A 57,671-nucleotide genomic window follows, 5' to 3' on the forward strand; every position below is an offset into this window, starting at 1 on the left:
AATATCGGAGGGGTAGCGAAGTGGCTAAACGCGGCGGACTGTAAATCCGCTCCTTCGGGTTCGGCAGTTCGAATCTGCCCCCCTCCACCATCTTATTGGGCTATAGCCAAGCGGTAAGGCAACGGACTTTGACTCCGTCACGCGCTGGTTCGAATCCAGCTAGCCCAGCCATAAGAGCCATTAGCTCAGTTGGTAGAGCATCTGACTTTTAATCAGAGGGTCAGAGGTTCGAATCCTCTATGGCTCACTTTAAGCACTCCTTAATGGGGTGCTTTTTTATTACCCATTTTTAGTAGTGATGTTTATGAAAAAATTTATAAGTATGACTTTCATAGTATGACAGTTACACCTTTCATTGGTATAATTATGAGTATGAAAGTTATAGACGGAGGAGAGATTATGGATTTTTCCAACTTTTTTAATAATCTTAGTACTTTGAAGATTATTACAAGTATATTAGATATACTTATTGTCTGGTATGTCCTTTATCTTCTCATTACTGTATTTAAAGGAACTAAAGCAATTCAATTGCTTAAAGGTATATTATTTATAGTTATTGGACAACAAGTAAGTAAACTTCTTAATTTAACTGCTACCTCAAAGTTATTTGATATTGTGATTCAATGGGGCGTTTTAGCTTTAATTGTGATATTCCAACCAGAAATAAGACGAGCACTTGAGCAATTAGGGCGAGGAAGCCTATTTAAACGCTATACCAATACTTACAGTCATGATGAAGAAAAATTAATCCAATCTGTATCAAAGGCTGTTCAGTATATGGCTAAAAGACGAATTGGAGCATTAATTGTTTTTGAAAAGGAAACTGGATTACAAGACTATATTGAAACTGGTATATCAATGAATTCTGCAATATCTCAAGAATTATTGATAAATGTTTTTATACCTAATACACCATTACATGATGGGGCTATGATTATTCAAAATACTAAAATTGCTAGTGCTGCATGTTATTTACCACTTTCAGATAGTAATAAAATTTCTAAAAGTTTAGGTACAAGACATAGGGCAGCCGTAGGAATTTCTGAAGTTTCGGACTCATTTACTGTGGTAGTATCTGAAGAAACCGGTTCAATATCAGTTACTTTCGATGGTAAATTAAGACGTGATGTTTCTGATGAAGTATTCGAAGAGTTATTAGCTGAACATTGGTTTGGAGCTCGCGCTCAAAAGAAGGGTGTGAAATAGCATGTTAGAAAGTAAATGGGGATTAAGATTTTTTGCCTTAATATTAGCGATCTTTTTTTATCTTTCTGTTAATAATGTGTTTGGCAATATTTTTAACAATGATAATCTATCTCAGAATTCTTCTAAAACAATAGAAGATGTACCTGTAGAAATTCTTTATAATACCAAAAATTTACATGTTACTAAATCACCAGATACTGTTGATGTTACTATTTCAGGACCACAATCAAAGTTATTGAAAATAGAAAGTTCAGACGATATCAAGGTTACAGTTAATTTATCTAATGCTAAATCTGGAAATTATAAAGAAGATTATATTGTTAAGGGATTAAGTAACGATATTAGTTATAATGTTAAACCTAAACATGCGTATATCACTTTGGAAGATAAAGACACTAAAACTATGCATGTTCAGCCTGATATTGCACAAAACAATATAAATTCAAATTATAAAGTAAGTGAAGCTTTTTTAAATAAAAATACTGTTCAAGTTACGGGCGGTAAAAAGCAATTAGATAAAATTGCATATTTAAAAGCGACATTTAAAAATGCGACTAATATCAGTGAGGATACTACTGATGTAGCTGAAATTACTGCATTTGACAAGCAATTGAATAAATTAAACGTTCAGATCAAGCCTAATAATGTTAAAATGTCAGTGAAACTTGAACCTTACAGTAAAAAAGTAAAAATTAAAACTGTTAAAAAGGGTTCGTTACCTGACGATGAAAGTTTAGATAACATTAAACTAAATGAGAATGAAGTAGAAATTTATGGTAATAAAGATGATTTGAAGGATATTAATGACATAGAAGCTGATGTAAATTTAGATGATATCACTGAGTCAACTAATAAAACTCTTGAACTCAAAATACCTAAACAGGTTAAGAAATCTGAATTCAATGAAGTCACAGCACATGTCAATTTAAAATAGTAAACTAGATAATAAAGGAGTAATTAAAATGGGAAAATATTTTGGAACTGATGGTGTAAGGGGAGTAGCTAATAAAGAATTAACACCTGAATTAGCGTTTAAGCTAGGTCGCTATGGTGGTTATGTATTAGCACATAATGAAGGAGAGAAACATCCTAGAGTTTTAGTTGGTAGAGATACTCGTGTGTCGGGTGAAATGTTAGAATCTGCTTTAATTGCTGGATTAGCATCAATAGGTGCAGAAGTAATGAGATTAGGAGTTATTTCTACTCCAGGTGTTGCATATTTAACACGTGAAATGGGAGCACAATTAGGGATAATGATTTCTGCCTCTCATAATCCCGTGGCTGACAATGGTATTAAGTTCTTTGGTGCTGATGGTTTTAAACTTTCAGATAAGCAAGAAGAAGAAATTGAACAATTATTAGACCAAGAACAACCTGACTTACCACGTCCTGCAGGTAAAGACATTCTGCATTTTTCAGATTATTATGAAGGTGCACAAAAATACTTAAGTTATCTTAAATCTACTATTGATATAAATTTAGATGGACTTAAAATTACATTAGATGGGGCGAATGGATCAACTTCTTCACTTGCGCCTTTCTTATTTGGTGATTTAGAGGCAACAACAGTTACAATTGGTTGTAATCCAGATGGATACAATATTAATGATGAATGTGGGTCTACTCATCCTGAACATTTAGCTGAAAAAGTTGTAGAAACTGAAAGTGATTTTGGTTTAGCTTTTGATGGAGATGGAGATCGTTTAATTGCTGTTGATGAAAAGGGTAACATCATTGATGGTGACCAAATTATGTTTATTATTGGTCAAGACATGCATAAAAATCATGAATTAAATAATAATATGATTGTATCTACTGTAATGAGTAATTTAGGATTTTATAAAGCTCTTGAAACAGAAGGCATTCAATCAAATAAAACAAAAGTTGGAGATAGATATGTCGTTGAAGAAATGAGACGAGGCCATTATAATTTAGGCGGAGAACAATCTGGACATATAGTAATGATGGACTATAACACGACTGGTGATGGACTACTAACTGGCGTACAACTTGCAGCTATTATTAAATCAAGTGGTAAAACTTTAAGTGAGTTAGCAGCCCAAATGAAAAAGTATCCACAATCATTAATCAATGTAAAAGTAACAGATAAACATCATGTGTCTGAAAATGAAGACGTTAAAGCTGTTATGGATGAAGTTGAGAATGAAATGAACGGTGAAGGAAGAATATTAGTTAGACCTTCAGGAACTGAACCATTAGTAAGAGTAATGGTTGAGGCAGCTACAAATGAAGATGCTGAACGTTACGCTCAAACAATTGCTAATAAAGTAAAAGAAAAAATGGGATTAAATTAATAGTACCATTAAAAAACAAGAATACACTCTCTTTAAAGTTAAAGTTGTAGAACTGAAAACTTTAAAGAGAGTATTTTTTATCAAAAAATATAAATTAAATATCAAATTATGACTATAAGTTTATGAATTAAATATAATAATATTTGCAAATGATTAATAAAAAAAGGTAAAATAAATAGTATTGGAAGAAAGGAGGATAGATGTAATAAAAATAAAACAAAGCGCCTGGACAAGTAATTAGAATGTTAATCATTTAGTATTAATTAGGAGAATACTCATAGACATACTAATTATATTGTAGACGAGGAGAATAGTTATCGATATAATCGGCGGATGCTATTCCGGATGTGGCACATTCGTTAGCTTATTATTTAAAACATATAGGTGACTAGATGTACAAATATAATAAGAACGCCAAATAGAAAACATAGAAATATGATGTTTAGAATCCAATACAATAAAACGAACAATGTCTAATTAAAAAATTTTATATAACAGATAAAATTATCATATGACTATGTAATGGAGGAAAAAGAAATATGTGCGGAATTGTTGGATATATTGGCTTTGATAATGCCAAAGAATTATTATTATCTGGTTTAGAAAAATTAGAATATAGAGGATATGATTCAGCAGGAATTGCTGTTGTCAATGATGAGGGTACTACTGTATTTAAGGAAAAAGGACGTATTGCAGAATTAAGAAAAGTAGCAGATAGCAATGACATTGATGGTCACATTGGTATTGGTCATACTCGTTGGGCTACTCATGGGGTACCTAGTACTGTTAATTCACATCCTCATCAATCAAATAATGGACGTTTTACTTTAGTACATAATGGTGTCATTGAAAATTATGAAGAGCTAAAAAGCGAATACTTATCAGATGTAACGTTTAAATCAGAAACTGATACAGAAGTTATCGTTCAATTAGTAGAATATTTTTCAAATAAAGGGTTAGAAACTGAAGATGCATTCACTAAAGCAGTATCTTTATTAGATGGATCATATGCTTTAGGCATGTTAGATTCTGAGGATGAAGACACTATTTATGTAGCTAAAAATAAATCACCTTTACTTGTTGGTATTGGTGACGACTTTAATGTTATTGCTTCAGATGCATTAGCAATGATTAAAGTTACAAATCAATATAAAGAAATTCATGATCATGAAATTGTTATTGTTAAAAAAGAAAGTGTAACAATTAAAGATAAAGATGGAAATATTCAACATCGTCCAACGTATACTGCTCAAATAGATGCATCAGATGCTGAAAAAGGTATTTATGATCACTATATGTTAAAAGAAATTAATGAACAACCAGCAGTAATGCGTCGTATTATTCAAGAATACGAAGATGAAAATGGAGATTTAAATATTGATTCTGAGATTATTAAAGATGTGTCGAATGCAGATCGTATTTATATCATTGCTGCAGGGACAAGTTATCATGCTGGTTTAGTTGGTAAAGAATATCTTGAAAAACTATCTGGAGTGCCAACTGAAGTTCATGTGGCATCAGAATTTGTTTATAACATGCCATTATTATCTGAAAAACCTTTATTTATTTATATCTCTCAATCAGGAGAAACAGCTGATAGCCGTGCAGTATTGGTTGAAACAAATAAATTAGGCCATAAGTCTTTAACAATTACAAATGTAGCAGGTTCAACGTTATCTCGTGAAGCTGATCATACGTTGTTATTACACGCAGGACCTGAAATTGCTGTTGCATCAACTAAAGCTTATACAGCTCAAATTGCTGTATTATCAATTCTTTCTCAAGTTGTAGCTAAAGCGCATGGACGCGATAACGGTATTGACTTATTAAGAGAATTAGCAAAAGTAACAACTGCAATTGAAACGATTGTAGATGACGCACCAGTAATGGAAAAAATTACTAAAGAATTCTTAGAAACGACTAGAAATGCTTTCTTTATTGGTCGTGCGATGGATTACAATGTAAGTTTAGAAGGAGCATTAAAACTTAAAGAAATTTCATATATTCAAGCTGAAGGATTTGCTGGTGGAGAGTTAAAACACGGTACTATTGCTTTAATCGAAGATGATACGCCAGTCATTGCTTTAGCTACTCAAGAAAATGTGAATTTATCAATTCGTGGTAATGTTAAAGAAGTAGTAGCTCGTGGCGCTAAACCTTGTATTATTTCAATGGAAGGTTTAGAAAAAGATGGAGACACATATGTGATTCCTCATGTACACGAATTATTAACACCTTTAGTATCAGTAGTAGCGCTACAATTAATCGCATATTATGCAGCGTTACACAGAGGATTAGATGTTGATAAACCTCGTAACTTAGCCAAATCAGTTACAGTTGAATAATTCAAAAAGCTGGGACATGAATGACATGTCTCAGTTTTTTATTTAATTTGTTAAATAATCAGAATCATCATACACTTATTTTAAGTAGAGGTGATCATTTGATAAATTTAAAGCATATCTATAAACAGAAACACGGAAAAACAATCCTTAATGATTTAAATTGGCATATTGAAACGGGAGATAATTGGATTCTTTATGGGGTGAATGGTGCAGGAAAAACAACACTATTAAATATCATGAATGCTTATGAAAGTGTATCTCAGGTTGAAATAGAAATGTTTGAAATGGTACCAGGTAAAAAAGGATATTCTGCAGAAAACGTTCGTCAACATATTGGATTTGTTTCGCATAGTTTATTAGAAAAATTTCAAGACGGTGAGAAAGTGATTGATGTCGTATTAAGCGGCATATTTAAATCTATTGGTCTATATAAAGAGTATTCTGATGAACATATTAAAGAAGCAGAAAAATTATTAAATTTAGTAGGAATGTTATCATATAAAGATCAATATTTAGGATATCTCTCAACAGGACAAAAACAAAAAGTAATGATTGCTCGCGCGCTTATACATCAACCTGATGTGCTTATTCTTGATGAACCAGCATCAGGATTAGACTTTTTGGCTAGAGAGCAGTTATTATATTTATTAGAAAATTTAAATAAGACATACGCTCATTTGACGATGATTTACGTGACTCATGTCATAGAGGAAATTATTCCTTTATTTAGTAAGATATTTTTATTAAAAGAGGGGAGTTGTTTTGATAAAGGAATAACAAAAGATATTTTAACTGATTCGATTATGTCTAAATTTTTTAATAATCAAATTGAAGTCATTCAATATAGAAATCGATATCATCTTTATATAAAATATAATTGAGTTTGCACTTTGGTTAAATAAATGTCACAATTTTTAGGAAAGAATTAGATGGAGGGTATCACGATGATATTTGAAAATATTAAAGCAATATTCTTAGATATGGATGGAACACTATTGCATGAAGATAATAAAGCGACTGTAAAAACAAAAGAAGTAATTGATCAATTAAGAGAAAAAAATTATAAGGTATTTCTAGCAACAGGACGTTCTTATTCTGAAATTCATAATTTAGTACCAAAAGGTTTTAAAGTAGATGGTGTTATTAGTTCTAATGGAACAAGAGGTGATATTGAAGATAAACTTTTATTTAAACATAGTTTGACAATAGATAGTGTAAAAAAAATCGTGCAACTGGCTCAACAACAACATATTTATTATGAAGTTTTTCCTTTTGAAGGAGATAGAATTTCACTAATTGAAGATCAATCATGGATGGAAGATATGATTGATAGTGAACATCCACAAAATGAAGTGAGTGAAAGTGAATGGAAATCACGTCGAGATGCCATGAATGGTAAAATTAATTGGAGAAAAGATATTCCAAATGACGCCTATTCTAAAATTTATCTTTTCAATAAAAAGTTAAATAAAATTAAAACGTTTAGAGATGAATTAATACAAAATAAAGTGTTATTAAATATTAGCGTATCTAATTCTTCAAGGTTTAATGCTGAGACGATGGCTTATCAAGTGGATAAAGGCACTGGAATTAAAGAAATGATAGATCATTTCGATATTAAACAAGAAGAAACACTTGTTATTGGTGATAGCGATAATGACAGAGCAATGTTTGAATTTGGAGGATACACTGTTTCAATGAAAAATGCACGTCCAGAAATTCAGTCTATTACTGATGATACTACACAATATACAAATGAAGAAGATGGCGCGGCTTTATATTTAGAACACCATCTTTTAAATTAAAATAAGGTAAGAAAGTAGAAGAAACCTGCTTTCTTACCTTTTGTGTTGAATAGTGATTTATTTATCGTTATTTAAATTTTTTTGATGACCTAAGTCTTCTTTAACATGATTTTTTGTATCATTAAAAGATGAAGGATCGTTTTTTAACGCTTCTTTTTCATGATTTATTTCTTTTTTTTCTTTTCGTTTACTTTTTTTCTTTTCTTTTACAGGTCTTTTCACATTCTCACCGCGACGTAAGAAATATTGAACAATACCCATTATAATTACAAAATATAGAATTAAACGTACAATAATAATAAGCGTTTGAGCAATAATTAAAATCACTTGTGCTACATTTTGGGACATATTTCCGGTTAATACAGTTAATACTGTACCAAGTGGTTGTGTAATGATAATAATGAGTAGGTTAATTAATAAGATAGCTAAAAAGAACTTGAACCAAGTTTTACGTCCATTTTTAATTCCTTTAAAGCCATCTTTAAAATGACCTATAGCACTTAAGTCATTTTTACGTGCAAATGACACAGTATAATTAATCATTAATATAAAGAAGAACCAATATACGATTGAAAGAATGAATCCCATAATGATAATTAAGATAATTTGTACAGTAAGTAAAATACCAATAGCGTGATCGGATGTACTTACTGACTGTTGAATAGATGTGAATAATGGTGTTAAAGCTTTATTAAATAAAAAGTTTAATCCTAATGTGATTAAATATAATACAGCATAAAGAATAATAGTAATTAAAGCTAAAAGAAGACTTTTAACATATTTTCCTTTTTTAAAAGCAAAAAACAAATCAGAAAATTGAACAGCTTCTTTTTCAATAGCTTTAGCCATAATATTAAAAGCCCCTGCAAGTAATTGATAACCTGCAAGTATAAAAAATAATAATCCTAAGACCAAGACGAGTATTATCATAACTAATGACGCGCCTGATGACTGTTGAAATTGTGCTGCTAGTTGCATCTGCATAAAGTTTTGAATGAAGAAAGTTCTAGCAATCACAAATGCCACAAATACAATAATAAAACTTACTAAACTAAATAGTATTGTTTTTATGAGTTGTGACTTAGCATTTTTAAATGCTAAACTATGAAATTTAAACAAAATAAGCACTCCTTTACGTTAATATAATACACAATATCAGAATTTGTGCTTTTTTTAAATTAATATCTAACAATATTATGTTTTAAGTGTTAAAATATGCTAATGATTTAATAATGAAAGGAGACTTTATGGTGAAATTTGCAATTTTAACCGACGTTCATGGTAATTTTGATGCCTTACAAACTGTTTTAGATGATATTGATAATAGAGAAGATATCGATCAAATCTTTAACTTAGGTGATAATATTGGAATTGGCCATGAAACCAATAAAGTATTAGATATGATTTTCGATCGAGATGATATGGAAATTATTGCTGGTAATCACGATGAAGCAATTATGTCAATTGTTAATGGTACACCGTATCCAGAAGATTTAAAAAATAAATTTTATGAACACCATCAATGGATTGAAAGTCGAATGGATGAAGATTACTATGATGTATTAAATACACTACCAAGATATTTAGAAAAAACAATTTGTGGGAAAAAATGTTTATTTATACATTATGAAATTGAAAATCAAAGATTAGAAGAGGGGATTGATAAACAACCATTTGAACCTATTGTAGATAATCAAAAAGAAGAGATAGTTAAATTATTTGAAGATAAGGATGCGGATTTTATAGCTTTTGGACATAATCATCAATTACACTTGTATGATGATAATAACAAAACCTATTTCAATCCTGGTTCAGTAGGACTTAATAATGGTAAATATGCCGTATATGGAATCGTCACAATTAACGAAAATGAGTTTAGTGTTGAAAGAGTAAAATTACCGTATGATAATGAAGAATTTCTTCAAGGATTTGATGAAAAACATGTACCAGGCAAACAATTTATTTTCGATTATTTTATATAAGTAAAAAAAGTCGAGCAGAAACTAATATGAATTCTGTTCGACTTTTTACTTATATTGTAAACTGCGGACATTGTTTGTGTAGTCTTAATGATGAGCGTGCTCTTTATGTAATCCAGAGCATAGTACTGAAGTATCGTGATCATGTTGTGCTGTTTCTAATTGAATTGTCATATGTTGTATATTTAAGTGAAGTAATTCATGTTCTATTTTTTTAAGAAGTCCTTCACAGTCCTGAACAGACATAGTTTCAGAGACGACTGCATGACAACTTAACGCATTCATATCATTTGAAATAGTCCAAACGTGATAATCATGGACATTATAAATTTCATTATGATTTATAATTGTACTAATGATTTTATCTAAATTGACGTCACTTGGTGTACCTTCCATTAAAATATTAAGTGATGAACGTGAAATACCGATTGCACTTTTCAATATAATAATGGAAACTAGAATGCTTGCGATAGGATCAGCAATTGTAAAGTTAAATACGTATATAAGAATAGATGCTATAATGGCACCTAATGAACCAAGTAAGTCTCCTAAAACGTGAATAAAAGCACCGCGCATATTTAAGTTATGTGACGTATCACCGCTTTTAAACATGATTATTGCAACGATAATATTCACTATAAGTCCAATCACACTAATAATAAACATTTCAGTGGATTGCACTTTAATAGGATTGAAAAATCTTCTAATCGCTTCGATGATAATGACGCCACTAATAATTAATAAAGTTATACCATTAAATAAAGCAGCTAAGACTTCAAAACGCTTGTAACCGAATGTTTTAGTTGAAGTAGCATTTTTCTCTGCATAAATAAATGCGATTAAAGCAACTCCTAGTGAAACAGTATCGCTAAACATATGAAGTCCATCTGATAATAGCGCAAGACTATTAGCGATAAATCCTCCTAAAATTTCAACAATCATAAATAAGCCTATAATAATAAAAGAAATTGTTAATACCTTTTTGTTATTGGTATGGACATGATTATGAGTATGGTTATGATGGTGTGTGTGATTAGACATTTATTATTCACCTCTTTGATGATGAGCATGTTGAATGGCTTGTTTTAATAAAGTAGAAACATGTTGATCGTCTATAGAATAAATCATGGATTGTCCATGACGTGACGATTTAACGAGGCCTGCTTGTTTTAAACTCTTTAATTGATGCGACACATTTGATTGAGTTAATTTTAATGTATGCGTAATATGCCCAACACTAGCTTCACCTTTATATAACAATTCTAAAATACGTAAACGGTTATAATCGCTTAACGCTTTAAATGTCTCAGTTAAACGGTTAAGCATGTATTCATCTATAAATATATCTCTATCTTTATTTGTATTGGACATCACATGAGACCTCCTCTTTAATATATGAATATATATTCATATATTAATATATAGTGTCCTTGTCTAAGTGTCAATGATATATAGTAAATAAGTTTAAAAATGATACTAAGTGGTATTAATAAACTATGAAATGAATTGAAGGAGGAAATAAGTTTATGAGTATATTAGTTATTGGTGCTAATGGTGGCGTAGGTTCTAAATTGGTTAACCAATTAAAAGAAGATCAAGTTGATTTTACAGCCGGTGTTCGTAAAGAAGAACAAGAAAGTGCGTTAAAAGATCAAGGTGTTAATGCCATTTTAATAGATGTAGAAAAAGATAGTATTGATGATTTAACTGAGAAATTCAAAGGCTTTGATAAAGTTATTTTCTCAGTTGGTTCAGGTGGTAGCACAGGTGCTGATAAAACAATCATTGTTGATTTAGATGGTGCAGTGAAAACGATTGAAGCAAGTAAAAAAGCAAATGTTAAACATTATGTAATGGTTTCTACTTACGATTCACGTCGTGAAGCATTTGATGCAAGTGGAGATTTAAAACCTTATACAATTGCAAAACACTATGCAGATAATCATTTAAGAAATTCTGGACTAACTTATACAATCGTTCATCCAGGTGGTTTAGAAGATAAATCAGGTACTGGTGAAATTAAAGCTGACTTGTATTTTGATGAAGGAAGTACAATTCCACGCGAAGATGTGGCTTCTGTATTAAAACACGTAGCGACTTCTGAAAATAAATTTGAAAATAAAGAATTTCAAATTCTTTCAGGGCATCAATCTATTCAAGAAGCATTATCTCGTTTTGAGTAGTTAAGTTAGATAATTAATTACAAATGAAAAGTTCTGTGTTAGAGTAGGACAGTGAGTTTTAAAACTTGCTGTTCTATTCTTTTTTATTAATATATATAATTTCTATTAAATTAATAATGAAATTGATATAATAAACATATGAGTGAAAATTTTTATTTAACTATAGAAGCGAAATAGCATTTATATAGAATTAGTTATCTGATATATTAAAAGCTTAAATAGATAGTAATTTAAAGATAAAATGGGTCATCAATTGTTCTAATTATACATAATCATTTAAATACGATATTTCACTTTAAAATAAAGAGAGAAGCAATAACCGTGTTTTAGGAGGTGCAATCATGCCATTATTTTTAAAGCCTATTTTCTTTGAAAAAATATGGGGCGGTAATAAGTTAAATCAATTTAATTACGACATACCAAGTGAACAAACTGGAGAATGCTGGGGTATTTCTGCACATCCGAATGGAAAAAATATGATTGAAAATGGTCAGTATGCTGGTCAAACATTAGATCAAGTATGGAATGAGCATAGAGAATTATTTGGAGACTTTCCAAGTAAAGATTTTCCTTTATTATGTAAAATAGTGGATGCAAGACACCCTCTATCTATTCACGTTCATCCTGACGACTCGTATGCATATGAATTTGAAAACGGTCAATATGGTAAGTCAGAGTGTTGGTATATTATTGATGCAGAAGAAGATGCTGAAATTATACTCGGTACCTCTGCTGATTCAAAAGAAACATTTGAGAATAAGATAAAAGAAGAGGCGGTGTTGGATGTAGTAGAAAGACTCAAAGTTAAACCAGGTGAGTTTTATTTTATACCAGCTGGAATGCTTCATTCTATAGGTTCTGGTGTTTTAGTATATGAAACAATGCAATCATCTGATATTTCATATAGAGTATATGATTATGAACGTAATCGAACTGATGGATCATCATTAGAAGTTAAAAAAGCATTAGACGTGATTCAATTTACTGCAAATGCACCTGCTATAGTACCTGAAACTACAATTGTAGAAAATCATAAACGTAGCCAAATTGTATCTAATGACTTTTTTACAATGGTTAAATGGGAAATAAGTGGAACGCTTAATTATATGAAGCCTCGTGAATTTTGTCTTATTTCTGTATTAGAAGGTCATGGACAAGTGATTACAGATGGAGAAATCTTTAAGCTAGAAAAGGGGTCTAATTTTATTTTAACTTCTGAAGATTTAGATAGCGTATTTGAAGGCGAGTTCACTCTAATTATAAGTTATATTTAGTTAATCAATTTAATTTATAAGCAGAAATGTTGGAATAATTTCTATATCTAGCATGATTTTCTAGTGTGATAGCTGAATCTAGAAGTTTTTTATTTTCCTTTTTTTGTTAATCGGAAATCTAATAAGGTTTAAATAATGAGGTAGTATATTTTAATAGTGAAATGGAATTTTGTGATGATTCATATGATTCTATTTCACTTTTTTGAATTTAAAAAGTGATTTCATAATACGTCAACTCTATTAAAAAAATATGATAAAATAAAAAAAACGAAATCTTATAGACTATTCATATATTTAAGTTAAGCTATCTAAAAATGACTAATAGGTGCTAAAATTAATATTAATATATACATGAATAAAGATGCTAAATTTAAAATAAGTAAGAAGGAGATTCTAGATGGCAGAAGAAGTAAATTACTTTTGGTTAAATTGTGGATATACAAGATGGAACCATAATGAACCATTAGTTGGACAAATAACTTTATTTGAGTCTGGAGCACAGTTCAATCCTACTCAGGGTTTTCGAGCGTTCAAAAAAGCTAAAATTGGCGATCAAGTGATTTTTTATCAAGTACAAACAGATACTGGATTATTAGGAATTGGGGAAATTATTAGTGTTCAAACAGGAGCACAAAATAAAATTAGAGTTGAATTTAAATTTAATGAAGAATTAAAGCCTTTAACTACTGACTATTTAAAACGTAGTGAAGTGCTAGATTATCGAATGAATAATATGCGAGAAACGTTAATAAATCAGCTCACAAAAGAAGAGTTTCAATTAATCGTTGAGTTAGGAAAAGGTAACATTCAATTACCTCGATATTTCTTCTTATCTGAAACTGAAAAATTTGAACCTGATACACATTATACGATTTTTACACATACTTATAATGGAATTAAACGGAATGGTTATCATTTTTATAACCAATTAGAAGTAGGGGATAATTTAATATTTTATGATAAGAATAGTAATCAATCGGTCGTAGGAATTGGTGAAGTATCTCGTCATATTCATGAAAAACCTCCAATTCCTGGTCGTACTAATAGTACTGCAATAGAGATTTATTATGAAAAGAATATCACTCCTGTTACATTAGGCGCACTAAATAAACATCCTAAATTAAAAAACTTATACTTTTTACAAGAAAATGCTAAGCAAGCAATAGCAAGTATGAGTCAAGCACAATACGATGCTATTATAGAAATGAGTGAAAATGATGGGATTAGAACACCATTTGAGACTATTAAAAAACCAGGATTCAATACAGATCATGATGAGACAATTAAACCTTTTATTTTACTTGTTGTAGATAAACGTGAAGAAGGTTTGAAAGCAGCCAATAATCTTTTACAAAAAACGAATGCTAATCCAGTTATTACTAGTGGTCACCCTGACTTTAGTGAAGATATGTTATATGGCAGATATCTACCTAATGAGACAGGTGCCTTATATTATAGAGAAGGTTTTATTACACAACTTATGCCTAAAAATGACAAAAGTTACTTAGTAATTGATAACTTTAATAGACTTGATCCAGATATATTTCAAACTTATATTAATGTTTTAGAAGGGTACGAAGTTACATTACCTAGATATAATAAAGACGGTAACATGATTACTTGGTCTCGTGAAAAAGATTCTTTTTATCATTTTAATCCTAATTGGCATATTATTGGGGTAACATACGAAAAGTTAGAAGATATAAAAAATAAATATTCACAACAATTTTTAAAATATACACGTATTGTAAAAGTGAACCATGATGCATAATAGCAGACAAGTTAGATAAAAAACATCATAACGTATAATGAGCTAAAGTGGATATAGAATTTGAAATAAATTCTATATCCACTTTTTTATGTTTAATGAGTCCTTGTAAAAGGAATAAATTAAATAAGTTAAAAAGGAAGGTGACGGAACATGCCAATCGTTTATTACGATGGAAACTGTGTGTATTGCTATAATTATTGTATTTGGCTAATACAACATGGTTTACCTAAAAACTATGAGTTTGCGACTTTAAAAGGAAAAGCGGGACAACATTTATTTGAACAACATCCTGAAGCTAAAAATAAAAATAGTGTGATACTACAAGAAGGAGATCATTTATATTACGAGACTACTGCAGTAGCAAAATTAATCACAACATTAAGTAGTGAAAAATGGTTAGGTATACTACTTAGAGTAACGCCATTACCAATAAGAAACTTAGGTTATCGACTATTTGCTAATAATAGAGATAAAATGTGGAAAACACATTGGCATAAACCCAACGCATATGAAAAATCATTCTTTATTGATGATGATAGACAATAAATGAGAAAACTATTTTTTAATTGATAATATATATAAGTTTTAATTATATATTATAAAGCTTTTGATAATGATTCTATATATTTATTCATGAGTATTAGTGTTTTCAAATTACGTGTGTAAAATAACTTTACAGATTATAATTATTATAATATAATTATGATTGTAAAAGAGAGACATGATTGTATAAAAAAGGAGAGATTCGATGACGCAACAAGATGTAGTAAAAGAATTAAATCAACAAGTGGCAAACTGGACAGTAGCATATACAAAATTACACAACTTCCATTGGTATGTTAAAGGTCCTAATTTCTTCTCATTACATGAAAAATTTGAAGAATTATACAATGAAGCTAGTCAATATGTAGACGATTTAGCAGAACGTATTCTAGCAATTGGAGGTAATCCAGTAGCAACATTAAAAGAAAGTTTAGAACTTTCAATTGTAAAAGAAGCAGATACACATTACACTGCTGAAGAAATGGTTAAAGCTTTCTCTAAAGATTTAACTCAAATTTCTAAACAACTTGGAAAAGCAATTGAAGTTGCAGGTGAAGCAGGAGACGACGTTTCAGAAGATATGTTTATTGGTATGCAAACATCAGTAGATAAACATAATTGGATGTTTAAATCTTATTTAGTTTAAGTATTCTATTTTAAAAAGAGCCATTGTGGACGATAAAACGTCTACAATGGCTCTTTTAACTTTTAATATTAACATTGATAAGTGATTATTCAGCGATTTCTAAAGCAATTTCCATCATTTGAGTAAATGATGTTTGACGTTCTTCAGCTGATGTAGCTTCATCTCTTAAGATATGATCACTTACAGTAAAAATACCTAAAGCTTTTTTACCAGCATGAATCGCATTTAAATATAAGCCAGCTGATTCCATTTCAATACCTAAGATACCCATGTTCTTCCAACTATCATTGAAATGTTTATCGGCATTATAAAACGTATCTGATGATAAAATATTTCCAACATGTGTAACTGCCCCGATATCATCAGCAACTTGTTTAGCTTTAGTAATTAACTCAAAATCTGCAATTGGAGCAAAGTGACCAGGAATATTAAATTGATCTACATAATTTGAATTAGTTGAAGCAGCTTGAGCAATAATGACATCATATAAATTCACATTCTCTTGTAATGCACCACATGAACCTATTCGAATAATTGTATCAACATCAAAGAAATTATAAAGCTCATACGAATAAATTCCAATACTTGGAATACCCATACCTGAACCCATTACTGAGATCTCTTTACCTTTATAAGTGCCAGTGTATCCAAACATATTACGTACTTCATTAAATTGTTCAACATTTTCTAAAAAGTTATCAGCAATATATTTTGCACGTAATGGATCTCCAGGCATTAATACTGTTTTAGCAATTTTAGCTCCATTAGGTTGAATATGAGGTGTACCGTTTGTCATGAATATCTTCTCCTTAACATTTTATTCAAAATAAAGATAACATTTGTTTAAAATTTTTGCGAATTTTTGTACTATATAAATGAGAGAAACATATAAATTATGTTAATATAAGTTGGCTTTCGAGCAATACATTGGAGGAAATTTTTATGGAATATTCAAAATATATTGATCATACACTTTTAAAACCAGAATCAACACGTCAACAGATTGATAAAATTATTTCTGAAGCTAAGGCGTATCATTTTAAATCGATTTGCGTCAATCCGACCCACGTTAAGTATGCTTCTGAACAACTTGTGAATTCTGATGTACTCGTATGTACAGTGATTGGGTTCCCACTTGGAGCTACAACAACCGCTACAAAGATTTTTGAAACAGAAGATGCGATTAAAAATGGCGCGTCTGAAATTGATATGGTTATCAATATAGGCGCACTTAAAGATGGAAGATATGAAGATGTTCAAAAAGATATTGAAGGCGTAGTTGGCGCAGCTAACGGAAAAATAGTGAAAGTTATTATTGAAACTATTCTTTTAACAGACGATGAAAAAGTGAAAGCAAGTGAACTAGCAAAAGCTGCTGGTGCAGATTTCGTTAAAACATCAACTGGCTTTGCTGGGGGAGGCGCTACACCAGAAGATGTGAAATTAATGAAAGACACTGTGGGAGACGAATTAGAGGTTAAAGCTTCAGGTGGCGTGCGTAATCTTGAAGATTTTCACAAAATGCTTAATGCAGGTGCTACACGTATTGGAGCAAGTGCTGGTGTTCAAATTATCAAAGGTTTAGAATCAAATTCTGATTATTAATAGTATGTTTTTTAACATCATTTAGAAATGCAACAACCGAGAAAGGGGATAGCACAATGAGAATGGTAGACATCATTGAAAAAAAGCGTGATGGACAGATATTAACTAAAGAAGAAATCGAATTTTTCATAGAAGGATATACCAATGGAGATACCCCAGATTATCAAGCTTCTAGTTTAGCGATGGCAATCTTTTTCCAAGATATGAATGAAGAAGAACGTGCAGCTTTAACTATGGCAATGGTTAATTCAGGTGATGTTATTGATTTATCAAAAATCAATGGTATTAAAGTAGATAAACACTCAACTGGTGGCGTTGGAGATACGACGACATTAGTGTTGGCACCATTAGTAGCTGCAGTGGGAGTGCCAGTTGCCAAAATGAGTGGCCGTGGTTTAGGACATACGGGTGGAACGATTGATAAATTAGAATCTATTGATGGGTTCCATGTTGAAATCTCTGAAGCGGACTTCATTAAACTTGTTAATGAAAATCAAGTTGCAGTGATTGGACAAACTGGCAATTTAACACCTGCAGATAAGAAACTATACGCATTAAGAGATGTTACAGGAACAGTTAACTCTATTCCTCTAATCGCATCATCTATCATGAGTAAGAAAATTGCCGCGGGTGCTGATGCAATCGTCCTAGATGTTAAAACTGGAAATGGTGCATTCATGAAAACATTAGAAGACGCCGAGGCTTTAGCACATGCTATGGTTAGCATAGGAAATAATGTTGGTAGAAATACAATGGCTATTATTTCAGATATGAGCCAACCACTTGGTCGTGCGATTGGGAATGCTTTAGAATTAAAAGAAGCGATTGATACCTTAAATGGTCAGGGACCTGAAGATTTAACTGAACTAGTGTTAACGCTTGGTTCACAAATGGTCGTACTTGCTGAAAGAGCAAATACACTTGAAGAGGCGCGTCAATTGCTCAATGAAGCCATCGAAAATGGTTCAGCATTAGATAAATTCAAAACATTTTTAGAAAATCAAGGTGGAGATGCTTCAGTTGTCAATTTACCGGAGTTATTACCGACTGCCGAATATCAAATTGATTATAAAGCAAAATCAAGTGGTGTAGTTTCAGAGCTTATTGCTAATGAAATTGGAGTTGCTTCAATGATGTTAGGTGCGGGAAGACAAACGAAAGACGATGACATAGATTTAAGTGTTGGCATTGTGTTGAATAAGAAAGTAGGAGACAAAGTCAATGTAGGAGAGTCTTTATTAACGATTCACAGTAATCGTGAAAATGTTGATGATGTAATTAAGAAACTTGACGAAAGTATCGAAATTAAAGCGCAAGCAAAAACACCAACATTAATTCATAAAATAATTACAGAGTAGGAGTGTTAAATATGACGACACCATTTAAAAGAGTGCATTTAATTGTCATGGATTCAGTAGGTATTGGTGAAGCACCTGATGCTGCAGCTTTTAATGATGAAGGTTCACACACATTAAAACACACGTTAGAAGGTTTTAACCAATCATTACCTAATTTAGAAAAATTAGGATTAGGTAATATTGAAGATTTGCCAGTGGTCAATAAAGTTGAACAACCAGGTGCTTTTTTTACTAAATTAAGTGAAGCTTCTGTTGGAAAAGATACGATGACAGGACATTGGGAAATTATGGGACTAAATATCATGCAACCATTTAAAGTTTATCCAAATGGATTTCCTGATGAATTAATTCAAGAGATTGAAGAAATGACAGGTCGAAAAGTTGTAGCAAATAAACCTGCTTCAGGTACTGCAATTATTGATGAATTAGGCGAACATCAAATGAAGACAGGAGATTTAATTGTTTATACTAGTGCAGACCCAGTACTTCAAATTGCTGCACATGAAGATATTATCCCACTTGAAGAATTGTATGATATTTGCGAAAAGGTTCGTGAATTAACTAAAGATCCTAAGTACTTAATTGGCCGTGTTATTGCACGCCCATATGTAGGTGAACCAGGAAACTTTACACGCACGTCTAATCGTCATGATTATGCACTTAAACCATTTGGTAAAACAGTAATGAACACATTAAAAGATCATGACTATGATGTTATTGCAATTGGTAAAATTAATGACATTTATGACGGTGAAGGCGTAACAGAAGCAATAAGAACTAAAAATAATATGGATGGCATGGATCAGCTCATTAATGTCGTTAAAAAGGACTTTAATGGTATCAGCTTCTTGAATTTAGTGGATTTTGATGCGTTATATGGTCACCGCAGAGACAAAGACGGTTATGCACAAGCCATTAAAGATTTTGACGAACGCTTACCAGAATTAATTGATCATTTACAAGAAGATGATTTAGTTATTATTACGGCAGATCATGGTAATGATCCAATTGCAGAGGGTACTGACCATACGCGAGAATATATTCCAGTGCTTATGTTTAGCCCTAAAATAGATGCATACCATGAATTATCAGGAGATACAACATTTAGTTCTATTGGTGCAACAATAGCAGATAATTTCAATGTTGAATTGCCAAAATACGGAAAAAGTTATTTAAAAGAAATGGGAGTTGAATAATTATGAAAATAATGAGATATTTACTAGGTTTAGCATTTGGATCAGCAGGAATACTACATTTTACAAATGAACGTCAATTTAGATCGATTGTACCGGAGTATTTACCATTACGAAAAACAGCAGTTTTAGTGACAGGCGTATTTGAAATGTTCTTTGGAGTTATGTTATTAGCCAAAAGACCTGCTGATTGGTTGAAAAAAGGTATTAATGCATTTTTACTTGCAGTTTTACCAGCAAACATTTACATGGCAAGAAAGCAATTACCATTAGGAAATAAATCTGTTCCTAAGTGGGCATTATACTTAAGATTACCACTTCAATTCATTTTAATAGCTATCGTAAAAAAATTATAATAAAATTTAAATAAACCATACCCTACCTAAAGCATTTAGGTAGGGTATGGTTTATTTAATTATTAATTATTTGCCTTCACCAAAAACGTCGTTCCATTGATTACGTTTATCTAAGAATTCTTTTGCGAGTGCTTTAGCACCTTCAAGAGAATGACTAGCAGCCCAACCGCATTGAACTTCATTGCAAGCAGGAACTTCTGTAGCTTCTAACACATCATTTAAAGTTTTTTCAACAATATTTAATACATCTTCGTAGTCATCGTGATCAATAAATGAAACATAAAAACCAGTTTGACAACCCATAGGACTTAAATCTACAACTTTATCAGAATGATTTCTGACATGTTCAGCCATTAAATGTTCTAATGAATGTAGCGCTGGCATATCCATATGCGCTTTATTTGGTTGTTTAAAACGTAAATCATATTTTTTGATAACGTCTCCATTAATCCCTTCCATTGTGCCTGCTAAGCGAATATATGGAGCAACTACTTTTGTATGGTCAAGATTAAAACTTTCAACGTTCATTTTAGTCATTTTTATTTCCTCCTATAAATACATTGCTTGAATAATATGATTGTAACAAGAGTGCCAATCATTTACAATTTTCTTAATTAAGTGATTTAAATACTTATTGTAAGAAAATTTTGTAAATTCAAACGAATTTAATGACAATCTATAGTAAATCCGATAAAATAAGTAATAATTAAATTTAAAGATACATCAAGAAATTGATTGACTTGATGTCTAAATAAATATAGATATTAATATTCGTGTATAAAAGGAGTATAGATTGATGAGTAGTAAACAAGAGATATTAGACTATATAGAGAATAAAAAGTACGATTATGTCGAAATAAGCCATCGTATACACGAGCGTCCTGAGTTAGGCAATGAAGAGATATTTGCTTCAAGAACATTAATTGATCAATTAAGAGCAAATGAGTTTGAGATAGAAACAGATATTGCCGGACATGCTACTGGTTTTATTGCAACTTACCAGTCTGAAAAAGAAGGACCAACTATAGGATATTTAGCTGAATATGACGCTTTACCTGGTTTAGGTCACGCGTGTGGTCACAATATCATTGGGACAGCAAGTGTATTAGCAGGAGTCGCACTTAAACAAGTCATCGACCATATTGGTGGAAAAGTAGTTGTATTAGGATGTCCTGCCGAAGAAGGTGGAGAAAATGGAAGTGCGAAAGCTTCATATGTAAAAGCCGGTGTGATTGATGATATTGACATTGCACTTATGATTCATCCTGGAAATGAAACATATCCAACGATAAATACATTAGCCGTTGATGTGCTTGATATTAAATTTTATGGTAAAAGCGCCCACGCTTCAGAAAATGCGGATGAGGCTTTAAATGCATTAGATGCGATGATTTCTTATTTCAATGGTGTAGCTCAATTACGTCAACAGATTAAGAAAAGTCATCGTGTACACGGTGTGATTTTAGATGGAGGTAAAGCTGCTAATATTATACCTGATTATACGCATGCAAGATTTTATACACGTGCCACTACTAGAAAAGAACTTGATATTTTAACAGAACGTGTTAATCAAATTGCAAGGGGTGCAGCCATCCAAACGGGTTGTGACTATGAATTTGGTCCTATTCAAAATGGTGTAAATGAATTTATAAAAACACCTAAACTAGATGAATTATTTGAAAAATACGCCATAGAAGTTGGCGAAGAAGTAAGTTATGATGATTTTGGTTTTGGTTCGACAGATACAGGAAATGTTAGTCATATAGTTCCTACGATTCATCCACATGTTAAAATTGGCTCAAGAAATTTAGTAGGTCATACACACCGTTTTAGAGAAGCAGCTGCAAGTGTTCATGGCGATCAAGCTTTGATTCGAGGCGCAAAAATTATTGCTCTTATGGGACTAGAATTAATTGAAAATAAAAAACTATTTGATGAGGTTGTAGAGCAACATTCTCAAATAAAGGGGTAAATAAATGAAAAATGAATATAGTGTTCCAAAGTTAACGTTAAGTGATTTGTATGATGAAAATATTGTATATAATTCAAGACCTTCTTATGCATTGAATCCTTGGCTCACAACAGAAGAACATCAGTCTAATTTTTTGACTGGTCGTGAAATGATTATCGCTAAGGATATGCCGATTGTTGTACACGAAGCGAGTATTACAGATAAGTTACAACAACTATTTGATCTTATTGGTAAAAAAATACCGGAGCATCTTTATACATTTAGAAATCGTGAAACGTATGAACGCTTGTTACAAGAGATTATCAATAAAGAAGGGAAAAAAATATATTTTCAATATATCGAAAACAATGACATAGTAGAGGACGAAGCGTATGCCATTGATAAAGACGTTTTTGTAGCTTTAAATAATAAATCACGTATTCCTGAATGGACAAATCATAAATATTTACCGGATCGTGAAATTGTGTCAATTAGAGACTTCAAAGGTCGTATCAAAGATTGGGATTATCCTTTTGTAATTAAGCCAGGAGATGAATTACCAACTGCAGGTGGCTATGGCGTAATGATTTGCTATAACGACGAAGACTTAGAAAAAGCAACTAAACGAATATTTGAAGCGGCCCATGCCACCGATAATTTAATCATTGAACAAAAAATAGAAGCAGTTAAAAATTATTGTGTCCAATTTGCATATTCTAAAGAAATAGGTATTACCTATCTAGGTACTGCCCATCAAATTACCGATAAATATGGTCTATACGCAGGAAATGAAAATGTGCATGATGTTCCAGAAAAAGTGATTCAAGCTGGTCGTGAAATTATGCAAAATGGAGTGAACTTAGGCTTTATTGGTGTGGCAGGATTTGATTTATTATTAGATGAAAATGATAATGTATTTGCTATAGATTTGAATTTTAGACAAAATGGTTCGACAAGCATGTTACTATTGCAAGATGAATTAAATCCTAACTATCAAAAATTTTATAGTTATTTTTCAAGAGGAGATAATACTCGTTTTTTCAATGTTATTTTAAAATATGTTAAACAAGGCGTGCTTTATCCTCTTTCGTATTATGACGGTGATTGGTTTGGTAAAGATGAAGTGAAATCTCGCTTTGGATGTATATGGAATGCTGATTCTAAAGAAGAAGTTGAACAATTAGAACAAGCATTTATTAGTGAACTTGATGATACTAATTAAGTTAGAGTATAGGTTAAATTAACTATAAAAAAGAATATAGATGTTTGACGTTAATTTTAATATAATTTAACATTTAATTAGTATATTAAGAGAGAGGGTTTGCAATGGAATATAAGCATAATGACTATTTCAAAGAGATATTAATTAATGAAGTCATTATTTTGGCTAGTAAAAATAAAAAATTAATTCGTATTCATCATGAAGATGGTGATTATACAGGGATGTGGACGAATGAAGACATCGCAAAAGAGTATTTAAATCACTCAGACATTCAATTTGATCGACTATTAAATATTGATATTGATACGTTCGTTACGTATGATATGGATGAATTGTTTGATGAAAGTGATAAAATTTTAATCAATACTTCAATTAAAGAAGAGGGACATATTGTCAAAGTTGTAGACATGATGGATGAACTCATGTCTGAATTAGACAAAATTCGTCTTAAAGAATTTGCAAAAGATATTTCAAAAGAAAATCATGTTTTTGGTTTAACACGTAAAGGGGAAAAAAGATTTATTCTTATTAGTGATAAAGAAAATCAAAAACCTAATATTATGCCTGTATGGAGTATTAAAAATCGGGCACGAAAAGTTCGTGATAAAGATTTTGAAGAATGTGATTTAATCGAAATCGAAGGTAGTGTATTTAGTGAATGGCTTGATAAATTAAGAGATAATGATCAAGCTGTTGCAGTAGACTTAAAACCTGGAGTCGTAGGTACCATTGTTTCTCCACAAAAAGTATCTAATGAATTATCATTTTAAATCAAATCCCAATAGGTTTCTTTTTTAAGAAATCTATTGGGATTTTTATGTTAATATTTTTGGTTTGAATTAGCTTAAATGAAGGACACCGATTGCACCTGAAAATGCACCATTTTCAATGTAAAAAGGATGGCATCCTCGTAAGACAGTATAATCCTCAATAACTTTTCGTAGTAAGGGATTATTATTAAAAGAAGACCCAATATAAACAATATTTTTTGTTTGGTATTCACGAGCTACTGTAATCGCCATCGTTGTAATCACTTCTCCAACGACACCTACTACAGATGCTAATTTATCTGAGTTAGTAACATGTTCATTCATATTATTTAGTACATTGCCAAAGTTTGCAGCAGTGAGTTCACCAGGAATAGGCGGTTCAGAATCTTTATATATATGTTTAACTTTTAAATCGATAATATCTCTATTTCCAAATTGAGCGAGATCTGTAAGTGTTTCATAATCAGATATTTCAGTCAATAAATAACCTAAACCTCGAATCATTCCGCCACCAGTACCAATTCCACCTACACGTTCTTGATGGTGACCGTTATAATAATGTAAAGATGTACCAGTACCTATATTTGCAAATATGTATTGATTAATATGATGGCCTTGCTCCTTAAGTAAAATACCTAATCCCCTTGAAGCAGCATCAAACTCAACAAATATTTGGGATGATTGTTTGATGTTTTCAGCAATAACGCCTGCGTTACCCCCTGTTAAATTGATTTTTTCGAATTCATTTTGGTTTAACCATTGAATGACTTTATTTATATCTGTTGTTAATTCAGTTGACAATGTACGGTGTGTATCATCTTCCATTGCTATTTTAATTAATGTACCGCCGGCATCGATACCTACTCTCATTTTTTTCACCTCTAAAATTAATATATGACAAGTTAATACTATAATAATTTTGACGAATTGCAATTATTTTACAATATTATAAAATAAATGGTAAATATTAGAGTAAATAGATCATTTTATAAGATTTAAAGGTTATATATGATATTATTAAAACAACTTTGTGATATAGGGGCTAATTTTATGAGTATAGTAAAGCAATTTGAAAACATTATAATTCAAGAATTTGAAGAACAATATCGCGATGATGTCTTAAATTTTGAATTAAGTGAACGACAACAAATTTATTCATCATTACCTAAATCTGTATTAGAAGATGCTTTAAATGATGAAAATCGAGTAGCTAATATTGCCATTAATGAAAATGGAGATGTAGTAGGATTCTTCGTACTTCATCAATATTATCAACATGAAGGATATGATACACCTGAGCATGTCGTTTATGTTCGATCATTGTCTATTAATGAAAAGTTTCAAGGACAAGGCTATGGTACAACTATGATGATGTATTTACCTCAATATGTTCAAGCATTGTTTCCAGACTTCAATCATTTATATTTAGTTGTTGATACTGAAAATGAAGGGGCCTGGAATGTATATGAACGTGCTGGATTCATGCATACAGCTACTAAAGAAGAAGGACCCATCGGTAAAGAACGTTTATACTATTTAGATTTGGATTCTAAACATGTATCGTCATTGAAATTAGTTGAGAATAAAGATTCAAATATTGCAATGTATCAAATTATTGATTTATTAAAAGATGATCAAAAAGTTGGATTTATTGCACTCGAACATCTAGATACCCATCTAAAAATCGCCGCAATAGAAGTATATAAAGATCAAAGAAAAGAGGGGATTGCTGGGAGTGCTTTAAGACAACTCCCTACATATGTACGCAAACATTTTAAAGAAATAAGAAGTATAGGTATTACATTATTTGGAGAAAATAATGAACTTAAGCCATTATGTATTAGTAGCGGCTTTGTTGAGACAGATCAATCAGATGACTTAGTTATTTTCAAAAAATATATTAATTACTAATTGAATAGCAATTGCGAAATCATAAAATGTCATTTATAATTTATCTTTGTTACTATTAATAAAAGCAATATAAAGATAATAAAATCCTTTGAAAGGAAGTTTAGTTATAATGAAAATTCAAGATTATACTAAAGAAATGGTTGATGAAAAATCATTTATCGATATGGCTTATACTTTATTACATGATAAAGGGTCAACAATGAATCTCTACGATATTATTGATGAATTTAAAAGCCTTGGTAATTATGAATATGATGAAATTGAAAACCGTATTGTACAATTTTATACTGATTTAAATACAGATGGACGTTTCTTAAACGTTGGTGAAAATCAATGGGGATTACGTGATTGGTATTCAGTAGATGATATTGAAGAAAAAATTGCACCAACAATTCAAAAATTTGATATTCTTGATGACGATGATGAAGAAGATGAAAATCTTAAGTTACTTGGCGACGATGAAATGGATGATGACGATGATATTCCAGCTCAAACGGATGATCAAGAAACATTAGATGATTCTGATGATAATGAAGAAGATATTGACGGTTCAGATATCGTTATTGAAGAAGATGATGATGACGACATCGCTGAAGGTGAAGAAGAAGCATTTGAAGATGCAGAAGATTTTAATGACTAAATATTAGTTTTAATTGACTTTTGAATGAAAAATGTTAAAATTTTATTCGGGCTCCTTTAATTAGGACACGTGTATAAATGTTATACGCTCCCCTTACAAATATGTGAGAGGGAGCGATTTTTTTATTTTTAGGAAATGTTTAAATTTTGTAGAGATAGAGTAAGGAAGCAACCCTTAATAAATTAGGAGGTCAGACAATGACAAAATTTATCTTTGTAACCGGCGGAGTAGTTTCATCTTTAGGTAAAGGTATCACAGCCGCTTCTCTAGGAAGATTGTTAAAAGACAGAGGACTTAAAGTAACAATTCAAAAATTTGATCCATATTTAAATGTTGATCCTGGTACAATGAGTCCTTATCAACATGGAGAGGTATTTGTTACAGATGATGGCGCTGAAACTGACTTGGACTTAGGACATTATGAACGTTTTATAGATATCAATTTAAATAAATATTCTAATGTCACTGCGGGAAAAGTATATTCACATGTGCTAAAAAAAGAACGTCGTGGAGATTATTTAGGTGGAACAGTTCAAGTGATTCCACACATTACAAATGAAATTAAAGAACGCTTATTATTAGCTGGAGAAAGTACAAATGCGGATGTAGTCATTACCGAAATCGGCGGCACAACAGGTGATATTGAATCCCTTCCATTTATTGAAGCTATTCGCCAAATTAGAAGTGACCTTGGTCGTGAGAATGTTATGTATGTTCATTGTACATTACTTCCATACATTAAAGCAGCTGGAGAAATGAAAACTAAACCAACACAACATAGTGTAAAAGAATTACGTGGTTTAGGTATTCAACCTGACTTAATTGTTGTTCGAACAGAATATGAAATGACTCAAGATTTAAAAGATAAAATTGCTTTATTCTGTGATATAGATAAAGAGAGTGTTATTGAATGTAGAGATGCATCGTCATTATATGAAATCCCATTACAATTAAGTGCTCAAAATATGGACGATATTGTAATTAAACGATTAGATTTAGATGCTAAATACGATACACAATTAGATGAATGGCAATATTTATTAGATACCGTTAATTCATTAGATGGTACAATTACTATTGGCTTAGTTGGTAAATATGTAAGTTTACAAGATGCATACTTGTCAGTGGTTGAATCACTAAAACATGCAGGTTATCCATTGAAAAAAGATGTTGTAGTAAAATGGATTGATTCAAGTGAAGTAACAGACGAAAATGTAGAGAGTTACTTAAGTGATGTGGATGGAATTTTAGTTCCTGGTGGCTTTGGTTTTAGAGCAAGTGAAGGTAAAATTTCAGCTATCAAATATGCAAGAGAAAATAATATACCTTATTTTGGCATTTGCTTAGGGATGCAATTAGCAACTGTCGAATTTGCAAGAAATGTTGTAGGCCTTAAAGATGCCCATTCAGCAGAACTTGATCCAAATACACCATATCCAATTATTGATTTGTTACCTGAACAAAAAGATATCGAAGATTTAGGTGGCACATTACGTTTAGGTCTTTATCCATGTACTATTAAAGATCATACTTTGGCGCATGATATTTATAATGAAACAAATATTGAAGAGCGTCATCGTCATCGTTATGAATTTAATAATACTTATAGAGAACAATTAGAAGATAAAGGAATGGTCTTTTCTGGTACTAGTCCAGATGGTCGTTTAGTGGAAATGGTAGAAATTCCAGAAAATGATTTCTTCATTGCTTGTCAATTCCATCCGGAATTCTTATCTAGACCTAATAGACCACAACCCATTTTCAAAGCTTTTGTAGAAGCTGCTTATAAACACCAACAAAATTAAAATATCAAAATAGAAGCGGAACAGACTACTTTTTAAAGTCTATTCCGCTTCATTTATATCAATTTATATAGAAGTTAAAGGCTGTACATGTTAAGTATTAATGATTATAAAGTTATTTTATAATTCCAAGTCTCTAGTCATTTCAATCATTTGTGTATATATATCATAGTAAATGTAATTAAACGCCATTGTATGAGGTTGTACAATTTTATCATAATCCTCAGTATATACGATTGGACGCGGGGTTGATAAGTTTACAAAATGCATAAGATGTTCAGGGAAATCTTCTTGTTTAGGACGATTGCATACTAATACAAAATCAATATCTTTGTCTATTAATTGTTGAACATCTTGAGCAACTTCCTTGGTATAAAAAGGAGAGAATAAAAATACACGGTCAGTTGTGTCTAAGTCATTTAAACTGTTTAATTCACTCAATTTTTTACTAGAATTTAATTTTTCATCACTGTCTAATATAAAAGTTTCAAAGAATTTTAAGTCTCCATAACCATTAATATATACATACCCTTCTCCACCAATAGCTTGGATTAAACATTGAGCAGCCATTTGTATATCTAACGCCTGGTCTTCTAAACGATTGAATACACCCGTTAATTGTGTTTGTAGTATCTTTGACATGATTATCCTCCATTTCATTAGTATTGTAATGAAATATGATATTTTATGCAATGAAGCTTCAAAAGTTATCACTTATTTTTAAATTAAGCATGCAATAAAAAATATTATCTGCTATAATAATTTTTGAAAATTTATGTAATTGGATACAAGGAGGAACTTTCATGCCATTAGTTTCAATGAAGGAAATGTTAATCGATGCGAAAGAAAATGGTTATGCGGTTGGTCAATACAACTTAAATAACTTAGAATTTACACAAGCTATTTTAGAAGCTTCTCAAGAAGAGAACGCGCCAGTTATCTTAGGTGTTTCCGAAGGTGCTGCACGTTACATGAGTGGTTTTTATACAGTAGTTAAAATGGTAGAAGGTTTAATGCATGATTTAAATATTACTATACCAGTAGCTATCCACCTAGATCATGGTTCAAGTTTTGAAAAGTGTAAAGAAGCTATTGATGCTGGATTTACTTCAGTAATGATTGATGCTTCACATAGCCCATTTGAAGAAAATATTGAAATTACTTCTAAAGTAGTAGAATATGCACATCAACATGGCGTGTCAGTTGAAGCTGAATTAGGAACAGTGGGTGGACAAGAAGATGATGTTGTAGGCGGTATCATCTATGCTGATCCTAAAGAATGTCAAGAATTAGTTGAAAGAACTGGTATTGATACTTTAGCACCAGCATTAGGTTCAGTACACGGTCCTTATAAAGGCGAACCTAAATTAGGCTTCAAAGAAATGGAAGAAATTGGTGCATCAACTGGCTTACCACTTGTTTTACATGGTGGTACAGGTATTCCAACTAAAGATATTCAAAAAGCAATCCCTTATGGTACTGCAAAAATTAATGTAAATACTGAAAATCAAATTGCTTCAGCTAAAGCTGTTAGAGATGTATTGAACAATGATAAAGAAGTTTACGATCCTCGTAAATACTTAGGTCCAGCACGTGAAGCTATTAAAGAAACAGTAAAAGGCAAGATTAGAGAGTTTGGTACGTCTAATCGTGCTAAATAAAATAAAGATTATTAAAGGTTAAGGCAACCTTAACTGTCAGCAAAGTGATCGCTTTGTTGACAGTTTTTTTATTTTATACAAAATTTTACGATATATTATTAAAGTATTTGTATAAAGTTAGTCGTGCGGAGTGTTACTCAATGACTGACTCACGATTTATAAAAATTAAATTAACTTTTTATAAAATTTATGAAAAAACAGAATTAATTAATTGTATAAATTGATTTATAATAGTGTTATCAATCCGTTATATGAATTATTAGATTTTTAGATATTAATATTAATATTATAATTGCTAAATTTTTTTAAAAGTTAGTGTTTTACAAATAAATAATATATAATTTATAATGCGAATTATGTATAATTTTACAAAAGGCGATAAAGGAGAAAAAATAAATGAGTCAAGAAGTAATTAAAATCCGAGGTGGTCAACCACTAAAGGGTGAAGTTACAATTAGTGGTGCAAAAAATAGTGCCGTAGCTATTATTCCAGCTACTTTATTAGCGCAAGGACAAGTGAAAATTGACGGTTTACCGCAAATCTCAGATGTTGAAACACTTGTGAGTTTATTAGAAGATTTAAATATTAAAACAAATCTTAATGGTAAAACATTAGAAGTTGATACAGCAGAAATTAAAAATGCACCATTACCAAATAATAAAGTTGAATCTTTACGTGCCTCTTATTATATGATGGGAGCCATGTTAGGTCGATTTAAAAAATGTGTGATTGGTTTACCAGGTGGTTGTCCATTAGGCCCACGTCCAATTGATCAACACATTAAAGGATTTAAAGCTTTAGGTGCTGAAATTGATGAATCAAGTGATACATCAATGAAAATAGAAGCAAAAGAATTGCACGGAGCCAACATCTTTTTAGATATGGTAAGTGTTGGTGCAACCATCAATATTATGCTTGCAGCTGTTCATGCAAAAGGGCAAACAACGATTGAAAATGCTGCCAAAGAACCAGAAGTAGTAGATGTAGCAAACTTTTTAAATAGCTTAGGCGCAAATATCAAAGGCGCCGGTACGAGTACTCTAAAAATCAGTGGTGTTGAAGAGTTACATGGAGCCGAATATCAAGTGATTCCTGATAGAATTGAAGCGGGAACGTATATGTGTATTGCAGCTGCTTGTGGTGAAGAAGTAACAATTAAAAATATTGTACCTAAACATTTAGAAGCCCTCACAGTTAAACTAAATGAATTAGGCGTTGATATTGATATCGATGATGATAAAGAACAAATAGTAATTAAAGGTAAATCATCATATAAAAATGTAGATATTAAAACATTAGTATATCCTGGATTTGCTACTGACTTACAACAACCTATTACGCCTTTATTATTTATGACAGATGGTCCTTCTTTCGTTACAGAAACGATATATCCAGCTCGTTTCCGCCATGTAGAAGAGCTCAAAAATATGGGAGCTAGTATTGAAGCAGATACGTCTACTGGTACTGCAACAATTAAACCTTCTAAACTTCAAGGTGCCGAAGTATATGCGAGTGATTTACGTGCAGGAGCTTGTTTGATTATTGCTGGATTACTAGCAGAAGGTGTTACAACAATTTATAATGTTAAACATATTTATAGAGGATATACAGATATCGTTAAACATCTTAAAGAATTAGGTGCGGATATTTGGACTGAACAAGTTTAATTATTTTTGATATACTTAAATATATTAATTGCTGAAGTATATTAAATACCTGCAATGTTTAAGAAGTTTTGAATAGAGGTGAAGACAATGGAAATCTGTCCATATCTCGAAGAAACCTTTAAAATTGTTGGTAGAAGTTGGAACGGTTTAATCATTAATTACCTATCTCGATGCGCTGATTATACTGCACACTTTTCCGATATGAAAAGGGATTTAAAAACAATTACTCCACGTGCATTAAGTATTAAGCTTACAGAATTAGGTGAGTGGGGATTAGTAGACAAAAAAGTCATTTCTACACGTCCTGTTTCTATCGTTTATGAGTTAACCGATAAAGGAAAAGCACTTGCTGAGGCTTTAAGACCAATTGAAGCATGGGCTAGAGATTACGTCACATTAGAACATAACGATTCAGTTAAATAATATAGTTAAAAGGTTGGAGTTTATATAAACTTTAACCTTTTAATTATGTTTAAATAACATCAAATCGGATATATATTAGACATACACATTCTTAAGGAGTGAATCATTGATGAGAAATTATACTCAACAATATATTAATGGTGAATGGATTGATAGTGAAAGTAACGAAACAATTGATGTAATTAATCCAGCAACAGAAGAAGTTATTGGAAAAGTTGCAAAAGGTAATGAAAAAGACGTAGAAAAAGCGGTTCAAGCTGCTCATGACGTATATTTAGAATTTCGCCATAGTTCAGTTGAAGAAAGAAAACAACTACTAGATAGAATAGTAGAAGAATATAAAAATAGAAAACAAGATATTATTGAAGCAATTACAGCAGAGTTAGGCGCTCCACTAACTGTTTCAGAAAATGTTCATTATCAAATGGGTTTACAACACTTTTCAGAAGCACGTAGAGCTTTAGATTCATTTGAATTTGAAGAACGTCGCGGAGATGATTTGGTAACTAAAGAAGCGATTGGCGTTTCTGGATTAGTTACACCATGGAATTTCCCAACTAATCAAACATCTCTTAAATTAGCAGCAGCATTTGCTGCAGGTAGTCCAGTTGTGTTAAAACCTTCTGAAGAAACACCATTTGCTGCAATAATTTTAGCTGAAATCTTTGAAAAAGCAGGCGTTCCTAAAGGCGCATTTAACTTAGTTAATGGTGATGGTGAAGGTGTAGGTAATCCATTAAGCGAACATCCTAAAGTTAGAATGATGTCATTCACTGGTTCTGGAGCTACAGGTTCTAAAATTATGGAAAAAGCAGCTAAAGATATCAAAAAAGTATCTCTTGAATTAGGTGGCAAATCACCATATATCGTACTTGACGATGTAGATATTAAAGAAGCTGCAAAAGCTACAACTGGAAAGGTTGTTAATAATACTGGTCAAGTATGTACTGCAGGAACAAGAATCTTAGTTCCAGAAAGTATTAAACAAGAATTCTTAACTGCCTTAAAAGAAGAGTTTAGTAATGTTAAAGTTGGCGATCCACTTGATAAAAATACCCAAGTAGGACCAATCATTAGTAAAAAACAATTCGACACAGTACAATCTTATATTGATAAAGGTATTGAAGAAGGCGCTGAATTATTATATGGTGGTCCAGGTAAACCAGAAGGATTAGATACAGGTTATTTTGCTAGACCAACTATTTTTATAAATGTTAAAAATGATATGACTATTGCACAAGAAGAAATTTTTGGTCCAGTTGTTTCAGTAATCACATATAATGATTTAGACGAAGCAATCGAAATTGCTAATGATACTAAATATGGTTTAGCAGGATATGTAATTGGTAAAGATAAAGAAACGCTTCAAAAAGTGGCACGTTCAATTGAGGCAGGTAGAATTCAAATTAATGAATCTCCAAACGAACCCTATTTACCATTTGGTGGTTATAAACAATCTGGTATCGGTCGTGAATGGGGCGACTACGGAATTGAAGAGTTCTTAGAAGTAAAATCAATTGCTGGTTATTTTAAATAATTAAGTATAATGAAATAGTTTAATATAAATACAGTTCATGGAATCATTTTAGTTCCATGAGCTGTTTTATTTTTTGAAATTTAATAAAATCATTTTGTAATTAAATTAAAAATTTGCTATATTAATTCTAGTATTTAAGATGCTAACGTTTAAAACATTTAAGTTATAATCATTTAGATGATTTAACAATGCTAGTAGCTAGATGATTTTTATAAAAATATAAGAAATGGGTGCAATTTATGCCTGAAAGAGAACGAACATCACCACAATATGAATCTTTTCATGAATTGTATAAAAATTATACGACAAAAGAACTTACGCAAAAAGCAAAATCATTAAAACTAACTAATTATAGTAAATTGAATAAAAGTGAGCTTGTCTTGGCAATTATGGAAGCTCAAATGGAAAAAGATGGAAATTACTATATGGAGGGGGTTTTAGATGATATACAACCTGATGGATATGGTTTTTTAAGAACCGTTAATTATTCTAAAGGTGAAAAAGATATATATATATCAGCTAGTCAAATTAGACGTTTTGAAATTAAACGAGGCGATAAAGTAACTGGAAAAGTACGAAAGCCTAAAGACAATGAAAAATACTATGGACTTCTACAAGTTGACTTTGTTAATGATGAAAATGCAGAAGTTGTAAAAAAACGTCCTCATTTCCAAGCACTTACTCCGTTATATCCAGAGGAAAGAATTATTCTTGAAACAGAGCCTCGAAATTATTCTACTCGAATTATGGATTTAGTTACTCCAATTGGTTTAGGTCAACGTGGTCTTATTGTCGCTCCTCCTAAAGCTGGTAAAACTTCATTACTTAAAGAAATTGCAAATGCAATTAGTACAAATAAACCAGATGCTAAATTATTTATATTATTAGTAGGTGAACGACCTGAAGAGGTAACTGATATAGAGCGTTCAGTAGAGTCAGCAGAAGTAGTACATTCCACTTTTGATGAACCTCCTCAACATCACGTTAAGGTAGCAGAATTATTATTAGAAAGAGCAAAACGTCTTGTAGAGATAGGACAAGATGTCATTATCTTGATGGACTCTATTACGCGTTTAGCAAGAGCATATAACCTTGTTATCCCGCCTAGTGGTAGAACATTGTCAGGTGGCTTGGATCCAGCATCCTTACATAAGCCTAAAGCATTTTTCGGTGCTGCTCGTAATATTGAAGCAGGTGGTAGCCTAACTATTTTAGCAACGGCTCTAGTAGATACAGGTTCACGTATGGATGATATGATTTATGAAGAGTTCAAAGGTACAGGTAATATGGAACTTCATCTTGATCGTAAATTATCTGAACGTCGAATATTCCCAGCTATTGATATTGGGCGTAGTTCTACGCGTAAAGAAGAATTATTAATTAGTAAGTCTGAATTAGAGTCATTATGGCAACTTAGAAATATGTTTACTGATTCTACCGATTTTACAGAGCGTTTTATAAGAAAATTAAAACGTTCAGAAAATAACAAAGAATTTTTTGAACAATTGCAAAAGGCAGCCGCTGAAAGTACAAAAACAGGAAAACCAATTATCTAAAATATGTGATTGAGGGTTGCGTTTTCCTTCAATAACTATTATAATTACACAGTATTGGGTAAAAACTCACAAATAACTCTGTTCCAGATGGTTCAGGGCAAAGGAGCTGAAAAAAATGAAACAAGGAATTCATCCTGATTACCACAAAGTCATCTTTTTAGATACAACAACGAACTTTAAATTTTTAAGTGGTTCTACTAAAACTTCTTCAGAAACAATGGAATGGGAAGATGGTAACGAATACCCAGTTATTCGCTTAGATGTATCATCTGATTCACATCCATTCTACACAGGACGTCAAAAATTCGCTGCTGCGGATGGTCGTGTGGAACGTTTCAACAAAAAGTTTGGTCTCAAATCAAACAACAATTAATTTTGAACTTAAAATGCCTGCCTAATCTATTATGTATAGAATTAAGCAGGTATTTTTTTATTTCTAAACTATTTTATTAATTTCTTCAGTGATAACCCAGTAATAAACTCATTTATAATAATCGAAAATATGATATAATTAAGCGATTATGTTTTGAAAAAGGTGGAACTTATAATGTATGAGACTTACCATTCTGGTTGGATTGAATGCATTACTGGAAGTATGTTTAGTGGTAAATCGGAAGAATTAATTCGTCGATTAAGAAGAGGAATTTATGCTAAACAAAAAGTAATCGTATTTAAACCAGCTATTGATGACCGGTATCATAAAGAGAAAGTTGTATCACATGATGGTAATGAGCTAGAAGCCATTAATATCTCAACAGCTAGAGAAATACTATTACAAAATTTATCTCAATTTGATGTCATAGGTATAGATGAAATTCAATTTTTTGATAATGAAATTGTACATATAGTAGAAAAGCTAGCTGAAGATGGTCATAGAGTTGTAGTAGCAGGATTAGACATGGACTTTAGAGGTGAACCTTTTGACCCCATGCCTCAAATTATGGCCGTAAGTGAACAAGTGACCAAATTACAAGCCGTTTGTGCAATATGTGGTTCGTCATCAAGTCGGACGCAACGTTTAATTAATGGACAACCAGCAAGAATTGATGATCCAATTATATTAGTAGGAGCAAATGAAAGTTATGAGCCAAGATGCAGAGCACATCATATTGTAGCACCTAGCATCAATGACAAGGAGGAAATATAGTGTTTGATCAATTAGATATTGTTGAAGAAAGATATGAACAGTTAAATGAAATGTTAAGTGATCCAGAAATTGTTAATGATCCAGATAAATTACGAAAATATTCTAAAGAACAAGCTGATTTACAGAAAACAGTAGATGTTTATAGAGATTACAAAAGTAAAAGAGAAGAAGTAGCAGAAATAGATGAAATGCTAACTGAAACAGATGATAAAGAAGAAATTGAAATGTTAAAAGAAGAAGCATCAGGATTAAAAGGTGAACTTCCAGAATTAGAAGAACAACTTAAATTCTTGTTAATTCCTAAAGATCCAAACGATGAAAAAGACGTTATTGTCGAAATTAGAGCAGCAGCTGGTGGAGATGAAGCAGCTATTTTCGCAGGCGATTTATTAAGAATGTATACAAAATATGCGGAATCTCAAAATTTTAAAACTGAAATTGTTGAAGCGGCAGAAAGTGATCATGGTGGATATAAAGAAATCAGTTTTTCAGTTTCAGGTAGTGGTGCTTATAGTAAGTTGAAATTTGAAAATGGTGCTCATCGTGTACAACGTGTGCCCGAAACGGAATCTGGAGGACGCATTCATACATCTACAGCGACTGTAGCTGTTTTACCTGAAGTTGAAGATGTAGAAATTGAAGTGCGTAATGAAGATTTGAAAATTGATACGTATCGTTCAAGTGGCGCTGGTGGTCAACACGTTAATACTACAGACTCTGCTGTACGTATTACGCATATTCCAACCGGTATTATTGCAACGTCTTCAGAAAAATCACAAATTCAAAACCGTGAAAAAGCATTAAAAGTATTAAAAGCGCGATTATATGATATGAAATTACAAGAAGAACAACAAAAGTATGCGGCTCAACGTAAATCAGCTGTAGGGACAGGAGATCGTTCTGAACGTGTAAGAACTTATAATTATCCTCAAAGTCGTGTGACAGATCATCGAATTGGTTTAACTTTACAAAAGCTCGACCAAATTATGGAAGGTAAATTGGATGAAATTATTGATGCATTAACACTTTCTGAGCAAACTGAAAAACTGAAAGAACTAAATAATGGCGAGCTTTAAAGATACCTTACAAGAAGCGATTGAATTAACAAAAGAAAAAGGATTTGAACAATCTAGAGCGGAATGGCTGATGTTAGACTTATTTGAATGGTCTAGGACAGATTATTTAATGCATATGTATGATGAGATGTCTCAAGCTGAAGAAGCAAAATTTTCACTTGCATTAGACCGTATGTTATTAGGAGAGCCCATTCAATATATTGTTGGTTTTCAATCATTTTATGGATATCAATTACAAGTAAATTCTCATTGTCTTATTCCACGTCCAGAAACAGAAGAAGTCATGCTTCATTTTTTAGAGCATTGTAAGGATGGGAGTACAATTGCTGATATAGGAACAGGCAGTGGAGCGATTGCAATTGTACTTAAAAAACTAAATCCAACCTTAAATGTAATAGCCACAGATCTTATTGAAGATACTCTAGAGGTAGCATCTGATAATGCACATCAATTAAAAGCGGATATCAGATTTCTAAAAGGTAATGCCCTTAAACCACTTATTAAAGAAAATATTAAATTAGATGGCTTAATATCAAACCCTCCTTATATTGATCAAACTGAGATGAAAGATATGGAAGATACAGTAGTAAAGTATGAACCTCATATCGCTTTATTTGCTGAGGATGAAGGGTATGAGATTTATGAGATGATTCTAGATGATTTACCCAAAGTACTTAATAAAGGGGCTTATGTAACTTTTGAAATTGGATATAATCAAGGAGAAATATTAAAAGCACGTATTATAAATAAATATCCGCATGTTAATGTAAATCTCTTGAAAGATATTAACGGATTAAATAGAATGATTTCATTTAAGTGGTAATAGTGGAGTGGGAAAGAAATGTATTATTTTCTAACCCACTTCTTTTTCTTTAATAACTTCACATATGTGAAAGGTGTGATCAAAATGAAAACAAAAATATGGAATATGAAAGATTATAGTCAAGATTCCCAAATGTTTTCTCAATTAGCAGAAATAAAAACTATTTATGAAAATGGGGGCCTAATTGCGATACCTACTGAAACAGTATACGGTTTAGGTGCCAATGCTAAAAATGAACAGGCAGTAGAAAACATTTATAAAGCTAAAGGACGTCCGTCTGATAATCCACTGATTGTTCATATTTACAAGCAATCACAAATGGATGCATTTGTATCCACTATCCCTAAGGAAGCCCAAAAATTAATGAATGCATTTTGGCCTGGCCCAATCTCGTTTATTCTTCCTTTAAAACAAGGATACTTATGTGAGAAAGTGACAGGTGGGCTTAATTCTATTGCTGTAAGAATGCCAAGTCATCCAATTGGAAGAGCCATATTAGAATATGTTGATTTGCCAATCGCAGCACCCAGTGCAAATATAAGTGGAAGACCTTCTCCAACGACATTTCAGCATGTGTATAATGATTTAAATGGAAAAATAGATGGTATTGTAAATGGGGATCAAAGTGAAGAAGGCTTAGAGAGTACAGTTTTAGATTGCACACAATTTCCTTTTAGAATAGCAAGACCAGGCTCAATTACTCAAACAATGCTTAATCACGTGGTACCTCACAGCGTCATTCAATATGATTATAATCAATTAGAACGGCCCATAGCACCAGGTATGAAATATAAACACTATGCACCTAAAACACCTGTATATATGTTAACTGAATTTACACAACCTATTTCTGAGTTAAATGAATCAGGGTTAGCATTTGTTTTACCTTCTAGTATGAAAAAGTATGTACCTAAAGATTGTACATTTATCTCTCTTTGTGAAAATCAAAGAGATGTTAAAGGGGCTAATCATAACTTATATAAAATTTTACATGACATTGATGATGATGAACGAATACAAAAAGCATTTATTTATACTTTTGATAATATTGAAGGCTCTGAAGCAGTTATGAATCGTATGATGAAAGCAACGGGAAATCAAATAGTTAAAGGAAGAGAATTATGAAGATAATATTTGTATGTACTGGAAATACGTGTAGAAGTCCTATTGCAGAAAGTATAGCTACAGTGCTTCTACCTAACGATTCTATTCAATCACGTGGATTATTTGCAATGAATGGACAATCTATCACTCCTGAAGCATTAGAAGTTATTTTAGAAAATAATTTACCAGAACCCTCTGTATCTCAAATATTCAGTCAAGATGACTTAAAAAGTGATTTAATTTTAACAATGACCGATAATCATAAAAGACAGTTAATCAGTCAATATGGGACAGAATATCCTATCTATACATTATGTGAGTATGTATCAGAAACAGGTGAAATAGGTGATCCATTTGGCGGTAGCATAGATACCTATCGTCACACATTTAACCAATTATACGCTCTTATTAACAAATTGAAACACGAAGAATAAAGAGAAATATTACGCTAATAGTATAAGTTGAGTAATAAATAAGTTATAATAAAAAAGTATAGCTTGTCAGCTATGCTTCTTTTTATCTTTGCAAGTGAGGTGAAATAATATGCAAGAACTTACAACTTTACTGGATGAATTGAAATCCCAATCTTTTTTCAAGAAAGATGAGATGTGTGTGATAGGATGTTCAACTTCTGAAGTAATTGGGGAAAAAATTGGGTCAGTTGGTTCAATGGAAGTCGCTGAAACTATTTTTAATGAATTAGAACGTATAAAACGTGAAACGGGCGTTTCATTTGCGTTTCAAGGTTGTGAACATATCAATAGGGCGATTACAATTGAGCGTGAAGATTATAATCCGTTTACTATGGAAGAAGTAACTGTTGTACCAGATGTTCATTCAGGAGGAAGTCTTGCTACATATGCCTATCAACATATGAACGATCCAATAGTCATTGAATATATAAAAGTGCCTAAAGGTATTGATATTGGTCAGACGCTTATTGGAATGCACATTAATCATGTTTGTGTTCCATTGAGAACAAGCGTTAAAAAAGTTGGTGAAGCTATAGTTACAATCGCTACTTCAAGACCAAAAAAAATTGGTGGAGAAAGAGCTAAATACGAATAAGTTCTAAAGGAAGAAGGGGAATATATGTCTTATATTAAAGAACAAGATCACATTATTTATGAAGCGATTCAAAATGAATATAACCGTCAAAACAATAATATTGAACTCATTGCTTCAGAGAACTTTGTTTCAGAAGCGGTAATGGAAGCGCAAGGATCTGTAATGACAAACAAATATGCAGAAGGCTATCCAGGTCGTCGTTATTATGGTGGTTGTGAATATGTTGATGTTACAGAAACAATTGCTATTGAACGTATCAAAGCTTTATTCGGAGCTGAACATGCAAATGTACAACCACATTCAGGTTCGCAAGCTAATATGGCAGTTTATTTAGTTGCTTTAGAAATGGGAGATACTGTGCTTGGAATGAATTTAAGTCATGGTGGTCATTTAACCCACGGTGCTTCAGTTAATTTTAGTGGTAAGTTTTATAACTTTATCGATTATGGTGTAGATAAAGAAACTGAAAGAATTAATTATGATGAAATTCGTGAATTAGCACTGAAACATAAGCCTAAATTAATTGTAGCTGGTACGTCAGCGTATTCTAGACAATTAGATTTTAAGAAATTTAAAGAAATTGCTGATGAAGTTGGTGCTAAATTAATGGTTGATATGGCACACATTGCAGGTTTAGTAGCAACTGGATTACATCCTAATCCTGTAGAATATGCTGACTTTGTTACCAGTACAACTCATAAAACGCTGAGAGGACCACGTGGAGGCCTAATTCTTTGCAAAGAAAAATATAAAAAAGAGATAGATAAGACAATATTTCCTGGAATTCAAGGTGGACCACTAGAACATGTGATCGCTGCAAAAGCTGTTGCTTTTGGAGAAGCTTTAGAACCAGATTTCAAAGTGTATCAAGAACAAGTCATTAAAAATGCTAAAACTTTAGCTGAAACACTTCAAGATGAAGGATTTAGAATTGTTTCAGGAGGTACGGATAATCATCTAGTTTCAGTAGATGTGAAACAATCAGTTAATTTAACTGGTAAACAGGCTGAAGAAACATTAGATTCAATTGGTATTACATGTAATAAAAATACAATACCTTTTGATCAGGAGAAACCATTCGTTACAAGTGGAATTAGACTAGGCACTCCTGCTGCAACGACGCGTGGTTTTGATGAAGTAGCATTTAAAGAAGTAGCTTTAATTATCAGTACAGCATTAAAAAATTCAAATGACCAAGCAAAATTGAAAGAAGCTAGTGATAGAGTAAAACAATTGACTCAACAATATCCGCTATATGAATAACAACATAAATGGAGGAAATGAATTATGAGTAAAGTACATGTATTTGATCACCCACTCATTCAACATAAATTGAGTTACATTCGTGATAAAAATACCGGAACAAAAGAATTTAGAGAGCTTGTTGATGAAGTAGGTATGCTAATGGCATATGAAGTTACAAGAGATTTACAATTGCAAGATGTAGAAATTGAAACTCCTGTAACAACTATGACAGCCAAACGATTAGCTGGAAAAAAATTAGCAATTGTACCTATTTTAAGAGCAGGCTTAGGGATGACAGATGGTGTATTAAACTTAGTTCCAGCTGCTCGTGTAGGACATATTGGATTGTATCGTGATCCTAAAACATTAAAAGCAGTAGAATATTTTGCTAAATTACCTCAAGATATTGATGAGCGTGAAATTATAGTAGTTGATCCAATGTTAGCTACAGGCGCTTCAGCAATCGAAGCAATCAATTCACTAAAAAATCGAGGTGCAAAGAATATTCGTTTTATGTGTTTAATTGCCGCACCTGAGGGTGTTGAAAAAATGCAAGAAGCGCATAAAGATGTTGATATCTATATTGCAGCTTTAGATGAAAAACTTAATGAAAAAGCATATATTACACCTGGTTTAGGAGACGCTGGGGATAGATTATTTGGTACTAAATAGTACTATAGGAGTAAATATTATGAGAAAGATTATGACAGTCTTTGGTACAAGACCAGAAGCAATTAAAATGGCACCTTTAGTTAAAGCACTTGAAAAAGATTCAATGCTAGAACCAATTATTGTTGTAACTGCTCAACATAGAGAAATGCTTGATTCAGTTTTAAAAACATTCAACATAACACCCCATTATGATTTGAATATCATGAAAAAAGGGCAAACTCTTTCAGAAATAACAGCTAGATCTATTATTCAACTTGAGCAAATTATGAAAAAAGAATGTCCAGATATGGTACTTGTTCATGGTGATACCACGACTACTTTTTCTGGCGCATTAGCAGCATTTTATAATCATACATCTGTAGGACACATAGAAGCTGGTCTTAGAAGTGGGAATAAATATGCGCCTTTTCCAGAAGAAATAAATCGACAGATGGTTAGTAACATTGCCGATTTACACTTTGCTCCTACTATTGGTGCAAAACACAATCTAATTCAAGAAAATAAAGATAAGACATCTATAGTGATTACTGGCAATACTGCCATTGATACACTAAATTTTACAATTAATAAAAATTATACCTCTGAGTTGATAGAAAAGCATAAAAATAAAAAAATTGTATTGCTGACCGTTCATCGTAGAGAAAATATTGGAAAACCTATGGAACATATTTTCAAAGCAGTTAGAGATATCGTTGAAGATATTGAAGACGTGGTAGTAGTTTTTCCTTTACATATGAATCCCGAAGTTAGAAAACTATCATACGCTTACTTAGAAAAACATCCAAGGGTAGAGCTTATTGAACCATTAGATGTTGTTGATTTTCATAATTTTGCTAATCATGCTTATTTAATTTTGACTGATTCTGGAGGCATTCAAGAAGAAGCACCATCATTAAATAAACCAGTTTTAGTTCTTAGAGATGTAACTGAAAGACCTGAAGGTGTAGAAGCTGGAACATTAAAAGTAATTGGAACAGAGTATACACATGTGTATCAAGAAATAAGAAAATTATTAATGAACAAACAAGTTTATAATAATATGGCATATGCTCAAAATCCTTATGGAGATGGAAAGGCATCTGAACGTATATGTGAAAGCATTAAATACTATTTAGGATTAACCGAAGAAATACCTAAAGAATTTGAAAAGTTAAAAAATTGTTGATTTAATTGTGAACATTTTATGACAATATTGGTGTTAAATTAAACAACAATTTGAATAGAATTGACACATAAATTACCCTATATTATTATTAAATTTGTATGAGTGGAACGGTTTCCATGATTGTCATAAGTTTTGGAGGCACAAAGAATGAAACGGTTCAGCATCATATTTAGACAATTCATTCAATATTACATTTATTTTTTAATAATGTTAAGTATTTTGTATTTTATTAAATCTAATTCTTTTTTATTAGGCTTAATAATTGGGACACTCGGGTCTCTAATCAACACATACATTTTTGAGATATATCTTTCTAGGACAAAACAACCAGATAATATACATATTTCTACAGGCAATGTATGGAGATACTTAGTCGCAATTATTGCATGTATAGTATGGGTTGTCTTTAAAGAGAATGTAAATATCATTGGTATAATGATAGGCCTTATGATTTCTTATGTATTAATCATTTTACGCCCTCTCTTGCTAAAATAGTAAACTATATACAGAAAGAGGTGAGTACATGGATCACAAATCCCCACTCGTAAGTTGGAATGTGTTTGGATTTGATATTGTTTTCAACTTAGCAAGTATTATGATGCTTATTATTACTGCTATTATTGTTTTTATAATAGCTATTGTTTGTACGCGTAATCTCAAGAAAAGACCTAGTGGCAAACAAAACTTTATCGAATGGATTTTCGATTTTGTAAGAGGCATTATTGAGAGTAACATGGCTTGGAAAAAAGGTGGTCAATTTCACTTCTTGGCGGTAACATTAATTTTATTTATTTTTGTTGCCAATATGCTAGGTTTACCATTTGCAATTGTTACACATGATCATTATTTATGGTGGAAATCTCCAACTGCTGACGCGACTGTAACGTTGACGTTATCTACGATGATGATTTTATTAACACATTATTATGGTGTTAAAATGCGTGGAACAAAGGCATATGTTGGTAATTACTTTAAACCTTTCTGGCCATTAGCAATTATTAATGTCTTTGAAGAATTCTCTTCAACATTAACACTAGGTTTACGTCTTTACGGTAATATTTTTGCTGGTGAGTTACTATTATCACTATTAGCTGGCCTGTTTTTCCAAAACGGCTGGGGCTGGATAATTAGTATTCCTGGCTTAATTATATGGCAAGGATTCTCAATCTTTGTCGGTACAATCCAAGCATATATCTTTATTATGCTATCTATGGTTTACATGTCCCATAAAGTTGCGGACGCACATTAACATAAACAAACATTTTAGGAGGAATTATTAATATGGGTTTAATCGCAGCAGCAATTGCAATCGGTTTATCAGCATTAGGTGCTGGTATCGGTAACGGTCTTATTGTTTCAAGAACAGTTGAAGGTGTAGCACGTCAACCAGAAGCACGTGGTCAATTAATGAGTATTATGTTCATTGGTATTGGTTTAGTTGAAGCATTACCAATCATCGGCGTTGTTATCTCATTCATGACATTATTCAGATAAGAAATGTTCGAGGCGAAGTCTCTTTGATCTTCGCCATTCGTTTTATTTAGTGGCAAAGTGATGATTAATAATGAAAGGAGTGTCAAATGCCAGTGAATGCATTAACCAATTCATTTGTTTTAGGTGCAGCTGCAGGTGGCGTTGAATGGGGAACAACAATTGTTACAATTATTACATTTATTATCCTATTGGCGTTATTGAAAAAATTTGCTTGGGGTCCATTAAAAGAAGTAATGGATAAACGTGAACGCGATATCAATAGAGATATTGACGAAGCTGAAGAAGCAAAATTGAATGCACAAAAACTTGAAGAAGAAAATAAAAAGACACTTAAAGAAACACAAGATGAAGTTCATCATATTCTTGAAGATGCAAGAATTCAAGCACGTAAACAACATGAAGAAATTATTAAAGATGCACATGAACGTGCAAATGGTATGATTGAAACAGCACAAAGTGAAATCAAAAGTGAAAAAGAACGCGCTCTTGCAGATATTAATAATCAAGTTTCTGAGTTATCTGTTTTAATTGCTTCTAAAGTTTTACAAAAAGAGATTTCAGAACAAGATCAAAAAGGTCTCGTTGATAAGTATCTTAAAGAGGCAGGCGATAAATAATGGCAGATGTAGCAAAAAAATATGCTAAAGCTTTATTTGATGTCTCTATAGATAAAGATCGATTAGATTTAATGTATGAAGAATTAAAAGAAGTTAGTAATGCAACTTTAAATTACATTGATGATTTAAAAGCAATTGATTCAAATCCTAATCAACCTGCTTCTGAAAGACGTAAATTTGCAGGTATTGTATTTGGGGATGCGAACTATTACTTAAAAAATATGCTAATGATTTTAGCAAATAATCGTCATTTAGCGCTTATACATTCTATCTTTAAAGAATTTAAACATTTGTATGACCATCATTATAATCAAGGTGATGCTTTGGTTGAATCTGTATATCAATTGAATGAAGAAGAATTATCTCATATTGAAAGAGTGATTCTTAACAAAACTAAATTGTCTAAAGTACATATTACAACTAAAATAAATCCTAACTTAATTGGCGGGTTTAGAGCAAAAGTTGGGACTACTGTATTAGATGGTAGTATAAAAAATGATTTAGAACAAATAGAGCGTAAATTTAAAAGAGTTAATTAAAAAAGAGGAGTGACATAGATGGCCATCAAAGCTGAAGAAATCAGTGCATTACTTCGCTCACAAATTGAAAACTATGAGTCAGAAATGTCTGTTGATGATGTAGGTACCGTCCTTCAAATTGGTGATGGTATTGCATTAATTCACGGATTAAATGATTGTATGGCTGGTGAGCTTGTAGAGTTTTCAAACGGTGTGCTTGGTTTAGCACAAAACCTTGAGGAATCAAATGTGGGTGTCGTAATTTTAGGACCTTATAGTGAAATTAGAGAAGGCGACGAAGTTAAACGTACTGGCCGTATCATGGAAGTGCCAGTAGGTGAAGAACTTATCGGACGTGTTGTAAATCCACTTGGTCAACCAATTGATGGACAAGGTCCTATCAATTCCACTAAGACACGCCCTGTTGAGCAAAAAGCAACAGGCGTTATGGATCGTAAATCAGTTGATGAACCATTACAAACTGGTATTAAAGCGATTGACGCATTAGTACCAATTGGTCGTGGACAACGTGAGTTAATCATTGGTGATAGACAAACAGGTAAAACAACGATTGGTATTGATACAATTTTAAACCAAAAAGGTTTAGATACAATTTGTATTTATGTAGCTATTGGTCAAAAAGATTCAACAGTACGTGCAAACGTTGAAAAATTACGTCAAGCTGGTGCTTTAGACTACACAATTGTTGTATCTGCATCAGCAGCGGAACCAGCACCATTATTATACATCGCCCCTTATTCAGGAGTGACAATGGGTGAAGAGTTCATGTTTAATGGAAAAAATGTACTTGTTGTATATGATGATTTAACTAAACAAGCAGCTGCTTATCGTGAATTATCATTATTATTACGTAGACCTCCAGGCCGTGAAGCGTATCCAGGTGACGTCTTCTACTTACACAGTAGATTATTAGAAAGAGCAGCTAAATTAAACGATGCATTAGGTGGCGGTTCAATTACAGCTTTACCTATCATTGAAACACAAGCTGGGGATATCTCTGCATATGTTCCAACTAACGTGATTTCAATTACTGACGGACAAATTTTCTTACAATCTGATTTATTCTTCTCAGGTGTACGACCTGCGATTAATGCTGGTCAGTCTGTATCACGTGTTGGTGGTTCAGCACAAATTAAAGCAATGAAAAAAGTTGCTGGTACATTACGTTTAGATTTAGCATCTTATCGTGAGTTAGAATCATTTGCACAATTTGGTTCTGATTTAGACGAATATACTGCTAAAAAATTAGAACGTGGTAAACGTACGGTTGAAGTTTTAAAACAAGATCAAAACAAGCCACTTCCTGTTGAAAATCAAGTGTTAATTATTTATGCCTTAACAAAAGGTTATTTAGATGATATCCCTGTAGAAGACATTACACGTTTTGAAGATGAATTAAATAGTTGGTCTAAATCAAATGCTTCAGAATTATTAGGGGAAATCAGAGAAACTGGTAATCTTCCAGATGATGCTAAATTTGAATCAGCTATTAATGAATTTAAGAAAAGTTTTAGCAAATCTGAATAACTAAACTTTAAATCAAAAAGGTGGTGAGATAATGGCTTCTCTTAAAGAGATAGATAGTCGTATTAAATCGACGAAAAAAATGAAACAGATTACCAAAGCGATGAACATGGTTTCAAGTTCTAAATTACGTCGAGCTGAAAAAAATACTAAGCAATTCGAACCCTATATGGAAAAAATGCAAGATGCGATAACTGCTATTGCAGGCGCAAGTAAAAATTCAAATCATCCAATGTTAAGACCAAGACATATTCAACGTAGTGGTTACTTGGTTATTACAAGTGACAAAGGATTAGCGGGTGCTTATAGTTCGAATGTGCTTAAGCGACTAGTCAATGACATTAAAGAAAAACATACAAATAGTGATGAATATAGCATTATTGTTTTAGGTCAATCCGGTGTTGATTTCCTTAAAAATAGAGGTTATGAAGTTGAAAGTTCACTTGTTGATGTACCTGATCAACCTTCATTTAAATCAATACAAGCTATCGCTAAGCATGCGATTGACTTATTCAGTGAAGAACATATTGATGAACTTAAGATTTATTATAGCCACTATGTTAGTGTTCTTGAAAATAAACCTTCTGTTAAACAAGTTCTACCATTATCTCAAGAAGATTCTAGTCAAGGCCAAGGTCAAATGTCTTCATATGAATTTGAACCAGATAAAGATTCAATCTTAAGAGTTATTCTTCCACAATACGTTGAAAGTTTAATTTATGGAACGATTCTTGATGCTAAGGCTAGTGAACATGCAGCACGTATGACTGCAATGAAAAATGCATCTGATAATGCAACTGAACTTATTGATGACTTATCATTACAATATAATAGAGCGAGACAAGCTGAAATCACTCAACAAATTACAGAAATTGTTGGTGGTTCTGCCGCACTTGAATAATATTTTAAAGGAGGAAACAACATGGGTAATGGCCGTGTAACTCAGGTTATGGGTCCTGTAATTGATGTTCGATTCGAACATAATGAAGTCCCTGAAATTAATAATGCCCTAATTATTGAAGTACCCAAAAATGATGGCACATTTAAATTAACATTAGAAGTTGCATTGCAACTAGGTGATGATGTTGTTCGTACTATTGCAATGGATTCAACTGATGGTGTTCAACGTGGTATGCAAGTTGTGAATACTGGTAAAGATATTAGTGTTCCTGTAGGTGAAGAAACACTTGGACGTGTGTTTAACGTTTTAGGAGAAACAATAGATTTAAACGAAAAAATAGATAGTTCTGTTAGACGTGATCCAATTCATCGTCGTCAACCTAATTTTGATGAATTATCTACTGAAGTAGAAATTCTTGAAACAGGTATTAAAGTTGTAGACTTATTAGCACCTTATATTAAAGGTGGTAAGATTGGTTTATTCGGTGGTGCCGGCGTAGGTAAAACTGTATTAATTCAAGAATTAATCAATAATATCGCTCAAGAACATGGTGGTATTTCTGTATTCGCTGGTGTAGGTGAACGTACTCGTGAAGGTAACGATTTATACTATGAAATGAGCGATAGTGGCGTTATCAATAAAACAGCCATGGTATTTGGGCAAATGAATGAGCCGCCAGGTGCGCGTATGCGTGTTGCTTTATCAGCATTGACAATGGCTGAATATTTCCGTGATGAACAAGGTCAAGATGTACTTTTATTCATTGACAATATTTTCCGCTTTACTCAAGCTGGTTCTGAAGTTTCAGCATTATTAGGACGTATGCCTTCAGCTGTAGGTTATCAACCTACATTAGCAACTGAAATGGGTCAATTACAAGAACGTATTACATCTACTAATAAAGGTTCAGTCACTTCAATTCAAGCAGTATTCGTTCCTGCCGATGACTATACTGACCCAGCACCAGCAACTGCGTTCGCACATTTAGATGCAACAACAAACTTAGAACGTAAATTAACTGAAATGGGTATTTATCCTGCGGTAGACCCATTAGCTTCAACTTCTAGAGCTTTAGAACCATCTATTGTTGGACAAGAACATTATGAAGTTGCACGTGAAGTTCAATCTACATTACAAAAATACAGAGAATTACAAGATATCATTGCAATTTTAGGTATGGATGAATTATCTGAAGAAGATAAATTAACAGTAGAACGTGCGCGTAGAATTCAATTTTTCTTATCACAAAACTTCCATGTGGCTGAACAATTTACTGGTCAAAAAGGTTCTTATGTTCCAGTTAAAACAACTGTAGCGAACTTTAAAGATATCTTAAATGGTAAATACGATCATATTCCTGAGGATGCATTCCGTTTAGTTGGAAGTATGGATGATGTTATTGCTAAAGCTAAAGATATGGGTGTTGAAGTTTAAACTAATTAGGAGGTAAAGATAATGAACACAGTAAATCTTGATATTGTCACTCCTAATGGTTCAGTCTACGAAAAAGATGATGTTGAACTCGTTGTATTTCAAACTACTGCGGGCGAAATAGGTATCATGAGTGGACATATTCCGACAGTTGCCGCATTAAAGATAGGCCATATTAAAGTTAAGTTTAAGAATGGTACTGAGTATATAGCTGTTAGTGGTGGCTTTGTTGAAATTAGACAACATAAAGTATCTGTCATTGTTCAAACAGCTGAAACAGCTAGTGAGATTGATGTAGAAAGAGCTAAATTGGCTCGTCAAAGAGCACAGTCTCATTTAGATGAAGAGGATAACAGTGACATTAACCGAGCTAAACGCGCATTAGCTAGAGCGGAAAACCGTCTGCGTGTAGCTGAATTAAAATAATGATTAAATGACGTGGGATAATATTTATGATGAATATATTGTCTCACTTTAGTGAGAATGGTTAATGAAAAAGTAACAGGTATTAAAATATTTTGATTTAGTTAATTATTCTTAATATATTAAAAGAGTTTGAGACATTTAATAGTGTTTCAAACTCTTTTTTTATTGTACATAAAAGAACTTAGAATAATAATAACTTTAAATTTTTATTTTAGTTACTTTTTATTAAATATCGTAACGTTCTTATGTATCATTATTAACTTTTTTAATGTACAATATATTACAGAAATCTTTAAGGAGAGAAAAGAATGGAATATGTTGGACAATTTGCAATAATACATTTATTTTTACATGTAATATGTATATGTATTGCGTACTGGGCATTACATTCTCTCAGATTAGATCAATTTTTTAAAAAAGGATATTCAACACGACTGCAAGTGTGTATGATTTTCTTAGCAATTTTAATGGGTACTGCAGTAAGTAACTTTATCGTAGATTTATTACAGTACTCTACACAAATTAAATATTTATTTTAAAAAATGAATTTCTATCAATTAACTAAAAATGTAGATATACTAATTAAATAAGTAATTCAAAATGGGAAATGTTATAAGAAATAGGAGTTTAATGTGGAGGATTAATATGGATAAGATAATTATAAATGGAGGCAATCGCCTTACTGGTGAAGTTCAAGTAGAAGGAGCTAAAAATGCTGTATTACCTATCCTTACAGCATCGTTATTAGCGTCTGAAGGAAAAAGCAAATTAACCAATGTGCCTGATTTAAGTGATGTGGTTACTATCAATAATGTTTTATCTACTTTAAACGCTAAAGTGGATTATGATAAAGAAAATGGATCAGTTACAGTTGATGCTTCTGCTACACTAAATGAAGAAGCGCCTTATGAATATGTGAGTAAAATGAGAGCAAGTGTGTTAGTAATGGGACCTTTATTAGCACGTCTAGGTCATGCAATCGTTGCATTACCAGGTGGCTGTGCAATTGGTGCTCGTCCAATTGAACAACATATCAAAGGTTTTGAAGCATTAGGGGCAGAAATTCATTTAGAAAACGGAAATATATATGCAAGCACTAAAGAGGGATTGAAAGGTGCAAATATTCATCTAGATTTTCCAAGTGTAGGTGCAACTCAAAATATTATAATGGGTGCTTCTTTAGCACAAGGAAAAACAGTTATCGAAAATGTAGCTAAAGAACCTGAAATTGTAGATCTAGCTAATTATATCAATGAAATGGGTGGTAACGTTATTGGTGCTGGTACAGATACCATTACTATCCATGGTGTTGAGAAATTAACAGGAGTTAAACATGCAATTATACCTGATCGCATTGAAGCAGGTACATTTATTATCGCAGCAGCAATTACAAGAGGAGATGTTTTTGTAAAAGGTGCTGTTAAAGAACATATGACAAGTTTAATTTATAAGTTAGAAGAAATGGGAGTTAATCTCGATTTTAATGAGGAGGGTGTACATGTCACTACAAATGGTGAACTTCAACCTGTAGATATTAAAACACTGCCTCATCCAGGTTTCCCTACAGACATGCAATCACAAATGATGGCATTATTATTAACAGCTGAAGGTCATAAAGTGGTTACTGAAACAGTATTTGAAAATAGATTTATGCATGTTGCAGAATTTAGAAGAATGAATGCTAATATTAATGTAGAAGGTAGAAGTGCTAAAATAGAAGGTAAAAGTCAACTACAAGGTGCTCAAGTAAAAGCTACCGATTTAAGAGCTGCCGCAGCTCTTATTTTGGCTGGTTTAGTAGCAGAAGGCACAACTCAAGTGACAGAGCTTAAACACTTAGATCGTGGTTATGTTAATTTCCATGAGAAGTTAAAATCACTTGGTGCAGATATCAAAAGAGTCAATGACTAATTTTTAAATAGATTTGAGGTAATAGTTATGGAAACCATTTTTGATTATAATGAAATAAAAAAAATCATCCCTCATAGACAACCTTTTTTACTTATTGATCGTATTGTTGAATATGAAGAAGGAAAGCGTTGTGTAGGTTTAAAACAAGTTTCAGGAAACGAACCATTTTTCCAAGGGCATTTTCCTGATTATGCAGTTATGCCTGGTGTTCTCATTACGGAAGCTTTGGCACAAACTGGAGCAGTAGCTATGTTAAATAGTGAAGAAAATAAAGGTAAAATTGCTTTATTTGCTGGTATTGATAAATGTAGATTTAAAAAACAAGTGACACCTGGTGATACTTTAATGTTAGAAGTTGAAATTACAAAAATTAAAGGTCCTATTGGAAAAGGTACAGCAAAAGCTACTGTTGATGGACAGCTTGCTTGTAGTTGTGAACTTACTTTTGCTATTCAAGATGCATAATTTAAAATAGAGTAGTAGCGAAATAAATCATTTCGTTACTACTCTATTTCTATTTTTTAAATTTTTCTTCTTTTAATTTCGGCTTAGATTGCATCATTCTGTTGAATGTGATTTTCAATTCTTCTCCTGATAATCCTTCATCAATAAGTTGTTCTAATAGAGTTTCTGCGTATACTTGTCGATGTGTATAAATATGACACTCGAAAATAATTGACATTTTTCCTGCAAATAGAGAAATGTTTTTTATTGTTGCATCAAACAATGCTGGATCGTTAGAAGGTCTAGTAATCACTACTCTGATATCTAATATTGTTTGTGATTCATAATATTTTTGCATGATATCATAATGTGTATCTGAAATTACAATTTCCAGAAGCCAACCTGTACCACTACTTTCTTTATTTATAATCACACCATCATAAAGTTCAAATTCTGAAATCCTGTTACCATCGCTTACTATTTGGAATCGAACTGCTTTAAACGTCTTCATAACATTACTCCCATACTCTTAAAAATTTTTAAATTATATGATTATTGTTTTTTTGTTAAATAAGAAGTGTCATATCTTAATATTTTTCTTAAATATATCAGATATTAATACTAAAAAGGGAAGAAATTTAAAAAAATAGCTTTTTGACGTTATATTCAATTCTATTTAATATAACGATATAAGGAGGTGACACATGTTAAATAAGATAGTAATCGTTGGTCGTATGACTAAAGATGCAAAAATTTATAATAATGAGGAGGTGAAAATCGCAACGTTTAGTGTGGCTACTGAACGTAATTATAAAGATGAAAATGATGAAATAGCGTGTGACTATATATTGTGTAAAGCATTTGGTAAGATGGCCAGTAACATTGAAAAATATACTTCTCAAGGATCATTAGTAGGTATTACTGGCCAAATGCGTTCTCGTAAATATGAAAAGGAAAAACAAACTCACTTTGTAACAGAATTATATGTTGAAACAATTAAATTTATGTCCCCTAAATTAAATAATGAAAAACTCTCAGATAACTCACTAAATACAGACACTTATCCATTTGATCATCTCGAATTAATGAATATAAAATAAAACTCTCTATTTTTAATACTCCAAACCTTTCCAATTAATATAAAATAAGTCTTTCAATTATACTCAAATATACTCAAGAGGTCGGTATAAATATTCCGACCTCTTTAACTATGTATGAGACATTAGATACAACTAATTCATTGAATGATAAAAAATACAGTTCATTTTTCTGAAATATTACAAGATGATTACAGTTAATTCTTTTATTATATATCTAATAAATACTGCCATTAAAGTTTTTATAGTATATATATAAGAAGAATTATCTATAAACCTATGTAATTTTAATGTAAAATAAATACATTCTTTTTTATTTCACTGTAACCTGCTAAGCTTTTTAAGATGTTAGAGTAGTACCTGTAAAATATTTAAGAAAATAAATGACTTAGGAGGATTATACTATTATGAAAAAGACAATTATTGCATCTTCATTAGCAGTAGGTTTAGGATTAGTAGCAGGAAACGTAAGTCATGCTGATGCAAGTGAAAATCAAATTAATAAAGAAAAATTAGCTCAATTAGCGGAATCTAACGATCAATCATTAAATCAACATCCTATTCAAGAAGGAGCATATAATTACCAATTTAATTTAAATAGTAAAACTTATCATTTTTGGTCAGATGGAACATATTTTAAATGGGAATATTATCCATCAAACGGTTCAACTGTAAATAGTGCTAATCAAAATGTAGCTTCAACTCAAACAGCACAAAATGTATCTTACCAAAATAATAATTATAAAAATATAAATCAATCAGCTTCAACTTCAAATGTAAGTCAACACTATGCAAATGAAGCTCAAACACAACAAGCACCAAAAACAACACAAACTAAACAAGCAACTCAAACACAACAAGCACCTGCTAATGCAACTACAAATCAACCTAAACAATCAACAAGTGGTTCATCTGTAAATGTAAATAGTCATTTACAACAAATCGCTCAACGCGAATCAGGTGGAGATATTCATGCAATCAACCCTTCTTCTGGTGCAGCAGGTAAATATCAATTCTTACAATCTACTTGGGATTCAGTAGCACCAGCACAATATAAAGGTGTATCACCAGCACAAGCACCTGAAAGTGTTCAAGATGCAGCGGCAGTAAAACTTTATAATACTGCAGGTCCATCTCAATGGGTTACAGCGTAAAACTTAATAAATAATTTACTAGTGCCTGAGACAATATGAGTTGTCTTAGGCATTTTATATATATTGATAGTAATGACTGAATTTAAAAAGATTTCTGTACTATTCTTTATTTATTATATTTATAATAATAGTTGTATGAATTAAACTTATTTCAATGAATATCTTTTTTATTTGAATTATAACAATGGTTTTGTTATGGTTAAATTAAACTAAAGACTACTAGGGGAGCCATGGAATATGGCTGAGATGAAGCATTCAGACCCTTATAACCTGATTTGGTTAATGCCAACGTAGGAAAGTAGTAATACATATTCATTTATTCTATTTTTTTGAATATTGACTACATTTCTACGTTGAAATGTAGTTTTTTTATTTAAGGAGGAATAGTTAATGAGTTTTTCAGATGAATTAAAGCAAGCGTCAAAGCCAATTATTGAAGAGATTTATAATGATGGTTTTATTCAAGATTTATTAAAGGGAAAATTATCAAAACAAGCAGTACGCCAATACTTACGTGCTGATGCTTCTTATTTAAAAGAATTTACTAATTTATATGCTTTACTTATTCCTAAAGCACCTACTATGAAAGAAGTGAAATTCTTAGTAGAGCAAATTGAATTTATGTTAGATGGCGAAGTAGAAGCTCATGAAATTTTAGCGGACTATATTAACGAACCTTATGAAGAAATTGTAAAAGAAAAAGTGTGGCCACCTAGTGGAGACCATTACATTAAACATATGTATTATCATGCTTATACTCATGAAAATGCTGCATACACTATAGCTGCAATGGCACCATGTCCTTACGTATATGAAGTGATTGCTAAATGGGGATTAGAAGATTCAAATCTTAATAGAGATGCACTTACTGCTAAGTGGTTTGATTTTTATAGCACTGAAATGGCACCTTTAATTGAAGTATTTGACCGTTTGTTAAATGAACTTACAGAACATTGTACCGAACAGGAAAAAAGAGAAATTAAAGAAGCATTTTTACAAAGTACTGTACATGAACGTCATTTCTTTAATATGGCATACATTGATGAAGAATGGGATTTTGGAGGAGCAAATCATGAATAAACCTAAGATTGCGTTAACAATTGCTGGTACTGACCCTTCTGGTGGCGCAGGAGTTATGGCAGATTTAAAATCATTCCATGCTTGTGGCGTATATGGAATGGCTGCTATTACAAGTATTGTGGCTCAAAATACTAAAGGAGTTCAACATATCCATAATCTAGAAACTAGTTGGGTTAAAGAACAATTAGATAGCGTGTTTGATGATGAATTACCTCATGCAATTAAGACTGGAATGATTGCTACACATGAAACGATGGAACTGATTCAAACATATTTAAAAAATCATAGCGATATTCCCTATGTTATCGATCCAGTTATGCTAGCTAAAAGTGGCGATTCCTTAATGGATGATGAAACAAAAAAACATCTTCAGAAAACGCTCTTACCATTAGCGGATGTCGTGACTCCTAACATTCCAGAAGCTGAAGAAATTACTGGCTTGAAAATTGATACTGAAGATAATATTCGTAAAGCAGGTCATATATTTATAAATGAAATAGGAAGTAAAGGTGTAGTAATTAAAGGCGGTCATTCTGCTGATTTAAATAATGCTAAAGACTTTTTATTTACTAAAGATGATGTCTATACTTTTGAAGAGAAGCGATTTAATACGCCACATACTCATGGTACAGGTTGCACATTTTCAGCTGTGATCACAGCCGAACTAGCTAAAGGTAAAACAATTTATGAAGCTGTAAAAAAAGGTAAAAAATTTATTTCATTAAGTATTGAACATACACCTGAAATCGGTCAAGGACGCGGCCCGGTAAACCATTTTGCTTATATGAAGAAAGCAGGTTTAGACGATGAATAGTTTAGAAAAGATAAGACAAGAGAATCCACTAGTAGTCTGTTATACCAATGATGTGGTTAAAAACTTCACTGCGAATGGACTCTTGAGTATTGGTGCAAGTCCAGCAATGAGTGAAGCTCCAGAAGAAGCAGAAGAGTTCTATAAAGTAGCAGGGGCACTGCTTATAAATATTGGAACATTAACTAAAGCAAATGAAAAAGATATTTTAGAAATTGGAAA

The 57,671-nt window shown here is 31.9% G+C and carries 62 protein-coding genes, 3 tRNA genes and 1 riboswitch (1 of these 66 running past the window's edge); of the genes, 57 read left to right on the forward strand and 8 right to left on the reverse strand.

The features are described from left to right. The first annotated feature begins 6 nt into the window (after window positions 1-6). From CD034_RS08620 to CD034_RS08660, 9 genes are all read left to right on the forward strand, one after another. Window positions 7-90: transfer RNA gene (locus tag CD034_RS08620), tRNA-Tyr, on the forward strand. 6 nt (window positions 91-96) lie between these two features. Next, window positions 97-171: transfer RNA gene (locus CD034_RS08625), tRNA-Gln, on the forward strand. Between the two features lie 3 nt (window positions 172-174). Then, window positions 175-247: transfer RNA gene (locus tag CD034_RS08630), tRNA-Lys, on the forward strand. A 152-nt stretch (window positions 248-399) separates the two neighbouring features. Next, window positions 400-1,206, forward strand: coding sequence for a diadenylate cyclase CdaA (cdaA, locus tag CD034_RS08635; protein WP_002455035.1), 807 nt, complete (start codon window positions 400-402; stop codon window positions 1,204-1,206). Between the two features lies 1 nt (window position 1,207). Further along, entirely contained in the window at window positions 1,208-2,140 is a 933-nt protein-coding gene (locus tag CD034_RS08640) for a CdaR family protein (RefSeq protein ID WP_002455036.1), read from the forward strand. Window positions 2,141-2,168: 28 nt separating this feature from the next. Next, the gene (glmM, locus tag CD034_RS08645; protein ID WP_002448705.1) at window positions 2,169-3,521 is read left to right on the forward strand and encodes a phosphoglucosamine mutase; all 1,353 of its coding nucleotides are present in this window, start codon (window positions 2,169-2,171) and stop codon (window positions 3,519-3,521) included. 539 nt (window positions 3,522-4,060) lie between these two features. Next, the gene (glmS, locus tag CD034_RS08650; protein ID WP_002455037.1) at window positions 4,061-5,866 is read left to right on the forward strand and encodes a glutamine--fructose-6-phosphate transaminase (isomerizing); all 1,806 of its coding nucleotides are present in this window, start codon (window positions 4,061-4,063) and stop codon (window positions 5,864-5,866) included. A 20-nt stretch (window positions 5,867-5,886) separates the two neighbouring features. Further along, on the forward strand, window positions 5,887-6,747 hold the full coding sequence (locus CD034_RS08655) for an ABC transporter ATP-binding protein (protein ID WP_002455038.1): 861 nt from the start codon (window positions 5,887-5,889) through the stop codon (window positions 6,745-6,747). 63 nt (window positions 6,748-6,810) lie between these two features. Further along, window positions 6,811-7,671 (forward strand): HAD family hydrolase, encoded by an 861-nt coding sequence (locus tag CD034_RS08660; RefSeq protein WP_049417932.1) that lies wholly within the window; start codon window positions 6,811-6,813, stop codon window positions 7,669-7,671. A gap of 57 nt (window positions 7,672-7,728) precedes the next feature. On the opposite strand, the gene CD034_RS08665 is transcribed toward CD034_RS08660, so the two are convergent. Continuing rightward, on the reverse strand, window positions 7,729-8,790 hold the full coding sequence (locus CD034_RS08665; protein ID WP_037554370.1) for a hypothetical protein: 1,062 nt from the start codon (window positions 8,788-8,790) through the stop codon (window positions 7,729-7,731). 128 nt (window positions 8,791-8,918) lie between these two features. On the opposite strand from CD034_RS08665, the gene CD034_RS08670 reads away from it, so the two are divergent. Further along, window positions 8,919-9,653, forward strand: coding sequence for a metallophosphoesterase family protein (locus CD034_RS08670; protein WP_002448650.1), 735 nt, complete (start codon window positions 8,919-8,921; stop codon window positions 9,651-9,653). 84 nt (window positions 9,654-9,737) lie between these two features. Here the strand turns inward: CD034_RS08670 and czrB are convergent, their stop codons facing one another. Continuing rightward, complete coding sequence (czrB, locus tag CD034_RS08675) at window positions 9,738-10,691, reverse strand: CDF family zinc efflux transporter CzrB (RefSeq protein WP_002448714.1); 954 nt, start codon at window positions 10,689-10,691, stop codon at window positions 9,738-9,740. A 3-nt stretch (window positions 10,692-10,694) separates the two neighbouring features. Next, complete coding sequence (locus CD034_RS08680) at window positions 10,695-11,021, reverse strand: ArsR/SmtB family transcription factor (protein WP_002448641.1); 327 nt, start codon at window positions 11,019-11,021, stop codon at window positions 10,695-10,697. A gap of 155 nt (window positions 11,022-11,176) precedes the next feature. On the opposite strand from CD034_RS08680, the gene CD034_RS08685 reads away from it, so the two are divergent. From CD034_RS08685 to CD034_RS08705, 5 genes are all read left to right on the forward strand, one after another. After that, complete coding sequence (locus CD034_RS08685) at window positions 11,177-11,833, forward strand: SDR family oxidoreductase (protein WP_002448697.1); 657 nt, start codon at window positions 11,177-11,179, stop codon at window positions 11,831-11,833. A 341-nt stretch (window positions 11,834-12,174) separates the two neighbouring features. Continuing rightward, window positions 12,175-13,107 carry a type I phosphomannose isomerase catalytic subunit gene (locus CD034_RS08690; protein WP_002455043.1) on the forward strand — a complete coding sequence of 311 codons (933 nt, stop codon included), beginning with the start codon at window positions 12,175-12,177 and terminating at the stop codon, window positions 13,105-13,107. 397 nt (window positions 13,108-13,504) lie between these two features. Beyond that, window positions 13,505-14,878, forward strand: a complete 1,374-nt coding sequence (locus tag CD034_RS08695) for an EVE domain-containing protein (RefSeq protein ID WP_002448691.1) — start codon at window positions 13,505-13,507, stop codon at window positions 14,876-14,878. 150 nt (window positions 14,879-15,028) lie between these two features. Then, window positions 15,029-15,424: a thiol-disulfide oxidoreductase DCC family protein gene (locus tag CD034_RS08700; RefSeq protein WP_002448659.1), complete on the forward strand. Its 396-nt coding sequence runs from the start codon at window positions 15,029-15,031 to the stop codon at window positions 15,422-15,424. 202 nt (window positions 15,425-15,626) lie between these two features. Further along, entirely contained in the window at window positions 15,627-16,067 is a 441-nt protein-coding gene (locus tag CD034_RS08705; RefSeq protein WP_064207260.1) for a Dps family protein, read from the forward strand. An 85-nt stretch (window positions 16,068-16,152) separates the two neighbouring features. Here the strand turns inward: CD034_RS08705 and deoD are convergent, their stop codons facing one another. Beyond that, on the reverse strand, window positions 16,153-16,863 hold the full coding sequence (deoD, locus tag CD034_RS08710) for a purine-nucleoside phosphorylase (protein WP_002448701.1): 711 nt from the start codon (window positions 16,861-16,863) through the stop codon (window positions 16,153-16,155). A gap of 146 nt (window positions 16,864-17,009) precedes the next feature. Here deoD and deoC point away from each other — a divergent pair, with 146 nt between their 5' ends. Genes deoC through CD034_RS08730 form a run of 4 tightly spaced genes read left to right on the forward strand, consistent with a single transcriptional unit; the run spans window position 17,010 to window position 20,579 of the window. Next, window positions 17,010-17,672 (forward strand): deoxyribose-phosphate aldolase, encoded by a 663-nt coding sequence (gene deoC, locus CD034_RS08715; protein WP_002455046.1) that lies wholly within the window; start codon window positions 17,010-17,012, stop codon window positions 17,670-17,672. Between the two features lie 56 nt (window positions 17,673-17,728). Next, window positions 17,729-19,030: a pyrimidine-nucleoside phosphorylase gene (locus CD034_RS08720; RefSeq protein ID WP_002448678.1), complete on the forward strand. Its 1,302-nt coding sequence runs from the start codon at window positions 17,729-17,731 to the stop codon at window positions 19,028-19,030. Window positions 19,031-19,041: 11 nt separating this feature from the next. Further along, window positions 19,042-20,226 carry a phosphopentomutase gene (deoB, locus tag CD034_RS08725; protein WP_002455047.1) on the forward strand — a complete coding sequence of 395 codons (1,185 nt, stop codon included), beginning with the start codon at window positions 19,042-19,044 and terminating at the stop codon, window positions 20,224-20,226. A 2-nt stretch (window positions 20,227-20,228) separates the two neighbouring features. Further along, complete coding sequence (locus tag CD034_RS08730; RefSeq protein ID WP_002448667.1) at window positions 20,229-20,579, forward strand: DoxX family protein; 351 nt, start codon at window positions 20,229-20,231, stop codon at window positions 20,577-20,579. Window positions 20,580-20,645: 66 nt separating this feature from the next. Here CD034_RS08730 and CD034_RS08735 read toward each other — a convergent pair whose 3' ends face one another. Next, on the reverse strand, window positions 20,646-21,116 hold the full coding sequence (locus CD034_RS08735; RefSeq protein WP_002455048.1) for an S-ribosylhomocysteine lyase: 471 nt from the start codon (window positions 21,114-21,116) through the stop codon (window positions 20,646-20,648). Window positions 21,117-21,375: 259 nt separating this feature from the next. On the opposite strand from CD034_RS08735, the gene CD034_RS08740 reads away from it, so the two are divergent. From CD034_RS08740 to CD034_RS08750, 3 genes are all read left to right on the forward strand, one after another. Then, the gene (locus CD034_RS08740) at window positions 21,376-22,551 is read left to right on the forward strand and encodes a M20 family metallopeptidase (protein WP_002448654.1); all 1,176 of its coding nucleotides are present in this window, start codon (window positions 21,376-21,378) and stop codon (window positions 22,549-22,551) included. A gap of 4 nt (window positions 22,552-22,555) precedes the next feature. After that, a complete protein-coding gene (gene ldmS, locus CD034_RS08745; protein WP_002448657.1) occupies window positions 22,556-23,752 on the forward strand; it encodes an L-aspartate--L-methionine ligase LdmS in 1,197 nt (398 codons plus the stop codon). 104 nt (window positions 23,753-23,856) lie between these two features. After that, on the forward strand, window positions 23,857-24,522 hold the full coding sequence (locus CD034_RS08750) for a DUF2750 domain-containing protein (RefSeq protein ID WP_002455050.1): 666 nt from the start codon (window positions 23,857-23,859) through the stop codon (window positions 24,520-24,522). A 69-nt stretch (window positions 24,523-24,591) separates the two neighbouring features. Here the strand turns inward: CD034_RS08750 and coaW are convergent, their stop codons facing one another. Beyond that, window positions 24,592-25,392, reverse strand: a complete 801-nt coding sequence (gene coaW, locus CD034_RS08755; protein ID WP_002448663.1) for a type II pantothenate kinase — start codon at window positions 25,390-25,392, stop codon at window positions 24,592-24,594. A gap of 180 nt (window positions 25,393-25,572) precedes the next feature. Between coaW and CD034_RS08760 the strand changes: the two genes are divergently transcribed. The 3 genes from CD034_RS08760 (at window position 25,573) to pyrG (ending at window position 28,878) form a co-directional block, all read left to right on the forward strand. Beyond that, window positions 25,573-26,433, forward strand: a complete 861-nt coding sequence (locus CD034_RS08760; RefSeq protein ID WP_002455051.1) for a GNAT family N-acetyltransferase — start codon at window positions 25,573-25,575, stop codon at window positions 26,431-26,433. Between the two features lie 109 nt (window positions 26,434-26,542). Further along, on the forward strand, window positions 26,543-27,073 hold the full coding sequence (gene rpoE, locus CD034_RS08765; RefSeq protein ID WP_002448639.1) for a DNA-directed RNA polymerase subunit delta: 531 nt from the start codon (window positions 26,543-26,545) through the stop codon (window positions 27,071-27,073). A gap of 197 nt (window positions 27,074-27,270) precedes the next feature. Next, on the forward strand, window positions 27,271-28,878 hold the full coding sequence (pyrG, locus tag CD034_RS08770) for a CTP synthase (protein ID WP_002448707.1): 1,608 nt from the start codon (window positions 27,271-27,273) through the stop codon (window positions 28,876-28,878). Window positions 28,879-28,995: 117 nt separating this feature from the next. On the opposite strand, the gene CD034_RS08775 is transcribed toward pyrG, so the two are convergent. Continuing rightward, entirely contained in the window at window positions 28,996-29,517 is a 522-nt protein-coding gene (locus CD034_RS08775) for a DUF2529 domain-containing protein (protein WP_002455052.1), read from the reverse strand. A gap of 161 nt (window positions 29,518-29,678) precedes the next feature. Here CD034_RS08775 and fdaB point away from each other — a divergent pair, with 161 nt between their 5' ends. From fdaB to fabZ, 27 genes are all read left to right on the forward strand, one after another. Beyond that, window positions 29,679-30,536: a class IIb fructose-bisphosphate aldolase FdaB gene (gene fdaB / locus CD034_RS08780; RefSeq protein WP_002448638.1), complete on the forward strand. Its 858-nt coding sequence runs from the start codon at window positions 29,679-29,681 to the stop codon at window positions 30,534-30,536. A 396-nt stretch (window positions 30,537-30,932) separates the two neighbouring features. Then, on the forward strand, window positions 30,933-32,204 hold the full coding sequence (gene murA / locus CD034_RS08785; RefSeq protein ID WP_002455053.1) for a UDP-N-acetylglucosamine 1-carboxyvinyltransferase: 1,272 nt from the start codon (window positions 30,933-30,935) through the stop codon (window positions 32,202-32,204). A gap of 87 nt (window positions 32,205-32,291) precedes the next feature. Then, window positions 32,292-32,627, forward strand: a complete 336-nt coding sequence (locus tag CD034_RS08790) for a winged helix-turn-helix transcriptional regulator (protein WP_002448699.1) — start codon at window positions 32,292-32,294, stop codon at window positions 32,625-32,627. A 109-nt stretch (window positions 32,628-32,736) separates the two neighbouring features. After that, complete coding sequence (locus tag CD034_RS08795) at window positions 32,737-34,164, forward strand: aldehyde dehydrogenase family protein (RefSeq protein ID WP_002448710.1); 1,428 nt, start codon at window positions 32,737-32,739, stop codon at window positions 34,162-34,164. A 239-nt stretch (window positions 34,165-34,403) separates the two neighbouring features. Further along, window positions 34,404-35,720 (forward strand): transcription termination factor Rho, encoded by a 1,317-nt coding sequence (gene rho, locus CD034_RS08800; protein WP_002448642.1) that lies wholly within the window; start codon window positions 34,404-34,406, stop codon window positions 35,718-35,720. Between the two features lie 115 nt (window positions 35,721-35,835). Next, on the forward strand, window positions 35,836-36,093 hold the full coding sequence (locus CD034_RS08805; protein WP_002448672.1) for a type B 50S ribosomal protein L31: 258 nt from the start codon (window positions 35,836-35,838) through the stop codon (window positions 36,091-36,093). A gap of 174 nt (window positions 36,094-36,267) precedes the next feature. Continuing rightward, complete coding sequence (locus CD034_RS08810) at window positions 36,268-36,867, forward strand: thymidine kinase (protein ID WP_002448715.1); 600 nt, start codon at window positions 36,268-36,270, stop codon at window positions 36,865-36,867. Beyond that, window positions 36,867-37,943 (forward strand): peptide chain release factor 1, encoded by a 1,077-nt coding sequence (gene prfA, locus CD034_RS08815; RefSeq protein ID WP_002455055.1) that lies wholly within the window; start codon window positions 36,867-36,869, stop codon window positions 37,941-37,943. Before CD034_RS08810 ends, prfA begins: the two co-directional genes overlap by 1 nt. Next, window positions 37,930-38,766 carry a peptide chain release factor N(5)-glutamine methyltransferase gene (prmC, locus tag CD034_RS08820; protein WP_002448696.1) on the forward strand — a complete coding sequence of 279 codons (837 nt, stop codon included), beginning with the start codon at window positions 37,930-37,932 and terminating at the stop codon, window positions 38,764-38,766. The genes prfA and prmC overlap by 14 nt, the downstream gene beginning before the upstream one ends. An 84-nt stretch (window positions 38,767-38,850) precedes the next feature. Continuing rightward, on the forward strand, window positions 38,851-39,891 hold the full coding sequence (locus CD034_RS08825; protein ID WP_065580929.1) for an L-threonylcarbamoyladenylate synthase: 1,041 nt from the start codon (window positions 38,851-38,853) through the stop codon (window positions 39,889-39,891). Beyond that, on the forward strand, window positions 39,888-40,304 hold the full coding sequence (locus CD034_RS08830; protein WP_002455058.1) for a low molecular weight protein arginine phosphatase: 417 nt from the start codon (window positions 39,888-39,890) through the stop codon (window positions 40,302-40,304). The genes CD034_RS08825 and CD034_RS08830 overlap by 4 nt, the downstream gene beginning before the upstream one ends. A 109-nt stretch (window positions 40,305-40,413) precedes the next feature. After that, window positions 40,414-40,938, forward strand: a complete 525-nt coding sequence (locus CD034_RS08835) for a TIGR01440 family protein (RefSeq protein ID WP_103288306.1) — start codon at window positions 40,414-40,416, stop codon at window positions 40,936-40,938. 24 nt (window positions 40,939-40,962) lie between these two features. Continuing rightward, window positions 40,963-42,201 carry a serine hydroxymethyltransferase gene (gene glyA, locus CD034_RS08840; RefSeq protein WP_002448684.1) on the forward strand — a complete coding sequence of 413 codons (1,239 nt, stop codon included), beginning with the start codon at window positions 40,963-40,965 and terminating at the stop codon, window positions 42,199-42,201. Between the two features lie 24 nt (window positions 42,202-42,225). Beyond that, entirely contained in the window at window positions 42,226-42,855 is a 630-nt protein-coding gene (upp, locus tag CD034_RS08845) for a uracil phosphoribosyltransferase (protein ID WP_002448669.1), read from the forward strand. Between the two features lie 19 nt (window positions 42,856-42,874). Then, window positions 42,875-44,020 (forward strand): non-hydrolyzing UDP-N-acetylglucosamine 2-epimerase, encoded by a 1,146-nt coding sequence (wecB, locus tag CD034_RS08850; RefSeq protein WP_002448685.1) that lies wholly within the window; start codon window positions 42,875-42,877, stop codon window positions 44,018-44,020. Window positions 44,021-44,167: 147 nt separating this feature from the next. Then, a complete protein-coding gene (locus tag CD034_RS08855) occupies window positions 44,168-44,515 on the forward strand; it encodes an ATP synthase subunit I (RefSeq protein ID WP_002455060.1) in 348 nt (115 codons plus the stop codon). A gap of 28 nt (window positions 44,516-44,543) precedes the next feature. After that, on the forward strand, window positions 44,544-45,269 hold the full coding sequence (atpB, locus tag CD034_RS08860; RefSeq protein ID WP_002448665.1) for a F0F1 ATP synthase subunit A: 726 nt from the start codon (window positions 44,544-44,546) through the stop codon (window positions 45,267-45,269). A gap of 32 nt (window positions 45,270-45,301) precedes the next feature. After that, the gene (gene atpE / locus CD034_RS08865; protein ID WP_002448651.1) at window positions 45,302-45,514 is read left to right on the forward strand and encodes a F0F1 ATP synthase subunit C; all 213 of its coding nucleotides are present in this window, start codon (window positions 45,302-45,304) and stop codon (window positions 45,512-45,514) included. Window positions 45,515-45,600: 86 nt separating this feature from the next. After that, complete coding sequence (locus CD034_RS08870; protein WP_002448661.1) at window positions 45,601-46,131, forward strand: F0F1 ATP synthase subunit B; 531 nt, start codon at window positions 45,601-45,603, stop codon at window positions 46,129-46,131. Next, complete coding sequence (locus tag CD034_RS08875; protein WP_002448668.1) at window positions 46,131-46,670, forward strand: F0F1 ATP synthase subunit delta; 540 nt, start codon at window positions 46,131-46,133, stop codon at window positions 46,668-46,670. Before CD034_RS08870 ends, CD034_RS08875 begins: the two co-directional genes overlap by 1 nt. A gap of 18 nt (window positions 46,671-46,688) precedes the next feature. Next, window positions 46,689-48,197: a F0F1 ATP synthase subunit alpha gene (atpA, locus tag CD034_RS08880; protein ID WP_049335540.1), complete on the forward strand. Its 1,509-nt coding sequence runs from the start codon at window positions 46,689-46,691 to the stop codon at window positions 48,195-48,197. A gap of 31 nt (window positions 48,198-48,228) precedes the next feature. After that, window positions 48,229-49,095, forward strand: a complete 867-nt coding sequence (gene atpG / locus CD034_RS08885; RefSeq protein ID WP_002448682.1) for an ATP synthase F1 subunit gamma — start codon at window positions 48,229-48,231, stop codon at window positions 49,093-49,095. 21 nt (window positions 49,096-49,116) lie between these two features. Further along, a complete protein-coding gene (gene atpD, locus CD034_RS08890; RefSeq protein WP_002448706.1) occupies window positions 49,117-50,529 on the forward strand; it encodes a F0F1 ATP synthase subunit beta in 1,413 nt (470 codons plus the stop codon). A gap of 21 nt (window positions 50,530-50,550) precedes the next feature. Then, window positions 50,551-50,952 carry a F0F1 ATP synthase subunit epsilon gene (locus CD034_RS08895; protein WP_002448708.1) on the forward strand — a complete coding sequence of 134 codons (402 nt, stop codon included), beginning with the start codon at window positions 50,551-50,553 and terminating at the stop codon, window positions 50,950-50,952. A 308-nt stretch (window positions 50,953-51,260) separates the two neighbouring features. Then, window positions 51,261-51,491, forward strand: coding sequence for a DUF1146 family protein (locus CD034_RS08900; RefSeq protein WP_002448711.1), 231 nt, complete (start codon window positions 51,261-51,263; stop codon window positions 51,489-51,491). Window positions 51,492-51,597: 106 nt separating this feature from the next. Then, window positions 51,598-52,863: a UDP-N-acetylglucosamine 1-carboxyvinyltransferase gene (gene murA, locus CD034_RS08905; protein WP_002448704.1), complete on the forward strand. Its 1,266-nt coding sequence runs from the start codon at window positions 51,598-51,600 to the stop codon at window positions 52,861-52,863. A 27-nt stretch (window positions 52,864-52,890) separates the two neighbouring features. Beyond that, window positions 52,891-53,328 (forward strand): 3-hydroxyacyl-ACP dehydratase FabZ, encoded by a 438-nt coding sequence (gene fabZ, locus CD034_RS08910; RefSeq protein ID WP_002448673.1) that lies wholly within the window; start codon window positions 52,891-52,893, stop codon window positions 53,326-53,328. 49 nt (window positions 53,329-53,377) lie between these two features. Here fabZ and CD034_RS08915 read toward each other — a convergent pair whose 3' ends face one another. Beyond that, window positions 53,378-53,818 (reverse strand): YwpF-like family protein, encoded by a 441-nt coding sequence (locus tag CD034_RS08915; RefSeq protein ID WP_002448687.1) that lies wholly within the window; start codon window positions 53,816-53,818, stop codon window positions 53,378-53,380. A gap of 193 nt (window positions 53,819-54,011) precedes the next feature. Here CD034_RS08915 and CD034_RS08920 point away from each other — a divergent pair, with 193 nt between their 5' ends. The 5 genes from CD034_RS08920 to thiM form a co-directional block, all read left to right on the forward strand. Beyond that, window positions 54,012-54,407 (forward strand): single-stranded DNA-binding protein, encoded by a 396-nt coding sequence (locus CD034_RS08920; RefSeq protein WP_002448700.1) that lies wholly within the window; start codon window positions 54,012-54,014, stop codon window positions 54,405-54,407. Window positions 54,408-54,811: 404 nt separating this feature from the next. Beyond that, a complete protein-coding gene (locus CD034_RS08925) occupies window positions 54,812-55,558 on the forward strand; it encodes a transglycosylase family protein (protein WP_103288307.1) in 747 nt (248 codons plus the stop codon). Between the two features lie 211 nt (window positions 55,559-55,769). Further along, window positions 55,770-55,872: riboswitch (TPP riboswitch) on the forward strand. A 76-nt stretch (window positions 55,873-55,948) separates the two neighbouring features. Further along, window positions 55,949-56,638, forward strand: a complete 690-nt coding sequence (tenA, locus tag CD034_RS08930; protein ID WP_002455064.1) for a thiaminase II — start codon at window positions 55,949-55,951, stop codon at window positions 56,636-56,638. Continuing rightward, a complete protein-coding gene (gene thiD, locus CD034_RS08935) occupies window positions 56,631-57,452 on the forward strand; it encodes a bifunctional hydroxymethylpyrimidine kinase/phosphomethylpyrimidine kinase (RefSeq protein WP_103288308.1) in 822 nt (273 codons plus the stop codon). Before tenA ends, thiD begins: the two co-directional genes overlap by 8 nt. Then, a protein-coding gene (thiM, locus tag CD034_RS08940) for a hydroxyethylthiazole kinase (RefSeq protein ID WP_002448660.1) crosses the window boundary here: on the forward strand, window positions 57,445-57,671 show its start. Its footprint extends 562 nt past the window's final position; only the first 227 of its 789 coding nucleotides appear in the window; its start codon is at window positions 57,445-57,447; its stop codon lies off the right edge, out of view. The genes thiD and thiM overlap by 8 nt, the downstream gene beginning before the upstream one ends.

This window comes from Staphylococcus hominis subsp. hominis, assembly GCF_002901845.1.
Taxonomy (GTDB): domain Bacteria; phylum Bacillota; class Bacilli; order Staphylococcales; family Staphylococcaceae; genus Staphylococcus; species Staphylococcus hominis.

What these genes read in the sequence shown, in the direction of transcription:
- CD034_RS08825 (WP_065580929.1), top strand. Translation starts at nt 38,851, where the DNA reads ATGAAAACAAAAATATGGAATATGAAAGATTATAGTCAAGATTCCCAA.
- deoC (WP_002455046.1), top strand. Translation starts at nt 17,010, where the DNA reads ATGGAATATTCAAAATATATTGATCATACACTTTTAAAACCAGAATCA.
- czrB (WP_002448714.1), bottom strand. Translation starts at nt 10,691, where the DNA reads ATGTCTAATCACACACACCATCATAACCATACTCATAATCATGTCCAT.
- CD034_RS08900 (WP_002448711.1), top strand. Translation starts at nt 51,261, where the DNA reads ATGGAATATGTTGGACAATTTGCAATAATACATTTATTTTTACATGTA.
- CD034_RS08875 (WP_002448668.1), top strand. Translation starts at nt 46,131, where the DNA reads ATGGCAGATGTAGCAAAAAAATATGCTAAAGCTTTATTTGATGTCTCT.
- coaW (WP_002448663.1), bottom strand. Translation starts at nt 25,392, where the DNA reads ATGAGAGTAGGTATCGATGCCGGCGGTACATTAATTAAAATAGCAATG.
- rho (WP_002448642.1), top strand. Translation starts at nt 34,404, where the DNA reads ATGCCTGAAAGAGAACGAACATCACCACAATATGAATCTTTTCATGAA.
- CD034_RS08750 (WP_002455050.1), top strand. Translation starts at nt 23,857, where the DNA reads ATGGAATATAAGCATAATGACTATTTCAAAGAGATATTAATTAATGAA.
- CD034_RS08690 (WP_002455043.1), top strand. Translation starts at nt 12,175, where the DNA reads ATGCCATTATTTTTAAAGCCTATTTTCTTTGAAAAAATATGGGGCGGT.
- ldmS (WP_002448657.1), top strand. Translation starts at nt 22,556, where the DNA reads ATGAAAAATGAATATAGTGTTCCAAAGTTAACGTTAAGTGATTTGTAT.
- CD034_RS08705 (WP_064207260.1), top strand. Translation starts at nt 15,627, where the DNA reads ATGACGCAACAAGATGTAGTAAAAGAATTAAATCAACAAGTGGCAAAC.
- glmS (WP_002455037.1), top strand. Translation starts at nt 4,061, where the DNA reads ATGTGCGGAATTGTTGGATATATTGGCTTTGATAATGCCAAAGAATTA.
- upp (WP_002448669.1), top strand. Translation starts at nt 42,226, where the DNA reads ATGAGTAAAGTACATGTATTTGATCACCCACTCATTCAACATAAATTG.
- glmM (WP_002448705.1), top strand. Translation starts at nt 2,169, where the DNA reads ATGGGAAAATATTTTGGAACTGATGGTGTAAGGGGAGTAGCTAATAAA.
- CD034_RS08810 (WP_002448715.1), top strand. Translation starts at nt 36,268, where the DNA reads ATGTATGAGACTTACCATTCTGGTTGGATTGAATGCATTACTGGAAGT.
- murA (WP_002455053.1), top strand. Translation starts at nt 30,933, where the DNA reads ATGAGTCAAGAAGTAATTAAAATCCGAGGTGGTCAACCACTAAAGGGT.
- CD034_RS08680 (WP_002448641.1), bottom strand. Translation starts at nt 11,021, where the DNA reads ATGTCCAATACAAATAAAGATAGAGATATATTTATAGATGAATACATG.
- CD034_RS08640 (WP_002455036.1), top strand. Translation starts at nt 1,208, where the DNA reads ATGTTAGAAAGTAAATGGGGATTAAGATTTTTTGCCTTAATATTAGCG.
- CD034_RS08795 (WP_002448710.1), top strand. Translation starts at nt 32,737, where the DNA reads ATGAGAAATTATACTCAACAATATATTAATGGTGAATGGATTGATAGT.
- CD034_RS08760 (WP_002455051.1), top strand. Translation starts at nt 25,573, where the DNA reads ATGAGTATAGTAAAGCAATTTGAAAACATTATAATTCAAGAATTTGAA.
- CD034_RS08855 (WP_002455060.1), top strand. Translation starts at nt 44,168, where the DNA reads ATGAAACGGTTCAGCATCATATTTAGACAATTCATTCAATATTACATT.
- rpoE (WP_002448639.1), top strand. Translation starts at nt 26,543, where the DNA reads ATGAAAATTCAAGATTATACTAAAGAAATGGTTGATGAAAAATCATTT.
- thiD (WP_103288308.1), top strand. Translation starts at nt 56,631, where the DNA reads ATGAATAAACCTAAGATTGCGTTAACAATTGCTGGTACTGACCCTTCT.
- cdaA (WP_002455035.1), top strand. Translation starts at nt 400, where the DNA reads ATGGATTTTTCCAACTTTTTTAATAATCTTAGTACTTTGAAGATTATT.
- fdaB (WP_002448638.1), top strand. Translation starts at nt 29,679, where the DNA reads ATGCCATTAGTTTCAATGAAGGAAATGTTAATCGATGCGAAAGAAAAT.
- deoB (WP_002455047.1), top strand. Translation starts at nt 19,042, where the DNA reads ATGACGACACCATTTAAAAGAGTGCATTTAATTGTCATGGATTCAGTA.
- CD034_RS08720 (WP_002448678.1), top strand. Translation starts at nt 17,729, where the DNA reads ATGAGAATGGTAGACATCATTGAAAAAAAGCGTGATGGACAGATATTA.
- murA (WP_002448704.1), top strand. Translation starts at nt 51,598, where the DNA reads ATGGATAAGATAATTATAAATGGAGGCAATCGCCTTACTGGTGAAGTT.
- CD034_RS08730 (WP_002448667.1), top strand. Translation starts at nt 20,229, where the DNA reads ATGAAAATAATGAGATATTTACTAGGTTTAGCATTTGGATCAGCAGGA.
- CD034_RS08920 (WP_002448700.1), top strand. Translation starts at nt 54,012, where the DNA reads ATGTTAAATAAGATAGTAATCGTTGGTCGTATGACTAAAGATGCAAAA.
- CD034_RS08695 (WP_002448691.1), top strand. Translation starts at nt 13,505, where the DNA reads ATGGCAGAAGAAGTAAATTACTTTTGGTTAAATTGTGGATATACAAGA.
- wecB (WP_002448685.1), top strand. Translation starts at nt 42,875, where the DNA reads ATGAGAAAGATTATGACAGTCTTTGGTACAAGACCAGAAGCAATTAAA.
- tenA (WP_002455064.1), top strand. Translation starts at nt 55,949, where the DNA reads ATGAGTTTTTCAGATGAATTAAAGCAAGCGTCAAAGCCAATTATTGAA.
- CD034_RS08655 (WP_002455038.1), top strand. Translation starts at nt 5,887, where the DNA reads ATGACATGTCTCAGTTTTTTATTTAATTTGTTAAATAATCAGAATCAT.
- CD034_RS08925 (WP_103288307.1), top strand. Translation starts at nt 54,812, where the DNA reads ATGAAAAAGACAATTATTGCATCTTCATTAGCAGTAGGTTTAGGATTA.
- CD034_RS08835 (WP_103288306.1), top strand. Translation starts at nt 40,414, where the DNA reads ATGCAAGAACTTACAACTTTACTGGATGAATTGAAATCCCAATCTTTT.
- CD034_RS08660 (WP_049417932.1), top strand. Translation starts at nt 6,811, where the DNA reads ATGATATTTGAAAATATTAAAGCAATATTCTTAGATATGGATGGAACA.
- CD034_RS08700 (WP_002448659.1), top strand. Translation starts at nt 15,029, where the DNA reads ATGCCAATCGTTTATTACGATGGAAACTGTGTGTATTGCTATAATTAT.
- CD034_RS08870 (WP_002448661.1), top strand. Translation starts at nt 45,601, where the DNA reads ATGCCAGTGAATGCATTAACCAATTCATTTGTTTTAGGTGCAGCTGCA.
- CD034_RS08790 (WP_002448699.1), top strand. Translation starts at nt 32,292, where the DNA reads ATGGAAATCTGTCCATATCTCGAAGAAACCTTTAAAATTGTTGGTAGA.
- glyA (WP_002448684.1), top strand. Translation starts at nt 40,963, where the DNA reads ATGTCTTATATTAAAGAACAAGATCACATTATTTATGAAGCGATTCAA.
- CD034_RS08830 (WP_002455058.1), top strand. Translation starts at nt 39,888, where the DNA reads ATGAAGATAATATTTGTATGTACTGGAAATACGTGTAGAAGTCCTATT.
- CD034_RS08805 (WP_002448672.1), top strand. Translation starts at nt 35,836, where the DNA reads ATGAAACAAGGAATTCATCCTGATTACCACAAAGTCATCTTTTTAGAT.
- CD034_RS08775 (WP_002455052.1), bottom strand. Translation starts at nt 29,517, where the DNA reads ATGTCAAAGATACTACAAACACAATTAACGGGTGTATTCAATCGTTTA.
- atpG (WP_002448682.1), top strand. Translation starts at nt 48,229, where the DNA reads ATGGCTTCTCTTAAAGAGATAGATAGTCGTATTAAATCGACGAAAAAA.
- CD034_RS08895 (WP_002448708.1), top strand. Translation starts at nt 50,551, where the DNA reads ATGAACACAGTAAATCTTGATATTGTCACTCCTAATGGTTCAGTCTAC.
- pyrG (WP_002448707.1), top strand. Translation starts at nt 27,271, where the DNA reads ATGACAAAATTTATCTTTGTAACCGGCGGAGTAGTTTCATCTTTAGGT.
- CD034_RS08740 (WP_002448654.1), top strand. Translation starts at nt 21,376, where the DNA reads ATGAGTAGTAAACAAGAGATATTAGACTATATAGAGAATAAAAAGTAC.
- CD034_RS08735 (WP_002455048.1), bottom strand. Translation starts at nt 21,116, where the DNA reads ATGACTAAAATGAACGTTGAAAGTTTTAATCTTGACCATACAAAAGTA.
- atpA (WP_049335540.1), top strand. Translation starts at nt 46,689, where the DNA reads ATGGCCATCAAAGCTGAAGAAATCAGTGCATTACTTCGCTCACAAATT.
- atpE (WP_002448651.1), top strand. Translation starts at nt 45,302, where the DNA reads ATGGGTTTAATCGCAGCAGCAATTGCAATCGGTTTATCAGCATTAGGT.
- CD034_RS08685 (WP_002448697.1), top strand. Translation starts at nt 11,177, where the DNA reads ATGAGTATATTAGTTATTGGTGCTAATGGTGGCGTAGGTTCTAAATTG.
- deoD (WP_002448701.1), bottom strand. Translation starts at nt 16,863, where the DNA reads ATGACAAACGGTACACCTCATATTCAACCTAATGGAGCTAAAATTGCT.
- CD034_RS08915 (WP_002448687.1), bottom strand. Translation starts at nt 53,818, where the DNA reads ATGAAGACGTTTAAAGCAGTTCGATTCCAAATAGTAAGCGATGGTAAC.
- atpD (WP_002448706.1), top strand. Translation starts at nt 49,117, where the DNA reads ATGGGTAATGGCCGTGTAACTCAGGTTATGGGTCCTGTAATTGATGTT.
- CD034_RS08670 (WP_002448650.1), top strand. Translation starts at nt 8,919, where the DNA reads ATGGTGAAATTTGCAATTTTAACCGACGTTCATGGTAATTTTGATGCC.
- fabZ (WP_002448673.1), top strand. Translation starts at nt 52,891, where the DNA reads ATGGAAACCATTTTTGATTATAATGAAATAAAAAAAATCATCCCTCAT.
- atpB (WP_002448665.1), top strand. Translation starts at nt 44,544, where the DNA reads ATGGATCACAAATCCCCACTCGTAAGTTGGAATGTGTTTGGATTTGAT.
- prmC (WP_002448696.1), top strand. Translation starts at nt 37,930, where the DNA reads ATGGCGAGCTTTAAAGATACCTTACAAGAAGCGATTGAATTAACAAAA.